We start from the raw sequence: 57,671 nt of genomic DNA, 5'->3' as shown, positions 1-57,671 counted from the left end.
AAGTGAAAAGTTTGTCTTAATATAATTGCATTGTGTTTTTTGCGCAAAATCTTTGTGTTCTTTGGGGTTAAGTAATCTTTTAGAAATTAATTGGATTGGGGAAGGTTATTTAGGAAACGTGCCTATACAGATAATGCATGGCAATTTTTATTGTTTAAAAAATAAGAGTTCAATCCTTTTAGGTTTAGCCCTCAATTATAATTGTTTACCAAGTATGGCACCCGTGGCTACTATTGTTCAATCGTGATTGGAATTTTAAGCCATAATTGTTTTCAAAACTAATCAGTACCTCAAAAAAGAATTAGGCTGCTTTTTTCTCCTTTCCCCATTTTCTTTGTGCTTCTTCCTGTTTTTATGGCTTTGTGGCAAAAAACATATAGCCAATGTGGTTAAACCCGGATTTTGCAGTTGAAATCTATTGCAAGACTCAACTACTTCAAACACAAGCATTTGCTTGATTTTTTAGCCTTGCCATAGTTCACTATGTTTTCGACCAAAAATTCGGCTCAAATACTTGTATTTATTGCATTTGAGCCTTTCATAACGAAGTCAACTGCATAATCCGGGTTAAACAAAACATAATAATATACCCACAAATCCACAAGAAGATTATTTTTGAAGCCATGTGGATGATTTGTAAAAAAGAATGGCAGCAATTTTTCAGCAGCCTCACGGGCTACTTGGCCATTATTGTATTCCTTTTGCTCAATGGCTTGCTGCTCTTTGTGTTCCCAGACAGCAACCTGCTCGACTTTGGCTATGCCACCCTCGGCGGCTTTTTCAACACTACCCCTTTTATTTTATTGTTCCTAGTGCCTACCGTTACCATGCGCAGCATTGCCGACGAATACAAGGGCGGCACTTTTGAGATATTAAAAACATTGCCCTTGCGGCCGGCACAAATAGTAGGCGGCAAATTCTTTGGCTCCTTGTTGATTGTGGTAGCCGCATTGGTGCCAACGGTTATTTATGCCGTGTCTATACAGGCGTTAAGCAGCATTGGCGGCATTGATATGGGCGCAACAATCGGCAGCTATTTTGGTCTTGTATTTTTAGGGGCAGTTTACACCTCCGTGGGCATTTGTGCCAGCAGTTTTACTAACAATACAGTAGTTGCATTTATTGCTGGGGCATTTGTTTGTTTTTTACTATACAATGGGTTTGATGCCATCAGCAGGTTGCCTGTTTTCAAGGCAGGGGGAGATTATTATATAGAAATGCTGGGCATACACGCCCACTACCGAAGCATAAGCCGTGGCGTGGTAGATTTAAGGGACATGATTTATTTTGTTGGGTTGATTGTTTTGTTTTTGCTGGTTACGCAGAGGAATATTTTGAAGCGATAGAAGAAAGCATCTCCATTTTAGCCTAAAACATTGCCTATTATGGCTTTTTTAATTAGTTACCTTTGAACAATGAAAACATTAACACTCGACATACCGGATTCATTAGAAGTAAACAACAGGGACTTAGCTATGCTTGTTTCTACCCGTTTGTATGAGCAAGGTAAACTTTCACTCGGGCAAGCCGCAGAAGTAGCAGGTTTAACTAAACGCACTTTTGCAGAATTATTAGGCAGCTATGATGTTTCTATTTTTAATTTTCCTGCATCAGATTTATCAAGAGACGTAGCAAATGCGTAAAATCATCATTTCAGATACTAGTTGTTTTATCATTCTAGCAAATATTGGCGAGCTTACTCTTTTGCAAAAAGTGTATGGGCAAATTATAACTACACCTGATATAGCCAAGGAATATGGCGATGACCTTCCTGAATGGGTGGAACTTGCAACAGCTACTGACAAATACAGGCAACAAATTTTGGAAATGCAAATTGATAAAGGCGAATCAAGTGCTATAGCATTAGCACTCGAAATACCCGACTGTACAGTGATTTTAGATGATTATAAAGCAAGGAAAATAGCGGAAAAACTTGGAATTTCGCTTACAAGTACAATTGGTGTACTTGTTAAGGCAAAGTTAAAGGGGATAATCCCCTCCATTAAACCACTCCTGGAAAAAATAAAGAAGACTGATTTTAGGGTATCGCTAGAAATTGAGCTACTGGCACTAAAAGAAGCAAATGAATAGCATCTCCAAATGACAGATGACAATTCTTTTCTTTTAATCAGTAGTACACATTAAAAAACACCATGCAAAAATTATTGAATTATAAATATAGTTGGGCCCTAATGGTAGTGCTATTCATAGCAATAGTATATGCCGTCTCTTTTGTTTCCTACCGTTTGGACCTTACAGCAGAAAAACGTTTTAGCCTGAATGCTTCCACAAAAAAGCTGTTGAATAATGTGGATGATGTGGTAAAAGTGCAGGTATTCCTTACGGGCGACCTGCCAGTCGATTATAAAAAACTAAGCATTGCCACCAAAGATTTTCTAGACGAACTAAAACAAGTATCGAACAACAATATCCAAGTAAGCTTTGAAAAACCCGGCGAAGACTTAAAAGAGGATACTGCCAAGGCAATGTTGTACGATAGCCTTGCCAGGCTAGGCGTGGTGTTTGAGCGCAGCGAAGTAACCGAGAACAAGCACGAAAAGCAAACCAACCAATTAATCATCCCATCGGCATTGGTAAGCTACGGCGGCAAGCGGCCTGTTGCGGTGGATTTGCGGAGCAGCAAAAAAGTGTACAAGCAATTTAATGTGGTAAACGACATACCTCAGGAGGATGCCGAAGCCACACGCAATGCAGCCGAAGCCCTCTTGGAATTTAAGTTTGCCAATGCCATTGACAAACTTACCCGCACCACAGTACCTACCATTGCCTACACCATTGGCAATGGCGAGCCTATAGACCGCACAGTAAATGATTTGGGGGAAAGCCTGCGTACAGAGTATAAGCTCGGCGTATTTAACCTGAGGGAAGCATACCCGGACCCAGCTAAAATTGGGGCTTTGCTGATAGTAAAACCCACGAACCCTTTTAGCGATGAAGACAAACTGAAGCTAGATCAATATGTAATGAATGGCGGCAAAATAATCTGGTGCATAGATAAATTGCACGCAGAGCTAGATAGCTTAATGCGTAGCAAGAGTGAATATGTGGCTTATGACCGCAACCTGAATATTGATGACATACTTTTTAGGTATGGCGTACGCATCAATGGCGATTTGGTGCAGGATTTGAATTGCTCTAAACTACCCCTTGTTATTGGTTATAACCCCGACAAAAGCCCCCGGATGGAGCGTGTGCCTTGGCCTTATTACCCCTTGCTGGCAAGCACTAACAACAACCCTATTGCCAAAAATTTAGACAAGGTATTGCCCATATTCCCGTCAAGTATCGATACGGTAAAATCCCCCGGCATTGCTAAAACAATTTTACTAGCAACGGATAGCAATAGCCGAACACTGGCCACGCCTGCCTTGGTGAGCGCCAATAGTGTAAAAGACGAAAACGATTTTAGGAGTTTTACTAAAAGCTATATCCCAATAGCAGTGTTGTTGGAAGGAAAGTTTACATCTTTGTTTGCAAACAGGCTTACTAGCAATGTTACAGATTCTGTGCAAAAAGCAACTGGCAAACCTTTTGCTGCAATGTGTGTAAATGATAGCAAGCAAATAGTAATGTCTGATGCAGACATTGTTACCAATGCCATTACTGCTACCAATGGGCCGTTGGCCATGGGAGAGCTGCCATTTGAAAACTACCGTTTTGCAAACCGTGAGTTTTTGTTAAATTGCGTGGACTACTTGGTAAGCAACAATGGCATATTTGAAAGCAGGAACAAAGAATTTACCCTTCGCCTGCTGGATAAAAAAAAGTTGGAAGCCGAAAGGCTTACATGGCAATTGATTAATATAGCAGCACCGATAGGCTTGGTTATCTTGGCAGGTTTGTTGCTGCAATGGGCAAGGAAAAGAAAGTATGCTTAAATTATAGCCACTAAGGCACAAAAAAACAAAGAGGCACTAAGTATTTTGGATACAGTAAAGCAGATTGACACAAAGGCCAGCACAGGCCTGCCAGCATCAATAGAATATTTGGTGGTGGACAGCCGTAAAATCATCTTCCCTAAAACATCATTGTTTTTTGCCCTTACTGGACCCCGCAGGGACGGGCATTCTTTTGTCGGGGAGGCTTATCAGCGTGGCGTGCGCCATTTTGTGGTGAGCCAGCCCGTTGACGAAGCCTTGTACCCCGATGCAAATTTCCTAATCGTGAGCGATGTTTTAAAAATGATGCAGACCTTGGTGGGCATACACAGGGCAGGCTTCGACTATCCAGTAATAGGCATTACTGGCAGCAATGGAAAAACAATTGTTAAGGAATGGCTTTACCAACTGCTAAACCCAGATTACAATATTGTGCGCAGCCCCCGCAGCTACAATTCGCAGATAGGCGTGCCATTGAGCGTGTGGCAAATGAACAAGCAGCATACGCTAGGCATTTTTGAAGCGGGTATATCCACCTCTGGCGAGATGCCTGCCTTGGCAGCCATTATCCAGCCTACTATTGGCATTTTGACCAATATTGGCGAAGCCCATTCCGAAGGCTATTTAGACAATAAACAAAAAGCACTAGAGAAGCTACAGCTTTTTTCCTTGTGCAAGCACCTGATTTATTATATTGATTCTGTTGGCGAGGTTTTGGATATTGCGGCAAACAAGCATTTGCTTTTCCACCAAAAAATTGAATTGTTTTCCTGGGGTAGGGAGCAGCCAGCCACCTTGCGCATTATTGCCGAGCTGGAAGCTGGCACGAAAACCCAGGCCATGATGATGTACAAGGGCAAACCTTATACCGTAAATATCCCATTTACCGACAAGGCCTCGCTGGACAATGCCTATACCTGCATCAGTGCCATGCTGCTATTGGGAATACCTTTTGAAACCATACAAGCACGGGTGCAGCATCTGCAACACTTGGAAATGCGGCTGCAACTGAAAAAAGGCATCAACAATTGCCATGTATTAAACGATAGTTACAGCAACGACCTTTCTTCCCTTGGCCTTGCGCTGGATTACCTGCAACAGCAGGCTGGCAACAGCCCTACTACGGTAATACTGTCAGACATATTCCAAGCAGGCATACCAGACAGCGAACTATACCAATTGGTTGCAGAAGAACTAGAACAAAGGGACGTGAATCGGCTTATTGGTATTGGAAAAGGCATTGGCGAACAGCAGCATTTGTTCCATGCCTTGCCCAGCAAAGAATTTTACCCCACAACAGAAGATTTTTTGCAAATACACCCAGACCATCCTGTAGCACTGTTTAAGGATGAATATATTTTGTTGAAAGGCGCAAGACCTTTTGCCTTTGAGCGCATCAACCAATGGCTGGAGGAAAAAGTACACCAAACCGTGATGGAGATAAACCTCACGGCCATGGCGCACAACCTGAAACAATACCAGCAAAAACTACTGCCCACCACCAAGCTAATGGCCATGGTGAAGGCATTTAGCTATGGCAGCGGCAGCCTAGAAGTAGCAAGGGTATTACAGTTCCACAAGGTAGATTACCTAGCCGTGGCTTATACCGATGAAGGTGTGGAGTTAAGAAAAGGTGGCATTTCACTACCAATCATGGTGATGAATGCCGAAAGGGCTGGCTTTGATGCCCTTATAGAACATAGCCTAGAGCCCGAGATTTACTCTTTTGCGCTTTACAACCAATTCCATGAGTACCTTTTAAATGAGGGAATCAGCAAGTTCCCCGTTCATATAAAGGTAAACACGGGCATGAACCGCCTAGGTTTTGAGCCAGAAGAAATACCTGTGCTAATCAAACAATTGGCTTTGCACAGCACCATGGCCGTAAAAAGCATTTTTAGCCACTTGGTAGGCAGCGAAGCGGCCGAACACGATGGGTTTACACAGCACCAAGCTAGTTTGTTTATCCAAGCTGCCGATGTTTTACAATCGGTATTGCCCTACACATTCATGCGGCATATTGCCAATTCATCGGGCATTTTCCGCCACCCACATTTGCAGTATGACATGGTAAGGCTAGGCATTGGCTTGTATGGGGTAGATAGTGCCAAAAGCACCGATATACACTTGCAGCCTGTGGCTACTCTAAAAAGCACCATTGCACAGATAAGGCATGTAAAAGCAAACGACACCATTGGCTACAACCGCCGTGGCAAACTAGATAGGGATAGCATTATAGGCACTATCCGCATTGGCTATGCCGATGGCTTTAGCAGAAAACTCGGCAATGGCGTGGGCAAAGTGTACTTGCATGGCCAGCTTGCCCCTGTGGTAGGCAGCGTATGCATGGATATGCTGATGGTAGACCTAACCGACATACCCGATGCAAAAGAAGGCGACACCGTGGAAATTTTTGGCAGCCACCTGCCTATACAGCAAGTAGCCGAATGGGAAGGCACGATTGCCTATGAAATAATGACCGGCATTAGCCAACGGGTGAAAAGGGTGTATGTGGAGGAGTAGGGTAAATTATAAACTACTTAATTTTCACTTAAAATTTTGAGGGCATAATTTGGGGTTAGCTTTTTTTTCTTAGTGCTACTTCGAGATCTCAAGCTTTTGTGGAAAAAAAATATTAGCAGAAAAAAATAAGAGCAAAAACCTTCATATCTGCACTTTTGGATATTCCTCCAGCATTTTGTATATTCGCCTTATGGATTTAACCTATTCAACCATACAATTAAGCAATTCCTGTTTGCCCCATTTGCCCCCCGTGGAATTAAAACACTGGTGGATACAAGGGCTTTAATGCTAATGTATCCCTGAATCCATCGCCTTCCAATTGGCTTTAGAAAAATTGGACAGGCGGCCACTATTGCAAATGGCACATCGCATTTTTGCCTTATTTTGGTTCTATAAGGGTAGATTTTGAAACCCATTTTGTTTTGTAGTTGCTTTGGTTATTGACAATGAAACTTTGCTAGGCGCAGTGCCTATGGAGGACATGGATTTGGTAGTGTATCCTGCCACCCAAAAATTAATGACCAACCCATTGCATGTCAATAAGCCAAGTTGTATAATTAAGAAATATGTGGTGAGCAGAAACAAATAATAAAATAATTAATGCCCGAAGAAAAACAAAATAGCATCTCACAACCAACCAACTCACCCACCAGCGAAAAACCTTCATTCGATTTCGCTGCATCCAGCAGGCGATTGGCAAATGTGGTCATAAAAACACCATTACAATACAATGAAAATTTGTCGCGGAGGTATGCGTGCAGCGTTTACCTAAAGCGGGAAGATTTACAGGTAGCCCGTTCTTACAAATTACGTGGGGCGTATAATATGATGAGCAGCTTGCCTATGCAGCAGTTGAACTTAGGGGTGGTGTGTGCAAGCGCGGGCAACCATGCCCAGGGCGTGGCTTACAGTTGCAGCCATTTAGGTGTAAAAGGTGTCATATTTATGCCTACCAGTACGCCCAAACAAAAAATACTACAAACCAAAATGTTTGGCGGCAATAGTATAGAGGTGAAACTGATAGGCGACACATTCGATGATTGTTCCATTGCCGCAAAGCAATATAAGGAAGCCCATAATATGGTTTTTATCCCTGCATTTGATGATGAAAGGATTATTGAAGGACAGGGTACGGTAGGGGTGGAGATATTGGAACAGGCTTTGGCAAAGGGAGAACCATTGATTGATTATGTCTTTATACCCGTAGGTGGCGGTGGGCTAAGCGCAGGTATTGGTAGTTATTTTAAAAAAGCCTCGCCACAAACAAAAATAATAGGGCTGGAACCGGAAGGCGCACCATCAATGGTAAAAGCTTTGGAAGCGGGTCAACCAGTAACACTGGGTAAAATAGATAGGTTTGTAGACGGGGCTGCCGTTAAACGCATTGGAGATGTTACTTTCCCTATATGCAAGGCGGTAATTGATGAAATGCACTTGGTAGCCGAAGGCAAAATTTGTACTACTATTTTGCAATTGTATAATGAAGATGCTATTGTAGTAGAGCCAGCAGGCGCATTGGCAGTGGCTTGCTTGGATGAATTTGCCGAGCAAATAAAAGGAAAGAAAGTAGTTTGCGTGGTAAGTGGCGGCAACAATGATATAGACAGAATGCCAGAGATAAAAGAGCGTAGCCTGCTGTATGAGGGATTGAAATATTACTTCTTAATCAGTTTTGCACAACGTCCTGGTGCATTGCGTGAGTTTTTAAATGATGTATTGGGGCCAGATGACGATATTACCCGTTTTGAATACATACAAAAAACCAACAAGGAGTCGGGGCCTGCGTTGGTAGGTATAGAGCTGCTAAAGCGTACTGATTATAATGGGTTGATAGAAAGGATGAAAAAATGCAATATAGATTTCTCGGAAATTAATAGAGACGATACCCTCTATGGGTACTTGGTGTAAAACCTTTATTTCCTTCGTGCAGCTTCGAGCCTTTGTGTCTTCGTGGCTAGTAATAAATTTTCTATTGTAAAAAGATTTTCTCAATTATCTTTGGGAGCTAACGCATTGCCTGCTCTTGAACCGGAGATTTTTATTTGTTTACTTTTTAATTGAATCCTGATGGCAAACACTACAGGTCTTTATGACCCATCTTTTGAACATGACGCATGTGGTATTGGTTTTGTTGCAAATATAAAAGGCAGCAAATCACACCAAATTATAGGCGACGCGTTAACCATTCTGGAAAATATGGAGCACCGCGGGGCTTGCGGATGTGAAAATAATACGGGTGATGGTGCGGGTATCATGATACAAACTACGCACGAGTTTTTCTTTGACGAATGTGTGAAAATGGGCGTGCATTTGCCTGTATTCGGCAGGTATGGTGTAGGCGTATTGTTTTTTCCAAAAGACATGCGTTTGAGGGAAGAATGCAGGGCAATATTCAGCCGTTGCGTAGAAAAATTTGGCTTTGAAATATTGGCTTACAGGAAAGTGCCTGTAAACCGCAATGACATTGGCCCTACTGCATTGTCAGTTGAGCCTGAAATTGAGCAAGTATTTATCGCTTGTCCAGACCATATCCGTGATTCAGATGCTTTTGAAAGAAAGCTTTTTGTGCTGCGCAACTATGCTAGTCACACCATTAATAATACGACTAAAAAAGACCCTGTCGGGTTCTATATAGCTTCTTTGTCTTACAAAACTGTTGTTTATAAAGGGCAATTGACAAGCAATCAGGTACGTGGTTACTTCCCTGACTTAGGTGATAAAAGAATGGTAAGTGCCTATGGCCTTATCCACTCCCGTTTTGCTACCAATACATTCCCTTCATGGAAATTGGCGCAACCTTTCCGTTATATAGCCCACAATGGTGAAATCAATACTGTAAAAGGCAATGTAAACTGGCTTAAAACGGCTGAAAGCCATTTCTTCTCCCCTTTCTTCTCCAAGGAAGAAATGGATATGCTTTCTCCTATCATTTTTGAAGGGCAATCAGATAGTGCTTGCTTAGACAATGTAATAGAATTATTGACTCTTTGCGGCCGTTCATTGCCACATGTAATGATGATGCTAGTACCTGAAGCATGGGACAATGAAGAAAAAATGGATCCTATTAAAAAGGCATTCTATGAATTTCATGCTACCTTCCAGGAACCTTGGGATGGGCCAGCTTCTATTTCATTTACAGATGGCAAAATAATTGGTGCTACCCTTGATCGTAACGGTCTTCGTCCTTCAAGGTATTGTGTTACTAACGACGACCGTGTAATCATGGCTTCAGAGTCAGGCGTATTACCTGTAGATCCAGCAACAATTATTGCAAATGGTAGGTTACAACCAGGCAAAATGTTTGTTGTAAACATGGAAGAAGGCAGGATTATCAGCGATGATGAACTGAAAGAAACCATCTGTTCACAAAAACCTTATGGCGAATGGTTGAATAAATATAAAATTAGGTTGGAAGAATTACCAGAACCAAGGGTATCTTTCACCCATTTGGAGCATGATCAAATATTCAAATACCAAAAAGCGTTTGGTTATACAACCGAAGACTTGGAAAGCATTATTGCCCCAATGGCTTTGGATGGCAAGGAACCAATTGGCTCCATGGGTACGGATGTGCCACTAGCTATTTTGAGCGACCAACCGCAAAACTTGTGTAGCTATTTTAAACAATTATTTGCACAGGTAACCAACCCACCAATTGACCCCATCAGGGAAAGGTTGGTAATGAGCCTTGCTTGCTTTGCAGGCTGCAATGGCAATTTATTGGTTGAAGACCCATTGGCTTGCCACAGTGTTGCCCTAAAGCACCCTATTTTAAACAACCATGAGTTGGAGAAAATTAGGAGTATTGATACTGGTATTTTCCAGGCAAAAACTTTGCAAACCTATTTCAGGGCAGATGGCAAACCAGGTTCTTTGGAAAAGGGGTTGGTTAGGCTTTGCCATTATGCAACCGATGCCGTAGAAGATGGCTTTGAGGTAATTATACTAAGCGACAGGGCTATTGACAGTGAACATGCACCAATACCTTCTTTGCTGGCCGTGGCTGCTGTGCACCACCATTTAATCAGGAAAAACTATCGTGGACAGGTAGGGCTAATTGTAGAAGCAGGTGATGTATGGGAAGTACACCATTTTGCATGTTTATTGGCGTTTGGTGCTACTGCCATTAATCCATATATGGCACTCTCTACCATCCGTGACTTGAAATTTGAAGGCAAGCTCGATACTACTTTAGACGTTGACTATTTAAAGAAAAATTACATAAAAGCCGTTTGCGAAGGTCTGTACAAGGTATTCTCTAAAATGGGTATTTCTACTTTACAGTCTTATCAAGGGGCTCAAATTTTTGAAATTGTAGGTTTAAACCAAGAAGTTGTTGACCGTTATTTTACAGGTGCAACTTCTAGGATTGAAGGCATGGGATTAGATGAAATAGCGAAAGAAGCATTGGCTAAGCACCAGTTTGCATTCAGCAAAAAAGATATTCCCGTTGAACGCTTGCCGGTGGGCGGTGTGTATCAATGGAAACGTAAAGGTGAATTCCATTTGTTCAATCCGCAAACCATCCACTTGTTGCAATTTGCTACAAGCAGGAATGATTATGCAACCTTTAAGAAGTATTCAAAAGCCGTAAACGATCAAAGTGATAAAGCGTGTACGCTAAGAAGTTTGCTTGACTTTAAACATAATAAACCTTCTATCCCACTAAGCGAGGTAGAACCAGCTGAAAATATTTATAAACGTTTTGCTACGGGGGCAATGAGTTTTGGCTCTATTTCCCATGAAGCACACAGCACATTAGCCATTGCCATGAACCGTCTGGGCGGCAAGAGCAACACGGGTGAAGGTGGTGAGGATGAAATACGCTTTGAACGTTTGCCAAACGGAGATAGTATGCGTAGTGCCATCAAGCAAGTAGCTTCTGCCCGTTTTGGTGTTACTAGCTTATATTTGACCGAAGCAGATGAGTTACAAATTAAAATGGCTCAAGGTGCTAAACCAGGTGAAGGTGGTCAATTACCAGGCGATAAGGTGGATGACTGGATTGGACGTGTGCGCCACTCTACACCAGGTGTTGGTTTGATTTCTCCGCCACCGCATCATGATATATATTCTATTGAAGATTTGGCTCAATTGATATTCGATTTGAAAAATGCCAACCGTACAGCAAGGATTAGTGTAAAACTTGTTTCTAAAGCAGGCGTAGGTACAATTGCCGCAGGTGTTACGAAAGCAAAAGCAGATGTGGTACTGATTGCTGGTAATGATGGTGGTACAGGTGCATCGCCAGTTAGTTCTATCAAGCATGCTGGTTTGCCTTGGGAACTTGGTTTAGCGGAAACACACCAGACACTGGTTAAAAATAAACTTCGTAGCCGTGTAGTTGTTCAGGCTGATGGGCAAATGAAAACAGGTAGGGATATCGCTATTGCTACTTTGTTGGGTGCTGAGGAATGGGGTGTAGCTACTGCTGCCTTGGTAGTAGAAGGTTGTATCATGATGCGTAAATGCCACATGAACACATGCCCTGTTGGTGTTGCAACGCAAGATCCTGAATTACGTAAGCGCTTTAAAGGTGACCCTGACCACGTAATTAATTTCTTTAAATTCATGGTAGAGGAACTAAGAGAGATAATGGCAGAATTGGGCTTCAGGACGGTGAACGAAATGGTTGGTCAAGCTGATTATTTGCAACAGAAAGAAAATATTACCCATTGGAAATATAGCAAAGTTGATTTGTCGCCAATATTGTTCAGGGAGCCAGCAAATGAATATGTAGGCTTATACAATACAGAAGAGCAAGACCATATGATGGCCGATATACTAGATTGGAAATTGCTGGAAGCTGCACAACCTGCATTATTAAATCAAGATAAAGTAACTGGAACATTCCCTATAAGGAATATTGATAGAACAGTAGGTACTGTTGTATCAAATGAAATATCTAAACGCTATCGCTCGCTTGGTTTGGCACCAGGTACCATTCACTTTAAATTCAATGGTACTGCCGGACAAAGTTTTGGGGCTTTTAATACGAAGGGTGTTACTTTGGAATTAGAAGGCGATGCAAACGATTACTTTGGTAAAGGCCTTAGCGGGGCAAGGTTGATTGTTTATCCTTCAAAAAGGTCAACATTTGTTCCAGAGGAAAATAGCATTATCGGTAACGTAGCCTTTTATGGTGCTACAGACGGTGAAGCTTTTGTAAGGGGTAAAGCGGGCGAACGTTTTGCAGTACGAAATTCTGGTGCCAATGTAGTTGTTGAAGGTGTTGGTGACCATGGTTGCGAATATATGACTGGCGGCAGGGTAATTATATTGGGAGATACAGGCAGAAACTTTGCAGCAGGTATGAGCGGTGGTATTGCGTATGTATATGACGTGAAAGGAACATTCGCAGGTACTTGTAACATGGAAATGATAGACCTTGACCCTGTTGTAAATACGGAAGACATCGAAGAATTGAAAGTGATGATTACCAAGCACTTCCAATTGACAGGTAGTTCTGTTGCCAAGTTTGTTCTGGACGATTTTGAAAACCAGTTGAAAAACTTTGTAAAAGTGTTCCCTAAAGATTATAAAAAGGTATTGCTTAGCAAGAAGCTAGCTTCAAAGGGTGAGGCAGCTTCTAAGTAGAAAATGGGAGTATATTTTAAATTAAAAACTAAAACTTTAAAAATGAGAAAAGTATGGATGGCTTCGGCAGTGTTAACCACATTTGCGTTAAGTATATTATTGTTTGAAAGTACTAGTTGCAATAAAACAACGGCACAGCAAACAGTTATAAGGGATACAATTGTTGTCAGGGATACTGTAATTCCAGCAACTTGTGATATTAGGGGTACTTATTATGCTACGGGTACATCTGTTACAGGTGCAAGTAGCTCGTCAAATTACATATTGAAAGATAATAATTTTGTAGTCAGTAGTGCTACCTCATCAGCAACAAGCCCTACAGTAACCTTTGGTGGATATAGAAATACTTGCGATAGTGTTTTTTTGTCTTTATATTCTACAAGTAATTCTTGTTATTATTTGTTAAAAGGTAAATTGATAAACAACGGAAAAACAGTTAGTGGTACATTTCAAAATTTAACCACTACTTCTGATTATGGAACTTTTATTATGAGTAGGTAATTTTTTTTGGCTTTTGGTTTTATTAAACTGTAAAGTAAATAAACTGTAAAATTATGTCCTTGCTCTTATCGGGACTTGACTTCCTTTCCCTTAGGATAGGGAGGATAGGTTTAAAACTGGCTTTGACTTAATGGCAAAAAAGTAAAGACGATGATTTCCCCCCTTTAGGGGATGGGGGTATTAAATAACAAATAAATATTACCCGTTAGGGGCAATGGCTTATGGGCAAACCAACAGGATTTTTAGAGTTTACGAGGACCTTACCTGCAAAACGTTCTGTAGAAGAGAGAAAAGGCGACTATAAAGAATTTGTATTGCCTTATACGGAAAAGGAACTTGGGCATCAATCTGCTCGTTGCATGAACTGCGGCGTACCTTTTTGTCATAGTGGCTGCCCTTTGGGCAATGTAATACCAGAATTTAATGATGCCGTATATGATGGTAACTTTAAAGAGGCTTACGAAATATTGATCAGTACGAATAACTTCCCTGAATTTACCGGTAGGATTTGTCCTGCACCATGCGAAAGTGCATGTGTGTTAGGTATCAACCAGCCGCCTGTAGCTATTGAGGAAATTGAAAAGCATATTATAGAAATTGCCTTTAGCAAAAATTTTGTACAGCCACGCAAACCAAATTTGCGTACTGGTAAAAAAGTAGCTGTAATTGGTAGTGGACCAGCTGGTTTAGCTGCTGCTGCTCAATTAAACTATGCCGGGCATACAGTAACCGTTTTTGAAAGGGATGATAAACCGGGTGGTTTGCTTCGTTACGGTATACCAGATTTTAAGTTGGAAAAATCAGTAGTAGAAAGGCGTATTGCATTGATGGAAGAAGAAGGGATCACCTTTAAATGCCATGCCAACGTAGGTGTAAACGTACAAGTAGGCGATTTACTTAGGGAATACAATGCCTTGATTTTGGCAGGTGGTTCTACCGTTCCGAGGGATTTGCCAGTACCTGGTCGTGAATTGGAAGGTGTATATTATGCAATGCAATTCCTAAAGCAAAATAATAAAGCGGTATCGGGTATAGATTTGCATGCTTATGCCGATATAGAAAGTAATATTTACGCAAAAGAACTAAAAGCTACGGGCAAAAATGTAGTCGTAATAGGTGGTGGCGATACCGGTAGCGATTGTGTAGGCACAAGCAATCGTCATGGGGCTACAACGGTAACCCAATTTGAATTGATGCCTAAACCTGCATCAGATAGAACACCGCATATGCCTTGGCCTACTTATCCAATGGTACTAAAAACAACTTCTTCTCATGAAGAAGGGGCGCACAGGCATTGGGCTATAGCAACTAAAGAATTTGTTGGTGATGGTAATGGTAAACTAAAAGCAGTGAAAGTAGTTGACCTTGAATGGAAGATAACAGACGATGGCCGCCCTGCTCACTTTGTAGAAGTAGCGGGCAGCGAAAGGGAAATTCCTTGCGAATTGGCTTTGCTGGCCATGGGTTTTTTGCACCCACAAAAAGAAGGCATGCTGGAACAGCTAGATATTGAAATAGACAATAGGGGCAACGTGAAAGCATCTGAAAAAGGATACCAAACAAGTATTGCCAAGGTATTCACTGCCGGGGATATGCGTCGTGGCCAAAGCTTAGTAGTTTGGGCCATTAGCGAAGGCAGGGAGTGTGCCAGGAAAGTAGATGAATTTTTGATGGGGCATTCTATACTGGAAGCCAAAGACCATTCTATTTTGGAAGCAATGCTTTGATAAATAGGCTCGCATGATAATAAAAGAGGCTGTGTCATTTTTTTGATACATCCTCTTTTGTTTTTAAGGCAACAAATAATGTTTCAGCAATGACATCTATGAGATTGATTTATAGTGTATCTGAGATAGACGAATAGGTTTTAAAATTATGAAATCCCGAGTCTAGTGAACGTCATTGCCAGGCACGAAGCAATCTACGGCCCCATTAATTAAGCTGCCTAAATTTTGTGGAGCAGGTTTAGTTTGCTTCGTTCCTCGCAATGCCTCGCAATGACGGGGATGCAGAAAGCGACTGGGGAACGGTTAAATAAATGTCTTGCCAAGAATAATGCACCTCTTTTTTTCTGTTTCCTCATATGGTACATTCACAATGAAGTTAACAGGTTTTGGATAGACTTAATAATCAATAAATTATATATATCATGCAAAGAGGTGGCTGCGTGTACATGATGGCTAACCATACCAATAGTACTATTTATATTGGTGTTAGCAGCAACTTGATAAAAAGAGTACAAGAACATAAAAGTAAAACATACGAACATGGTTTTACTTCAAAATACAATTGCACAAAATTGGTCTATTACCAATTTTCTCTTCTATTGAGCAAGCAATAGCAGAAGAAAAACGACTAAAAGGAGGCAATAGAAAACAGAAAGAGAATTTAATACAATTAATGAATCCCGATTGGAAAGATTTGTTTGATTTATTATTAGAAAATTGACAAAGAGATATTTTTTTAGTTTTTTTAATAACAAAATTTGCTTTCATTGTCATTAGATAAATAAGAAATCTCGAATTTAGTGAGCGTCATTGCGAGGAACGAAGCAAACTGAATCTACTCACCGACAATCGGACTCCCTAAATTTTGTAGGTCAGTTTGCTTCGTGCCTCGCAATGACGGGGATGCAGAAAGCGGATTGGAAATGGCAAAGCCATTTTAAAAGGGCAACCAAATCATATTTTTGCTTTCACCATTATATATTTCACATCCGTTTTTTCTAAAATTACAAAACCCAGCCTTTCATACAATTGCCTTGCCTTGGTGTTTATTTGCAGTACTTCTAGTTGTACTGCTTTTTTATCTATACCAGCTTTGTCTAGTATATTGTTAAGTATCCTCGTTCCAATACCTTTCTGCTGATAGGCTGCTTCTATCAATATATTAAAGATGTGTACAGTGGTTTCGGTTTCTACCGTTTCTATATAGCCAATGGCTGTATTGTTTGCTTGGATAATTAAGATACGGGTTGGACCAAAACTTTCACTATGAAAATTATATTGGTAAGCATCATCCCATCCCCATACTTCCTCGATATATTGCCTTAAAGCGTTTGTTTTAATGCGGAGCGTCAAAGCAAAATCATCTTTTGTTGCTGCCCTGTAAGATATGTTTGATGTTGTGGGCATAGCAGCCAATTTATTTTAAAAATATAAGCCATATTGCCATAAAGCCTCAAAATGTCATGAGGAGATAAAGGGTTCTACTCAGGTACAAGTTTGGTTAATCTGCCACGAAGGCACGAAGACACAAAGATACACAAAGGTTTAAAGGAAGAATAAGAAAAGAAAAAAGAAAAAGAAGAAAATTTATTTTATCGATACGTTTTAACTTTCTTTTTCTTTGTACCCCTTTGTGTTTTCGTGTCTTTGTGGCTAATCACCCCCATTAAGCAGTTACTACTTCCACCAGCTTCGTTTGTGGCATACTTGCATTGCGCATGGCAATGTTCCGAACGGCAGTTGCCGTAACATACCTAAATGCTTTTTGCGATACCGTATCATTGCCAACCATGGCAGGCACGCCTTCGTCCCCACCTTCCCTGATGCTTTGCACCAATGGTATTTGCCCAAGGAATGGCAAGTCGTATTCATCTGCAAGCCTTTTGCCGCCCTCCTTGCCAAACAAATAATATTTGTTTTCAGGCAATTCTGCAGGGGTAAAATAGGCCATGTTTTCTACCAGCCCTATAATAGGCACGTTTATCTGTGCTTGCCCAAACATGGCAATCCCTTTTTTTGCATCGGCAAGTGCCACGCTTTGTGGGGTTGTTACAATCACAACGCCGGTTACTGGCACAGTTTGCATCAAAGTAAGGTGTATATCGCCTGTGCCAGGCGGCATGTCTATTATCAGGTAATCCAATTCGCCCCAATCAACATCTGTTACAAATTGGCGGATAGCACTGCTAGCCATTGGACCACGCCAAACAACTGCATTTTTTTCATCTACCAATAAGCCAATGCTCATAAGTTTGATGCCATATTTGTTTAGTGGCATAATCATCCCTTTGCCATTTACATCTTTCATCATTGGCCTTTCGCCTCTTACGCCAAACATGATGGGTACGCTTGGACCGTATATATCTGCATCCATCAGGCCAACAGATGCGCCACCTTCGGAAAGTGCAAGAGCCAAATTGGCAGCCAGCGTGCTTTTGCCTACGCCGCCTTTGCCGCTTACAACGGCTATAATGTTTTTTACGCCCCCTAATATTAGCTTGGAATCTTTACGGTTACTGGTGGTATTAGAAGTGAAATTCACGGTTACTATTGCCTCTTTGTTTACAAGCAATTTCACGGCGTTTTCGCTAGCACGGCTCATCATGTCTTTCATGGGGCAGGCTGGCGTGGTTAAAACAATCGTAAATGAAACATGGTTGCCATCAATCACAATATCCTTCACCATGTTTAAAGTAACAAGGTCTTTGCCTAAATCAGGTTCCTGTACATTGCTCAATGCACTTAAAATAGCGGCTTCTGTCATCACGAAGTTTTTGTTAAAAAAGAGAATTGGCTGTAAAAGTAACCCGTCAGCACCTTACTTTGTTGCGAAATGTGAAACTGGTACAATTTTTCGTCATTATTAGTATCTTATCTTGTTAGAGCAGTTTAATATTTTTGCATCCATGAACAAAGTGATTCGCTTTTTGCTCCCCGTTTTTTTCCTTGCGTTTGCTGCCCAAGTAAAGGCGCAGCAAATGCCTACAATAAAGGACTCGATTATACAGTTATTTGGTATCGTAATGACTGCCGATAGCCTTCGTGGCGTGCCTTCTGCAAGCGTGTTGGTAGTAGGGAAGGGTAGGGGTACCATTACCAATAGCGATGGTGTTTTTTCAATAGTGGTGCTAAAAGGCGACAAAATCATGTTTTCATCGGTTGGTTTTAAAGATAAATTGATAGAAATACCAACCAACCTTACCGATAACCAATACAGCGTTATACAACTGCTGGTAAGCGATACTGCCTACTTGCCAGCAACCATATTGAGACCAAGGCCTACAAGGGAGCAGTTTGAAAGGGACTTTATAAACAATGTAGTGCCAGACGACAACTATGAAGTTGCCCGCAGGAACACGGATGAGGCTTCACGAAGGATATTATTAGCCACGCTTCCAGCAGATGGCAAAGAAGCTGTAAACTATCAATTAAAACAACAAGTCAGCAAATATTACTACGCGGGGCAAGTAGCCCCGATGAATATCTTGAACCCGTTTGCCTGGGCCGATTTTATAAAAGCATGGAAACGAGGGGATTTTAAAAGTACAAAGTCGTATTAAAGAATATTCTTAAATTATAATGTGTGGTTTACCTAAAAACCTAGAAAGTTTACCAAAACCTACTAGGTAGGCTATTCAAAATCATAGGAGCTTTTTAGTACAATTTTCAGCTACCCTAAGCATAACTACATTTACTGTTTGGTAATACAGCTGCACCATTCTTTGTTCCTTTAAGTGAAACGTTTTACCTTAAAGGCAGCTTCCTTTATGTTCTTTGCGAAAAACTTTGTGTGCTTTGTGGTTAAACCTCCGCTTTAAACTATACTAACCTTGGTATTCCTATTCCGAACACCCTAGCTTCTAGGTTTTTGGGTAAGCTGGATGAAACATCCTTTCCAACAACCCATACAATTCTGGGTGGTGATTTTTCAATGCTTCTGGGCGTTCAAAAAAATATTCCGACACTACGGCAAAAAACTCCGCATCATTGGTCGTGCCATAAAAATTAATATCGTTGCTTTCGTTGTGTTTCATTTGCTGTATGGTTTGGTGCATTTGCTTTACCCAAGGCAACAAGTAAGGGCGTGCCAATAAATATTCGGGTATGCCATCGGTTGCGCCATCTGCCTTGTCAACCAAATGGGCAAATTCATGTATTACCGTGTTATGCCCATCTATTGCATTGCTGAAAGATTGATGCACAGAAGCCTGGGACAAAATCATTTGTTGCTTCAAAGCACCGTCCCCAACCATGCCCAATATATTGCGGTTATTGCTTTTGGTATCGTAGTCTTCGCTAAAAGCATCTTTGTAAAATAGTATTTCCGAGATATTATTGTATTTCCAGTCTTTAAACCCAAAAATTACAATTATGGCACCAGAGGCAATCAGTATCTGGTCAAGGCTTGTAACGGTTGTGCCAATGCCAGTAATGCGGACAGACTGCAAAAAATCTTTTATGCGTTCTTCAAAAACCAGCTTTCCTGCATTGTCCAGCCCAGTATAAAATGAAACGTTTTCCTCCAGCAACTGGGTAGTGTTTACGGGCATTTTAAAATCAGCCAACCGCTTTTGCTTTTGGGAATACCAACGGGCAAGATAAATGACAATAATCACGAAAAAGGCAGCCCCAATCATAGTAGAAAGATAAAAAGTGAAGTATAAAACGATAAAGCCACCATTCCGAAGCGTATGGCAACTTATGCATGAAGATGTATAAATATAGTGCCAATAAACCCAACGGGTGTACTTAAAAGTTCATTTTCTTTGTTTTTAGAACAAGCAAGCAACCCCTTCTTAGCCAAAAACATTTGTACCTTTTCTTGTGGTTATTAAACTAAACAAGCTTTCTTGGATAAGTTTCCCCCAAGCACTAGAGCAACCCCCATAACACTCTATTGCAGGAACCAAACCTAAGTGTATAAACCTAACTTGCGTTTTGCTATTTATCTCTGTTATTTCAAAAATAATTTTTGTTCCTGTCCATTCGTTTTTGGTATTCACAAAGCTCAGTTGGCTATCGGTAACTAGCCATTCTACTTTTTGGTAAGGGATAAGTTCTTCTATTTTTTGTTTGGAAAAATGAACCTCCCCCATGCGATAGGTAAATTCATCTTCTAGCTTTGTAGTGTTGCCTTCAATTGCCCCTTGCCACCAGCCACGCACATTGTTGATTGCATTAAAAACATCTTTTGGCGTATTGTCAACTAAAATAGTGGTCGTAAAACTTGATGATTTCATTTTTATAGAGATTAGTTAATTAAGTAATTGTAATTGGCCTAAATGGTATTGCAAATGGGAGGTTCTTGTAATAATGATATTCAACTTGTTGCGATGCGGCTCTATGACAAACTCTTGAGTAGAAACAGCAGTGTGTTTTTCAAACCATGCCTCTAGTACTAGGCTGCTAAATTTATGTTTTAGTACCTCACATTGGTTAGCCCAAAAAGCCCTTAATTCAACTACTGAGGGTATTTGGGTTATTTCCTTGTCAGCATGTTTCAAAAACGGTTCCTGCAACTGGGGGTATAGTTTTTCGCCCATGCCTAGCAGCATAAGCAGGTCATCGTGTACTGCAATAAGATGCCCAAGTAAATAGATGCCCCTGTTTTTGCCTGGGGCAATTTCTTTTTGCAATGTTTCGTCATCTAAATTGTTCAGGAGTGTGCCGCAATTTTTGATGGATGCATCCCATCTGTCCAACACCATTTTTACAATTGTTTCTGTTCGTGTCATTTTTATGTTTTTAAGTTTTACAATGCAAATCTATTGTCTATATTTAACTTCAATAGGGTTGTAAATAGACGTTCTAGCAGGCCTTTTTAGACAAAATATATATTTACATTTGCAAAAAAGACATGAAACTCCTCATTATAGTAGTACCCAATGGCGAAAACAACCTCAGCAGCATTACAGGAGCGTATGAAATATTTACAAAAGCCAATTCCTATTGGGCAGGAAACGATAGGGCAGGATTGTTTACCATCCAGTTAGCTGGCATTTCTGAAAAAGTTGATTTCAATGGAGGGTTGTTTTCTGTAAAGCCCCATCTGCATATTTCGGCTATTGAAAAAGCTGACCTTATTATTTTGCCATCCTTAAATCATCATTATAACCTTGCGTTGCAAGGCAATGACTTGCTTATAGCGTGGCTGGAGAAACAATATAAAAACGGTGCCGAAATAGCATCTATATGCACAGGGGCTTTTATGCTGGCAGCAGCTGGATTGCTAAACGGGAAAAGTTGTTCTACGCATTGGTCTGTTGCTGAAAATTTCAGGGCGATGTTCCCCCATATTAATTTGCAAACAGATAAGCTAATCACGGATGAAAAAGGGATTTACACCAATGGCGGCGCCTATTCATTTCTCAATTTGATGATTTATTTAATTGAGAAATATTATGGCAGGCAAACTGCTATTTATTGTTCAAAAACATTCCAGATAGAAATGGATAGGTATGCCCAGTCTGAATTTGTGATTTTTACAGGCCAAAAAAAGCATGGGGACGAGTTGGTGCTTCAAGCACAGGAGTATATCGAAAAGAATATTGACGAAAAAATTACAACTGAAAACTTATCCTCTATGCTCAACGTTGGCAGGAGGAATTTTGACCGGCGGTTTATTAAAGCCACGGGCAACACGCCCATAGAATATACGCAGCGGGTTAAAATTGAAGCTGCAAAAAAGTCGTTTGAAACAAACCGAAAAACAATTAATGAAATAATGTATGAAGTTGGGTACACGGATGTAAAAGCATTTAGGGAAGTTTTTAGGAAAATTACAGGGTTGTCCCCCATGGAATATAAAGGCAAATATTATAAAGAATCTAGTACTAATAAGCACCACCTCGGCAATTAGCAACGCTTTTTATTTTAGATATTTTGTAAGGAAAACTTTTTGCCCACGTTTTCCTTATAAATACAAAAAAATGAAGCATAGGGTTATTGGCTTATTAATTGGGTTGACTATAGTGTATGCTGGTTTTTCACAGCAAAAAGCGGCAGTGCAAGCAAAGAATCAATTTGTTGACATTGCAGCAACTGTTGGCAACTCGCAAGGAAGTGCCGCTGCAAGTTATGTATATAACTGGAAGCTAGGCAAATACCAGAAATGGGAGATAGGATTAGGGGCAAGGGCTACTACCAACTTTGGCACCAAGCTAGATTTTACAACCGCAGGCCCAGCAAAACTAACCAGAGGTACCAGTACCCCTTTTGCTGTTGTGGTAGCCCCTCAAAAAACGGAGAACTGGGATACCCTTACCGTGCAGCGGCCACTTACAACTTCGTTTAATGTTACGCTCAACTTTGGTTACCATTTCAACAAACGGCTTAGCGGCGGCACTAATATTGACCTAGTAGGCTTTACAGCAGGCAGAAGTTCATCGGCCATTTTTACCAGCAATGGCAATACCCAAATAGAACCCATTGCCAAGCCATCATCATTTAACCTGTTACTTACTGGCGATAACGACCTGGGAAGCCTGAACTCTGAGTTTTTCTTAAAATATCAACTAAATAGCCACTGGAGTATCAGGGCTATCTATCAATTTTTATTTACAGAGTATAAAACAACCACTTTGCATCAAACTGCCCCAGACGGAACGGCTATCTACCGGTTTAGGAACAAGGCTAATAATTTTGGTATTGGTATTTCTTATCTTCTTTGATGCAACAACTACATACAAACGATTGTCATATATAACAACAGTTAACACTAATTATTCAAATAAATAATCCATGCTGAAAACGATTACCCTATTTGCTTCTTTGCTTATTGCCTCTTTTGCCATTGCGCAATCCTATACGCCCGCCGACAATGGTTCATCTGTAAAATTTGTCATTAAAAACCTTGGTTTTAATGTGGATGGCAGCTTTACAGGGCTAAGGGGGAGTATTAATTATGTTCCAGACAATCCCACTGTATCTACCTTTAATGTAAGTGTAGATGCCAATAGCGTGAACACAGGCAACGGCAAAAGGGATACGCATTTAAAAAAGGACGAATATTTTGATGCTGCCAAGTACAGCACCCTGCACTTTATATCGTATAAAATAACAAAATCGGCCTCTGGCGAGCTGGCTGTAACTGGAATTATAACCATTAAAGGTGTTTCAAAAGAAATCAATTTCCCTTTTACCGTTACCCAGCAGGAAGGCGGCATTGTGCTAAAAGGCAGCTTTAAGCTAAACCGCCGTGATTTTAATGTGGGCGGCAGCAGCATGGTACTTTCTGATAATTTAGTGGTCGATTTAGTGATTTTTGGCAAAAAGAAATAGGCCTTTCTTAAAAAGGGGTTATTTTTTCACAAAGGCACGAATTTATACTCATCAGAAAATGGTTTGCGAAAATGATTTTAATAAAACACTTTAAAATCAAGGGCTTCCATCATTAAAATTAATCAAATCATTTAATCATTGGTGTATATTACTTTTAGTCCACTACTTACATATCCTCATTATACACTCCCATCCTTGCTGATTGGTCGCATTTTGCACGTTGAAGCAATGCTTCTTGTGCAGGTTTTACATTGATCTCTTGCCCATTCCATATTGTCATAGCGGGTTGCTGTATGGCACGGGCAAAGGAAAACGTTAATGGCCAAGGCAGTTGCGGCATGTCTTTTTGGTGCATGGCATTCAGGTGTGCAGATGCCATTTCACCAGTTTGCCCACCCGATAAAAATGCAATGCCAGCAACCGCTGCGGGAACGGACTGCAACAGGCATCGAACAGTAGTAGTTGCTACCTCTTGTGTACTAACCTGTGTAGGGCATTCTAACCCCGGCATTATCATATTTGGCTTTAGAATCATCCCTTCAAGCAAAATGCCTTGCTTGTAAAGTTGGTTAAAAATATTGTACAGCACTTCTTCTGTAGTTTCAAAACATTGCTGTAAATTATGGCTACCTTCCATTAATACTTCTGGTTCTACTATCGGCACTATCCCTGCTTCTTGGCAAAGGGCGGCATAGCGGGCTAGGGCGTGCGTATTAGCCTCTATGCACGCACCGCTTGGGATGCCTTGCCCAATGGTAATAACCCCACGCCACTTGGCAAATCGCGCACCCATTTGGGCATACTCAGCTAATCGTTTACATAAACCGTCCAGCCCTTCGGTTATTTTTTCACCGGGGTGGCCTGCCATTGGTTTTGCGCCTGTATCTACCTTAATGCCAGGTATTATGCCTGCATTAATAATTGCTTTGATAATAGGCGTGCCGTCTTTTTGTTGTTGGCGTATGGTTTCATCGTACAAAATAGCACCACTGATGCAGTCGCCAAGGTTAGGGGTACTTACAATCAATTCCCGCCAGTCGCGCCGTGCTTCGGGGGTTTGTGGTATGCCTAACTGGGCAAACCTTTTGTTGCAGGTGCCGTTGCTTTCGTCCATTGCCAGCAAGCCTTTAGTGCCAGCCATCAATGTGTTTGCGGTGTTTATCAATAGTTGCTTATCCATGTGGTGCCCATTTCCAGTTTAATATTTCTGGCATGTCCCTGCCATGTTCATGCACATATAGCTTGTGGGCTATCAGTTTGTCCTGCATTTGTTGTTTTAGGTATGCCCCCTTGCTGCCCAGTTGCGGCAAGCGGTCCACCACATCTATCACTAGGTGAAAACGGTCAATATCGTTCTGTACCCTAAGGTCAAAAGGGGTTGTAATAGTGCCTTCCTCCTTATAACCCCTTACATGCAGGTTGCGGTTGGCACGGCTATAAACCAAGCGGTGTATCAACCAAGGATAACCATGGAAGTTAAAAATAATATGCTTGTCTTTGGTAAAAATAGAATCGTAGTCCTTTTCGTTTAGCCCATGGGGATGTTCTGTATGGGGTTGCAGTTTCATAAGGTCCACCACATTCACTACCCTTATTTTAAGGTCGGGCATGTGCTGCCTCAATATAGAAACTGCTGCCAATAGCTCCAAAGTAGGTGTATCGCCACAGCAAGCCATCACTACATCGGGTTCAGCGTCTTGGTCGTTGCTGGCCCATTGCCATATACCAATGCCTTCTGTGCAATGGATAATGGCGGCTTCTATGGTAAGCCATTGGGGCAGCGGGTGCTTGCCCGCCACAACTACGTTTACATAATGCCTGCTGCGCAGGCAATGATCCATAATAGACAACAGGCAGTTAGCATCTGGCGGCAGGTACACCCTTACCACATCGGCTTTTTTGTTTACTACATGATCCAAAAAGCCGGGGTCTTGGTGCGTGAACCCATTATGGTCTTGCTGCCAAACGTGCGATGCAAGGAGGTAATTGAGCGATGCAATTTTCCGCCGCCAAGGCAGCTCTGATGTAACCTTTAGCCACTTGGCGTGTTGGCTAAACATAGAATCTACTATGCGGATGAATGCCTCGTAGCTATTAAATAGGCCATGCCTGCCTGTAAGTAGGTAGCCTTCTAGCCAGCCTTGGCATTGGTGTTCGCTCAGCATAGAATCTACCACTTGCCCCTCCGGGGCTAAAAACTCATCGTTAATTTCTTCCGTTGCTTCCCATTGGCGGTTGGTAACTTCAAAAACTGCACCCAGCATATTGGAAAGCGTTTCATCGGGCCCAAACAACCTGAAATTATGGTGGGGCTGGTTTAGCTTGGCCACATCCCTTAAAAATTTGCCCAATATCGTCGTGTCTTGCCCCATCACTCCTCCGGGGGAAGTGACGGCAACCGCATGTGCACGGAAGTCTGGCATGTGCAGGTCTTGCAGCAACATGCCGCCATTGGCGTGTGGGTTAGCCCCCATCCGCCTGTTTCCCTTGGGTGCCAACTCGGCCAGCTCCGCTAATAGCCGCCCATTTTCGTCAAATAATTCCTCAGGTTTATAGCTTTTCATCCAGCTTTCTAATTCTGCCACATGGTTTGGATGCTCGGCATCTACCAGCAAAGGTACTTGGTGCGAACGGAAAGTGCCTTCATTCGGCAAGCCATCTACTATTTTTGGGCCAGTCCATCCTTTAGGCGACCGTAATATAATCATTGGCCATATTGGCCTTTGGCTATCGTTATTGCTTCTTGCCCTCACTTGTATTTGCAATATTTCCTCAATGGCTTTTTCCATCGCAGCAGCCATTAGTTGGTGCATGGTTGCAGGGTCATCACCTTCTACAAAATAGGGCGACCAGCCGCAGCCCCTGTAAAACTGTTCCAGCTCCTCATGGCTTATGCGCGCAAGCAATGTGGGGTTGCTTATTTTGTAGCCATTCAAATGCAGTATGGGCAGCACCGCCCCATCGCTTATAGGGTTTAGGAATTTATTGCCATGCCATGCCGTGGCCAATGGCCCAGTTTCCGCCTCTCCATCGCCTATTATGCAAGCCACGATAAGGCCGGGATTGTCGAACGCTGCGCCAAAAGCATGGCTGAGTGAATAGCCTAGCTCGCCCCCTTCGTGTATGGAACCGGGCGTGGTCGGTGCCACATGGCTAGAAATACCCCCAGGGAAAGAAAACTGCTTGAACAGCTTTCGCAAGCCCGCTTCGTCCTGCGTAATATTGGGGTACACCTCGCTCCATGTGCCTTCTAGATATACATTGCTCACCAGTGCCGGGCCGCCATGACCCGGGCCAGAGATGTAGAACATATCCAAATCGAATTTCTTGATAACCCTGTTCAAATGCACATAGATAAAATTTTGCCCAGGCGTTGTACCCCAATGCCCCACCACCAGTGGTTTTACATGCTCTAATTTCAGGGGTTCTTTCAGCAAGGGGTTGGCGTATAGGTATATCTGCCCTACTGACAAGTAGTTGGCCGCCCGCCAGTACGCATCCATTTGCCGGAGCAATTCTGGGGATAAAATTTCAGTTTCGGTATTTGTGGTTGCTGCTTCCATGGTAATGTTTGAATTTGATGGGGAAATTCATTTTAACAAGGACTATACCTTGCCAATATATAAGGTAAAGGTCTATGCAAGCAGTGTGTGGGATGTTACAAGATTAATGGAAAGAATTGCATGATTCACACATTTGAGGTCTTTTATTAAATGTGTGCAGTGGTCATAAGGTATCAACAGCAAAATTGGAGTAAAACTATATGGCGATGCCTTTACTCTTTTTCGCCAATCATGGAATAATAACTTAGATATGTTCTTTCATCTTTAACTTAGTACTATGAAAAAGATATTCAAATGTATAAGCTGGGTTTTGTTGGTAGCAATTATTGTGATACAATTTTTTCATCCGGCTAAAAATATAGCAGCGGCTCCATCAGGGTATCATATTAGTAAAGCATATCCTGTTCCGGAAGATGTACAGCAAATCTTGGTAAAAACCTGTTACGATTGTCATAGCAATACTACCCGTTATCCTTGGTATAACAATATACAACCAGTAGCGTGGTGGCTGCACAACCATATTAAGGAGGGTAAGCGACATTTGAATTTTGATGAATTTACCACTTATCGTATAGCTCGGCAATACAAAACATTAGACGAATGTATAGATGAAGTAAAAGGTGGGGATATGCCCTTAGGCAGCTATACCCTTATACATAAAGACGCCATAATAACCGATAACGAAAAACAAGTATTTTTTACTTGGTGCAATACAGTAAGGGATAGCATTAAATCGGCCTATCCGGCTGATAGTTTAGTTATGCCCAAGAGAAAATCTTAGTAATACAATGTCGTATTTCATAACGTACATTAAAATTAAGTAATAGGTTATTTCTGCTCATTAATTATTCAAATTTAAGGTAGGGTTTAGTAAAATTTGTACCTTTACAATGTAAGAACTAGTTACGGTATATGAATTGGCATTTCGCCATAATTGTTATACTGAACAGATTGCGCACTTCTACTGAAAAAATCCTTTAATGAATAAAAATCACAAACCAACGAATACATCATTTTGTATCATCTTGTTTTTTGCTGTTTTGTTTTTGCAATCCTGCAAAAAATCAACTGATACCGGCACAACACTCAATCCCAATGCTAAAACAACTTTACTCGCAGTAGGTTATGGCACAGACAGCCTACAACAAATGGATATTTTCCTCCCCGCAGGCAGAAGTTTGAATACAACCAAAATAATGGTCTTAGTACATGGTGGTTCATGGACATCCGGTGACAAATCAGATGTACGGTTCTTAGTAGATTCCTTCACCAGCCACCTAAGCAATTACGCTTTTATAAATATCAATTATCGTCTCGCTACTTTTGGCGGTATCAATCTTTTCCCTACACAGGAAGCAGATGTAAAACAGGCATTCGAATATATTCTAAGCCACAATACAAATTACCAATACGATACTAGTAAATTGGTACTCCTAGGCGAAAGTGCAGGAGGGTTACTCGCTCTTTTACAGGCCTATAAATACCCATCCCTTACACATGCTGCCATAGACCTTGCAGGGGTTTCCGATATGGTTGGTCTCTATAAGTATTATGCTGCCAATAAGTCTAATATTGCTTTAGGCTTGTCTTTTTTAATGAATGGAACACCCACCTCCAATCCTACCTTATACAATAGTTCCTCCCCTGTAAACTATGTAGGAGCATCTTCGCCCCCAACTATTATTCTGCATGGAACTGCCGATACCATAGTACCCATTACGCAGTCCAATACATTAGATGCCAAACTATCCCAAAGCAACGTACAGCACGAATTCTATACCTACCCAGGCATAGGGCATACCCTTTCATCTCCTGCCACTTTTGAGGATGCTTTCCCTAAAGTGCTTGCCTTCCTGCAAAAGGTAAACCCATAGAGATTACTCGAGGAATATTGAAACTTGTGGATTTCTTTATCCCTTTACTTCAATAAAATCAATAAAGCAAAATAATCAACGTAAATCAAAGGTTCAGACGAATTTCTGATTAAACGTTTATGCAATTATCCAGTCTATCTCTTTATTTTGCAAAATAAGCTTGCTTTTATGATGGACTATAAGAAAACCGTTTTGGCTTTACTGGCATTTTTTTTCTGTAGTGTTTGCGTAGCGCAGCACCCACAGGTATATGTACAAGATGCAGACAAGCCCGCCATTCTCCAAAAAATACAGAACTACCCATGGGCTAAAGAATCTTTGGAAGGCATAAAAAAGTCGGTGGACAAATACGTATCCATCCACGAGAAAGACCCTCAATGGATTATTTCTCGCCTTGCCATGTATTGGAAGCCGGGGCAACACTATACCCAATGCTATATAAACAACGAAACATGGGACTATGGCGAGGGCAATGCCCCCGTACCTACAGTGCGCCTTCCGGGTATGCGTACCTGGAACGAATACAACAATGTGCCGCTGGAAGACCGTATTCCTTTCAACGAATCGGGCGATATGCTCGGAGTGAGTAAAAAATCACCTTCTTACAAGCCTGTGCTGGTATCCTACAAAAAGAGCGGTCACCTCATAAGGGGCAACAATGCCGAAATACTAAACCTCGCCCAGCGTGCCGCTTTTGTATATTGGGTAACAGGGGATGAGAAGTACGCCCGCTTTGCCACTGATATTTTTAACACATGGCTTATAGGTACCTATTATATGGAACCGCCGCTCGACCCAAGCCACCGCAGTGGTGGCCCAGGCGGCTATGCACCGGGTGGCATCATGGGCTATTACGATTATGAGCAAATACACGACAACCTTTGCTTTGAGGCAGTGCCAACATACGATTTGCTGTTCGGCTATCTGAAAGCCCACCCTAGCGAGGCTATGAAGGCTATTGGCAAGCCTTTGGAAACAATTGCCGCTACAGTATTCAAGCGCTTTGTGGAAATTGGCATGGTGCGTGGGGGCAACAAAGGCAACTGGAACGTAAATGGGTGGGATATAATGATGCCGGGCATCCTAGCTTTGGAAACCAATAGCTTCTACCCCGATGGCAAGGGTAGGGAATACTACCTCAAGTTTTATACGGACAACACCACCAAATACCACGATGCGCTGCCAGATATTTTAAGAGCCTACAGCCCGGTAACGGGCCTATGGGGTGAGGCACCGGGGTATGGCCTGGGTACAATAGCCTCGGTGCTGGAAATGGCCTTGCCTATTTATAAAAACGGGGTAAACACCATTGGCAGCAACCCGATGATACAGAAATCTACCCTTGCCATTATCCCTTGGCTAGATGCTAGGGGCAATATGGTATTGTTTGGCGATATGCGTGGCGGCCCCGGCAACTACACGGCTTTTGAACGACTGCTTACCTATTTTCAATGGGTGGGCGATACGGCCGGTGTAGCTAGGATATCGGCTGTTATACAGCAAGGTATCGATGCCAAACAATACGACCGGGGCAAGGATTCATGGAAAGGCTTATGCTACAACTTGGCAACATTAAAAGCAACAAAAACTATTGTCCCTTATGCCCGTGCGGCTTACTCGGAAGTCCATAGGCATATCACCATGAAAAATGGGAACGATACTACTAATGGGTTGATGTTTACCTTGTATGGAGGGTACCACAGGAACTTGCATTTGTCACCAAATGGCTTGGCCATGCAGTTGTATGGAAAGGGCTGGGCATTGTCACCAGATGCGGCTGGTTATGAGTCTTATTGGTCAGACGATTATAATTACCACCAGTCGGCTACAGGTAGTAATACTATTTTGCCGGGTTATACGGCTGGGGCAATAAAAATAAATGCCATGGAACCTGCTGTAGATAGCGGCAGCTTTACCAGCAACAAACACATTTCCGAGAATGTTTCCTTTGCCGATGTATCGGCAGGCGAAAAACGCAGGATGGTAGCCATGGTGCGGACTTCGGCAACCACAGGTTTTTATGTAGATATTTTTAGGTCAGATTTGAATGATAACGACTACCTCTACCATAACCTAGGTAATAACCTTTCGTTCAGCAATGGGGACGGCAGTAAGTTGGATTTTGCACCTACTACTGATTTAGGCAACAAGTACAACAAAGCCTATTCTTATTTCAGGGATGTAACAAAAGCACCGTTGGATAATGATTTAAAAGCCACATGGACCATCACCAAAACCAACCCAACTATCTCCATGGATATGTGGATGCTAGGTGCAAAGAGCCGAGAACTGTATAATTTGATTGCCCCTTATACCAGTAACATTTATTCCGTAACCCCCAACAAGGTAAATGCCGTGCCGGATAGTACCCATGCCATTATAGTAAGGCAAACGGGTAGCAATGCGTGGAAAACGCCGTTTGTAACTGTGTTTGAGCCGTATAGCGGCAATGATAAATCTATCAATACAATTAAAAGCCTTGCGGCTAGTGCTGGTTTCAATGCGTTGCAAATAGAAAGCAAGCCATTGAACAAGGATTTACAGGGCAGGAAAGAAACCGTCTTGTATGGAATAGATGATAGTTTGCATACTATACTTGATATGGGGTTTAAAGGGTTGTTTGGAGTGATTTCGGAGCAGAAAGGAGGAGTGGTTGCTTTGTATTTGGGTAAAGGTAAGTTGATAGGGTATGGGGGTTATGAGATTCAGTCAGTATCGGGTAAAGATATATCCGCAGGGTTGGTGCAAAGTGAAGGACATTGGTATTATTCGGCAGATGCAGCAATTACTATCGCGATGCCAAGGAAAGGAGGGCTTGGGGTGCAGTATATGTCAGGCGGCGTATTTGTAAAGGCCAATAGTGGTATGTTGCCAGCGGGGTATGATGTGGAAATAAGAATGGATAAGTAGTGATGAGCTAATTAATCCCGGATTTTGCAGTTGACTTCGTTATGAAAGGTTCAAATGCAATAAAGACAAGTATTTGAGCCGAATTTTTGGTCGAAAACATAGTGAACTATGGCAAGGCCAAAAAATCAAGCAAATGCTTGTGTTTGAAGTAGTTGGGGCTTGTAATAGATTTCAACTGCAAAAGCCGGGTTAATTATTGCTGCTGCTTCTAAGTGGAAAACAATGCAAAGCTAAAAAATGGAATGAACCTTAATTGCGGGGTTCATTCCATTTTTACTTATACTAAATCCTTTCTAAATTTTTTTTTGTTTAAATCAAAATTATACTTTTATTTTGCTTAATCGATTGTGCTTTTTAGGAAAGAAAATATTGCTGCCTTTTTTTTAATAAAAACGATTTGCCAATATGAAAGATATTCGCCCGCCCTAGCTTTAATACGATGCGGTAATATGCCCAAGCCAAGTGCCTCCATATTCTCCTGTTATATTGTTTTGCCGATGCTTGCTATTTGGGATAAGCAACCGTATTGCCCCTGTTAGAAGTCAATTATAGATTGGTCATTTGTGGTTTTGCCCTAAACAGGGCATGTTATAGTTATGCCCATAATCAATCAAAGAATAAAAAATACTTCACCATCAATTTGCCTAAATATGAAAAAATATAATACTAGTTCTATTGTTACGTTTAGAAAAATGTTCTTTTTACTATGCCTAGTGTGCTGCCAAACAATACAGGCACAAACTTTCTCCCACCCTTGTGCCATGCACAAGCAGTCTGATTTCAACCGCATGAAAACAATGGTGGCAGATAGTACCGAGCCTTGGTTGTCTGGCTGGCACGCTTTGCTTGCCAATACCCATTCTTCCTCCACCTATACCATGCAGGGGCCAAAAGACACCGTTTATAGGGGAACAGGGTATCCTGAAAACTATAATAAATTGTACAATGATATTGCAGCTGCTTATGCCAATGCCTTGCGTTGGCAAGTATCTGGAAATACTACCTGTGCCGACAAAGCCGTGCAAATACTGAATGGCTGGGGTTCCACGCTAAAAGTAATCACAGGCACCTCAGATAAGTACTTGGCCGCTGGTATTTATGGCTATCAAATAGCCAATGTGGCAGAAATTATGCGTGGCTATAGCGGTTGGTCCACGGCTAATTTCAATACTTTCAAAACAATGATGCTTACGGTGTTTTACCCAATGAACCATACTTTCCTTACTACCCATAATGGTGCTTGTGTTACCCACTATTGGGCAAACTGGGATTTGTGCAACATGGCATCTATCATGGCTATTGGTATCCTTTGCGATAGCGTAAACAAATACAACGAAGCCGTTAATTATTTTAAAACAGGTAATGGCAATGGCTGCATAGACAGTGCTGTATGGCGGGTGTACCCAGGCAACCTAGGGCAATGGCAGGAAAGTGGCCGGGACCAAGGGCATAATACACTGGGTGTATCGCTAATGGGGCCTATTTGCGAAATGGCTTGGAACAATGGCACAGACTTATATGGCTATAACGACTTCAAGTTTTTTAAAGGGTGCGAGTACATTGCCAAATACAATATAGATACCAACAACGTAGTACCTTATACTACCTACAATAACTGCGATAATGTAAACCAAACCATTATTGCTGCTACGGGCAGGGGTATTTTGCGAGATTGCTGGGAAATGGTGTATAACCACTATGTAAACCGCAAGGGCTTGCCAGCCACATATACCACACAATATGCCGCCAAAGTAAGGCCAGAAGGTGGCGGCGGGCATTATGACCCAAATAGTGGCGGGTACGACCAGCTTGGCTACGGCACGCTTACGTATTCCTTGGCACCTGCTACTACTACACTTACGCCAGTGGCAGATGCTTATGTGCAGGGGGGCACAAATGCAGACACTAATTTTGGCACGGCTACTTCTATCGTTACCAAAGCCGGCACATCAGGGTTAGGGTATCGGGAAGGGTATCTTCGTTTTAATTTGGCCAGCCTTCCGGCAAATATTACAGGTGCCCGCATAAGGTTATATGTAAAGAGCAAAGAGGCCAACAGTACTCGCTCCATTTATTCGGTTGCAGATGATACCTGGGGCGAAAGCACCATTACCTACAACAATAAGCCTGCTTACAACAGCACAGCTTTAGTAACAGATAGTATTACAGGATTAGGCTACGTTGACTTTGATATTACGGGCTATATTGTAAACCAAGCCGCAGGGGATAAACTGGCCAGTGTATGTATAAAAGACCCTATAACCAACAACAATATTGGTACCGATTTTTACAGCAAGGAAAATGGTAGCAACATGCCCCAATTGGTTGTCATTACCAATCAAGTGTTTGTTGCTTCGTTAAGGAATGCTGCTGCTGCAGAGGCTGCCGTGCCATCAATTGTTTACCATTTGTATCCCAATCCAGTATGCAATTTACTAACTGTGAAACTAGATAAACAGCTTGCTAAAGATGCCAGCCTGAACATTTATAACACAGACGGAAAACTAGTACACAGTGCTAAACTTGCCAGCAACCAATTATCGGTTGACATGAAGCCATTGCAAAAAGGCACATATTTTATTGTTTTGCAAAATGGTACAGATAAGACAGTAAAAGAAGTCATTAAAATGTAATTAGCATTTTCAATTTATAAGAAAAGATCAGCAGTTTCAACCCGGTTTTTTGCAATGATGATAGGTAATATGCCTCCGTTGCAAAACCCGGGTTGTTTTATTTATATATTCACTCCATAGCCTCCGCCCCGGTTCGTATCCTCACGAACCGAGTCCAAAATAAATCCAACAATATCCCACAAGCAAATTTACCCTGCCATCAATAATAACCAGGGTAAACGCATCAAAATTCTTTTTGCTCGAATCTTAGAGTTTGACACCAGTCCTGGCATAAGACACCTTATTTTATCCGGTTTTGGCACAGCCAAAATTGAAAAAAATGCGCAGCATATTTTTTTCAAAAGATAAAATAGAGTGGCGTTGCCAGGACGAAGCCCGCCGGCTACGAGGCAAAAGGACTGAAAAGAGGTATTTTTGAATAAAGTAGGCAATTAGGGGCAGATTAAATTTTGATGCGTTTGCCCTGCAATAATAACTTTTCAAACTGCTAATAAATTTAGTATATCTTTGTCCAATATTTGGCGTAACGGATGGTGCGAAGCAACGTAGACAAATTACCGAAAACCAAATCGTAGTTCTTTTTTATGTAATATTAAAATAGTAGTTTTTGCCAAAACAAGGGTTTGAATTTATGCTCAAAAAGTGAGCAGAAATACGCTCAAAATAAGCATAAAATAGGCACAAAACACGCATAAAGTAAGCATAAAGTAAGCACAAAATACGCACAAAATACGCATGAAAAATTGAAAATGTTGTTGAAAATCAATGGGTTACATTAAAGTACATGAGTTTTGAAAAACGCTAGCATAGAAAAATGACCTCAAATTGGCAAAAACTGAAACTATATTAACAACTGAAGTTGCGTGCTTTAAAACCAAAAAGGCCTTGCTTATCTGGTGGGCAGTAACAATCCCTCATCCCCTTATTACCAAATTGTTACCATTTGCAAATGGCATTATTTGCACAAGCCTTACCAATACTTTCGCCGAAATTTTAAATAAAATGCCCCAGTTTTACACAAGGCTTTGGTTGCTTCTAGGATGTATTGTTTTTTCAACGGCTGTTTTTGCAGGTATTGTAAAAGGAAAAGTAACTGATAGTAAAACGGGCGAGCCATTGGTAGGCGCCACTGTGGTGCTGGAAGGGGGCAAAAAGAAAATAACCACCAATGTAAACCTAGATGGTTCCTATACTTTTAAGAATGTACGCGTAGGGAGTTACCATTTAAAAGTAATATTCACAGGTTATAAAACTGTTGCCATTGCCGATGTGCGTATTAAAACGCCAAATGATGTAGTAGTTATCGGTCAATCATTAGAAGAAGCTACCAGCGAATTGGATGAAGTACAGGTAACTACCAACGGCAATAAAGAATCGGACAATTCGGCTAGAAGGATAGAAAAAAACAATGATGCGTTGGAAAATGTGATGTCTGCCAAAACCATTGAGTTATCGCCTGATGTTACTGTTGCCAATTCCTTGCAACGGATGAGCGGGGTTTCTTTTCAGTCGAGCAGCAGTGGCGAGGGCAAATATGCCATTATCCGTGGTATGGATCAGCGGTACAATACTACCCTAATCAATGGCATACCCATCCCCAGCCCTGATGATAGGTTTAGGTATGTGCCTATGAACCTATTCCCTTCGGATATTTTGCAAAGGCTGGAAGTGGTAAAAGCATTAACGCCTAACATGGAAGGCAATGCCATTGGTGGCGTGATGAACCTGGTAATGAAGGATGCACCCAACAAAGAAGAATTCAGGGTTTTTGCTGCGGGTGGTGGCAATACCTTGTTCAACGACCGCCCTTATGCTTCCTTCCCGCATGGCGGCATCAATAAAAAATCGCCTTATGAATTAACAAATGGCGGTAATGCTACAGACTCTTCCTTCACTACAAACAACTTGAAACTTACACCTAGGAAACAGCCTTTTAACCTTCAAACAGGACTGACTTTTGGCAACCGCTATTTCCATAAAAAACTGGGTTTTGTATTGAGCCTTAGCTATCAAAGCTTTTTCCGCGGTACTGACCAAACATTGATTACCCAATATCCTGGATCCAGAATTATTGGTAATGCTTATGGTGTAAGTGGCGCAACTATCAATAACTATCCTGTTTTGGATCAGGTATTTAAAAATACCATTTCCACAGGGCAAAAGCGGTTTGCATTAAACAACAAGTTCGACTACATCATCAACAATCGAAACAAAATTTCCTTGTACAATTTGTTTGTACACTTGGACGAATTTCAAACAAGGGTACAAGGGGATACGGATGTAAATGCAACCCCGGGAGCTGTTTCTTACAGTACAAGAACAGGTTGGCGCATACAATCTATTTACAACACCACTTTACATGGTGAGCACAAGTTGGCCAATAGGGTAATGTTGGATTGGAGTGCAACTTATTCATTAGCCAAGCAGCAGCAACCAGATTTGGCATCTTACGGGTACGATGCTAGTTACCAAAAACCGGGGTTTCCTATTCAGTATTATCCTGCCGACTCTGGCAAGCCGGCTTCTTTAAAGCACACTTGGTCGCATAATAAAGACCAAGATGTTGCTGGGTATATTAATTTGACTCTAAAAAGAAATATTGCCCATAGGGATGTTGAGTTTGGTTTTGGCGGCATGTTCCGTGAAAAAACAAGGGAGAACTTTTATAGAACCTACTCATTGTCGGTTTCTGGCAATAGTGCGCAAATTATTACAGATTTAGATTCTTTTCATTACCAGTTTAACCCAACAAATAGCAATCCTGCATCTGGTACCACAGGTACAGCCCGTAACTTTTCCATAACCGAAGACGTTGCCGCTGCTTATGCGCAATTTAAGTTTATGGCAACTACTAACTTGCAGATATTGGGTGGTGTACGCTTCGAGAATACCGACCAACATTATACTACCGACCTTATACCTATATTGACTACAAAGTATGGGCATATTTATTATTATGATTTCTTGCCAAGCCTGCATTTGAAATATAGCCTTAATAGCCGCCAAAGCATTAGGGCATCTTATTTTAGGAGTTTCATAAGGCCGTCTTTTGCCGAAATACTTCCTTCCTTAATTCCTGCGTCTGAAACAGAAGCTTATGCGCAACAAGGCAACCCTTATTTAAAACACACTACTGCGGATAACTATGATATACGCTTTGAAATATATCCCAAAAAAGGGGCTGGGCAGTTATTGATAGGAGCTTTTGTAAAAAAGATTTACAATCCAATAGAGGTTACGTTCAGCCACTCTAATATAACGGGTAATACTTCATCCCCAGGAACGAATATCTTAACACCTACCAATGTGGGCAATGTTACCAATGCAGGGTTAGAATTTTTAATAGTACACTATTTAGGCAAGTTTGGCATAAGTGCCAACTATACCTACACGCACAGCGCTACCACTACCAGTAAAAATTATTTTACTATTGATGCACTTAGTGGAAGCAGGACAGATTCTGTTAACCAAACAAGGCCATTACAAGGGCAAGCCCAACATATTGGCAATGTATCGTTGTTGTTCAAGGATAATAATAAACTAGGGTTGGACATGCAGTTGGCTTATGTTTATACGGGCGAGCGCATACAATTGGTAAATTCTTATTACAATTTGGATACTTGGCAGTCACCTTTTGGCCAGCTAGACTTTTCGTTTACAAAAAAGATAGTAAAAAAGGTAGAAGTATATGGTAAAATAATAAACCTCACCAACGAGCATACAAGGTATTTTATAAAAAATCCTTATTACAATTCTGCTAAAAACACCAATGCCCTTCCATTTCAGGACAAGCCAGGCAAGGAGATTTTTGTGCAGCAAGATATTTTTAAAACATCCTATTTATTGGGAGTGAGGTACAGGCTATAATTTCTTAAAAGTAAAGCAATAGTAATGAACTATAAATTTTTAATGGACCTATTATTTGTTTGTGTTATCTGGCAAATATGTTCTTGTACAAAGTTTAGTACAGACAACAATAACATTGCCCCGGCAGTACCCGTAGCGGTAGTACCTATTACAGACTCAGTGCCTTTGTGTGGAAGTATTTCAGGTACCATGCTTGCTGGGAAAACCTATATTATTAGTTGCGATATATTGGTAGATACAGGCAAATCACTTACCATCCAGCCTGGCGTGAAGTTGATTTTCCAAAACCAAGCAGGCGTTATAGTAAAAGGAAACTTATTTTCCCTAGGCACAAAGGAAAACCCTATATGGTTTACAGTGGCAGGGCAAACCAAAACCGATAACCCCAAGATTGGCTACAAAGCCTCCAAGGACTCTGCATTTGCCGGACTTTGGAAAGGCGTGGCGGCAGATGTTACATGCAATTACCTTGTCTTTAAATGGACACATTTGGAATATGTGGGTTCGCTTGCCGGATATACTGGGGGTGTTGCTAATTCGCAATATTTTAGCGTGTCTGGTCAAAAGCAAACAGACAATGGGTATGCTGTTTTTTTCTCTAATACCAAAGGCTATTTGGTTTTTGAAGACTCCTGGGTATATGGGTGTATCAACGATGCCATCCGTGTAGGTGGGGGTGGCGGCAAATTTGCCATTATGCGTAGCACGTTTGAAAAATGTGGCAAATCCAGCAACGATGGCTTGAACATTAAATCAGGTGGGGTAGGGGTACTCGCCTATAATTTATGCGTAGGCGGTGCTACCAACTCACTAAAAGCGGCCAACTCCGGTGCAGTTGCAGGGGTGCCCACCTGCAACGTAGATGCCTACAACAATACCATTGTCAATTCAGGGTATAGGAACGCCAGCACAAAAGGCGGGTCTATCAATTATGAGAACAGTGCAAGGGGCAGGGTTTTTAATAACTTGATGGTGAATTGTAAATATGGGTTAAGGCTTAGTACTCTTTTGCCAGACACGGCATATATGTATAATGGCAATTATGGGTACAATTATTATTGGGCAGATAGCCTTTCCGTAGCCAACGAGTTTATCCCTTTTACGCCAGGTTCCGTCACCAAGCCAGTAGCTACCGATTTCCCCAACCCATTTACATACCTCCCTGCCAATTACAACTACCAGCCAGATGCATCCTACGATGGCAGTTCTGCGGTACAAGTAGGCAATCCTTTGTTTCTGAACTATCCATTGCCTGTAAAAGGTGGTTATAATTTAGGCGACATCAACGCCATTGGCAACTTTAACTTTGGTCTTCAGGCCAGTTCGCCTTGTATTGGAATTGGCTTTAAAGGCTTCTCGCCCTTACAGGTAGTGCCTACCGACCCTATTTATGGTGTAACGGAATTTACGCTCCCTGGTAGCGATATTGGCTGCTACCAATTTAACGGAACTGGCAACAGGCATTAAATTTTTGGTAGTGGTACAATATATTTATTTATGTTTAAGGTTGTAGTAATAAGCCCAAAGTTTAAAATGAAGGTTTAGCATATATTCCTTTTTTGAGAATGAAAGACTTTTGCGTACCAATCTGATAAATCGTTGCCTTATGGTGTTATTATGCCTTTCGATATGTGCTGTTTCCCCTGTTTCATTGCCCACTTTTTTGTGGGTTTTCTCGGGGATACAATTATAGGCTTTCCAGAAATCAGAAAAGATGTTGCATTTTAAATAGTCATACGGCAGATTTCGCCACATCTCTTTGCAAGAAGCCATGCTTCCATCCCCAAGGAAGAAAGAAACAATTTGCCTTGTTCGCCTGCATTGTGCTATCCATATACTTATATGGTAAATTTTAAACAAGAAAAAAGTAAACACTTCGTCCACTTCTAAAATTGAGTTTCCTTTTTCGGCAGGGATGATGGTTGATTTAAAATCGGGCAACGACTGGGCATTTTTTTTACCACCTTAAAATAGAAACATGACTCACGTCAAAAATACGGCCTGTTGAACGGAAACTGCTCGTTTACGTGTAGGTACGGGATATTTGTTCCATATCTAGGACGCGGCTGGGTTGACGGTAATCCAAAACACGCGTTATATTGCAATCTTTACAACGGTAACACTGTTGTTGTACGCATTTTTACCATTTAGGATGATATTGGGACTTTGACAATTGTGACATATTCGTAAAAATGATAACATAATAAATGCTTTCATGTATAAAAGAAATAATAATAACTATATTGTACCATTACCAAACCATTCTATTATAATTAAAGTTTTTCAAGGAAAGAAGGCGTTTTTTTAAGAACAGTTTTATTGCTTTATCAGGTGTTGCGTTTATACCGTCTTTGCTAGATGCACAAAAAATAACACCAATAAATAGCTTAAGCGCTCATGCCAATGCCACTTTAAAAGAAACAATTAAAACTGATGCCCAGGATGTTTTGAAATGGGAAAGGACAATACAACCTTGGAATTGTGTGTTGATAGAAGGGTAAATGCCTAAAAAGATATTTATATCCTGCCATTTGTAGCGAGTATTGCAAACGTCCTTTCGCTAAGTGCTATATTTTTTCTTAGTGGCTCTTTGAGCCTTGCTGACTTTGTGGTAACCTTATTTTTATTCTAAACACGGTTAAGGCTAAATAAAATCATACACCTATGCATAAACGGTTAATCAAAAATATTTTAGTAAGTTGCACCTCAAAAAGCCCCTGTGGAACATTAATAATTAACTCAAACAGGTTTTAAACAATTATCAAAGTAGGATTAAAATTATGTACATGAAATTAAAAAGATTAATTGCCTTTTCGTGTTTTTGTGGCTTTGCCCAAATAATCTTCGCCCAAAAAGAAACAATTATTAAACCAAATGAATTATGGCCAGATGACAAGGGGAACCATATACAGGCACATGGTGGCGGTATTATTAAACTGGGCAAAACCTATTATTGGTATGGCGAGGAGAGGGCGCAAGGGCTTGACAGCAACTACCGCTATGTGAGTTGTTATGCTTCCAAAGACTTGATGAACTGGACATTTAAAGGGGATGTTGTAAAAATGAGCGACCCAGACAGCATGGGCGCAAAATGGATATTGGAAAGGCCAAAAGTTTTTTATAATAAAAAAACTAAGAAATATGTGATGTATATGCACATCGATAGCAAAAATTACAAAACAGCACAAGTAGCCATAGCTGTATGCGATAAGCCTGATGGGCGATTCAAATATGTAAAAAGGTTCCGGCCGCTAGGGCATGAAAGCCGCGACATAGGGCAGTTTATAGATGATGACGGCACGCCCTACCTTGTTTTTGAAGACCGCCCCTTTGGTTTTCGGATTGCCACTTTATCGGCCGATTATATGAATGTAGAAAAAGAAGTGTGCCTTATACCTGCACACATGGAAGGGGGTGCAATAGTGCATTACAAAGGTTTGTATTACTCAATAGGATCGGCACTTACGGGCTGGAAAGCAAACCCTAATAAATATGCTACTGCCAAATCCCTTAGCGGCCCATGGTCTGAATTCAAAGACATTGCTCCGCCCGAAACCAATACTTATGGGGGGCAATCTACCATGTTGCTAAAAGTAGAAGGTACAAAAGGAACAACTGTTATTTTTTTAGCCGATGTATGGAAGCCTAAAACACAATGGGATTCCCGCTATATCTGGATGCCTTTGGAAATTGGGGATGGGAAATTGTGGGTGCCTGAACCCAAACCATGGACTATTGATGTAAAAACAGGAGAAAATAAATTAGTTGAGGCACTAAATGTTGGCCAAAACTAATAGGGGGCGCACGCAAAAATATTAGCTATTTAAGTGTTTAAGAATTGTAGGAATTTCTGTAATGTTATGATATGGTAAAGGGTTAGATATTAAGAGGAAAATATAAGATTAGATAAAAAATTAAAATGGCTACAATTAAAAAAAAGACTAAAGGAATCCATTGCTTGATAATAATTATGCTTTCTTGTTTAGGATGGTGCAATGTGGCATATACCCAGGTATTTGTACATCCTGGCATTCCCTTTACCACTTATGACCTAGATCAATTGAGGGCAAATATAAAAAAAGAACCTTGGAAGTCGGCTTACAGGGTGCTTGAAGCGGATCCCCATTCCCGTTTATCTTATACAATGCAAGGCCCTTTGGCTTATGTAACAAGGTCGCCACATGTAAACAGGTCGCAGTGGCTTAATGATATGCAAGCCATCCATCACCTTACGTTTATGTGGGTTTTTACCAAGGATGCCGATTATGCAAAAAAAGCCACTGAAATGCTAAATGACTGGGCAGTAACAAATACATTTTGGGGTGGCGATGAGGCGATACTGGACTTGGGGGATTGGGTACAATATTATGCAACTGCTGCGGATATATTAAAATCCACCTATCCGGGATGGACGGCTAGCACCACGGCTAATGTACGAAATTATTTTGCCAATGTATTGTGGCCTACCCTTGATGTACCCAACCCAGTAAGAGGAGCTAACCAAGGTGCGGATGCCATTAAAGCTGCTATTGGGATAGCTGTTTTTTTAGATGATTCAGTTAAATTTAACCAGGCAATTGCATCGCTTCGTGGCGATCCTGCTGGAGGATTGGGGAATTCCCTTAGCAATGGGCAAGTTGGTGATTGTGGCCGTGACGAGGGTCATACTGCAGGTCAAATATGGAATTTGGCTTGGGCGGCAGAAGTAGCTTGGAAACAAGGGATTGATATTTTTGGAGACCTTGATAACCGTCTTCAAAAAACAGAAGAATTGTATGCAAGGTATAATATAGACACCAGTGGCGTAAAATATATCCGTTTTGGAAACCCTTATGAATGTTACTGGAATAAGTTTGGGTGGACAGGAAATGCCCGCCGTAGTTCGCCATCCTACAATATTATCCAAGCGGCCTACGCCATCCGCAAAAGTATCCCAACGCCTTATACAGAAAAGCTTCGGGACATGGTAAAGGAAACCAAAAATGGCTTCTTGTATAGGAAAAGTGCAGATACTTCTACCGCGAGGTTGTTACCACCAATTATTCATCCTTTTGCGGTAAGTGAATGCTTATTAAAGAGTATAGATATAGGAAATACGGGATTAGCGGGAACGTCAACAAAAAATGGTGGTACCTGGACTGTTAAAGGAGCGGGTGCAGACATACCAATACCTTCTTCTCAAGATGTGCCAGATGCTTTTCAATTTACTTACAAAATGGTAAAAGGCGATGCAGTAATGATTGCGCAAGTAACTTCTATAGAGAATACAAACAGCGAAGCAAGGGCAGGGCTTATGCTGCGAGAATCACTTGCGCCTAATGCGAAATATGTTGGTATTTTTTTGCAACCAGAAATTGGGATAAAAACTACTTGGCGAGGAGCAACTGCTTTTTGTAAAACAGATGTATCTTGGGCTATACCAACACAAACACCAAGGAACTATGAATTCCATGAAAGGTTAAAAGCACCTTATTGGCTAAAGATAGAGCGTTTAGGAAACAGGGTAACAGTTTATCATTCGCTAGATGCCATAAATTGGACTTGTTTAGAAAATGTAGAAATACTGCTGCCCACTATAGCATATATAGGCTTGTGTGTAACATCTCACGATATTTCAGTGTTGAATACTGCTACTTTTAGTGACGTGGCTGTAGGAGACAACAACAAATAGATAATTGATATTATTAAAAAGTGAACATAAGTAGTTCAAAACAATTAGATTATTAATCATTCAATGCATATATCATACAATGGAAAGAAGGGATTTTATTAAGAACAGTTTTATTACTGCATCAGGGGCTGCATTTATACCGTCTTTGCTATATGCACAAAAAATAACACCAATAAATAGCTTAAGTTCTGTAATAGATGCCAATGCACCTGGGATACCATTAACCCATTTCTGGAGTAAATGCGTTGGGGCTGGCCGTGCCAATGAAGGCTTGCGTGCAAGCTGGCTGGAGCAGATGGAATTGGCTAAGAAACACTGTGGCTTCCAGTTTTGCCGTTTCCATGGGCTTTTCCACGACGATATGTGCGTGTACAAGGAAGAAAAAGGCAATGCCATATACAATTGGCAATATATAGACGACTTGTTCGACAGGATGCTGGCCATAGGCGTAAAACCTTTTGTGGAACTTGGGTTCATGCCCAAAGACATGGCCAGTACCACTGCCCAGCAGTTTTGGTGGAAAGGCAATGTGTCGCCGCCAAAAGACCATGCAAAGTGGGCTGAATTGGTTAGCAATTTTGTGAAGCACTGCATCAGCCGCTATGGCATGGACGAAGTGAAAAGCTGGTACTTTGAAGTATGGAACGAGCCAGACCTGCATGGTTTTTGGGACGGCACAAAATCGCAGTATTTTGAATTGTACAAAACATCGGTATTAGCTATCAAAGCCATAGACAAAAGCCTCCGTGTAGGTGGCCCATCAACCAGCAACTTTGTGCCTGACGAGCGTTTTGATGGTGAGGTAGAAGATAAAACCAAGCACAAGACATTAACGGTGAAAGACATCAATACCCTTGACTGGCACGGCGTGTGGATAAAAGACTTTTTGGCTTATTGCACCAAGGAAAACCTGCCTGTCGATTTTATTTGCACGCACCCTTACCCTACGGACTGGGCATTGGACCCCGACACAAAAAAGGGTGCAGGCAGGGTACGGAAAGTAAATGCCACAACCGAAGACTTGCAATGGCTAAAGAAAACAGTAGCCGAAAGTGCCCATAGCAAAGCCGAAATACACTGTACTGAATGGAGCAGCAGCCCCTCGCCAAGGGACAGCACGCACGATTCTTTACAAGCAGCCACTTATGTGATAAAAGCAAATGTGGACTCCATTGGCCTAGTTGATTCTTTGTCTTACTGGACATTTACCGATGTGTTTGAAGAAAAAGGGGCAGGGGACAGTATATTCCATGGCGGTTTTGGGTTGATTAATTACCAGGGCATTGCCAAGCCTGCTTTCCATGCATACCGCATGCTGAACCGCTTGGGCGATGAGGTTTTGCACAAGGAGGAAGGCATGATCGTAACCCGCCATTCCAATACAAAAAAAACAACCACCCTGCTTTTCCACTACCCATCCGAAAGGAAAGACGTGGTTGACGGCAATGTGGAGGAAGTATTGAACATGGGCACGCCCCGCAAGTTTACTTTGGATATAAAGGGCTTGAAGCCACTGGCCAACATCACGATTGAAACATTGGACAGGAACCACGGTTTTGCTTTCCCAAAATGGAAGGCAATGGGCAGCCCCGAGCCACCTACAAGGGAACAAACCAAGCAATTGAAAGAAGCCGCTTTTGCCACGTTGAAAGAAAAAGCAAGTGCCAATGCGCAAGGCGGCCTGAAATGGGAAAAGACATTGCAGCCCTGGGATTGTATATTGATAGAAGGGTAAAGGGCTGAATAGGAAAATCGGCACATCATTTAGCACAACCGATTGTGCTTGCCTATGAAAATCAGAATCACGTAATGGCATTGTACGGCGGCCTGCATGTAGGGGGGGATTGCATACGCCCTTTTCTTCTTTCTTTTTTCTTAGTGCTGCTTTGAGCCTAGGTGCCTTCGTGGCAATCATTAACTCCTTGATATGAAAAAATTTGCACCCTACTTTTTCTACTTAGCCCTTTTCACGGCAATGCTCCCTGCTGCAAAAGCACAGCAAACAACCAAGACCAATGAATATGCCGTTACTTGGAACGAGCCAGGCAAAGACTATAAAAGCTCCATGCCCTTAGGCAATGGCGACCTTGGAATAAACCTATGGACAGAGGAAAATGGGGACATTGTTTTCCTGATAAGCAAAACAGATGCTTGGACAGAAAACGGCCAATTGGTAAAGCTAGGCCGCGTAAGGGTAAAACTTAGCCCCAGCCCATTTACCAAAGATGCTTCTTTCAAACAAGTATTAAACCCTATTACAGGCGAAGTAACTGTTACGGCAAACAACTCCACCTTGCGTGCTTGGGTAGATGCGAATGCCCCTGTAATACACTTGGAGCTAAACACGGAGAAGCCAACCGTGCTTACAGCCAATGTTGAATTATGGCGCAACGAGTACAGGGTTACCAAAAACAAAGGGCTTGAATTGGAGGGAAGGGGTGCATTAAGGGAATTGCAAGGCCTGCCAGCTGGCGAAGTAACCATTGATCCAGACACGGTTTTGGCAGCAAACGGCAACCGTTTGCTATGGCTTCACCACAACCAACGAAGCACTTACCCTATAGTGCTGGAAAACCAGCACTTGGAGGCTTTACTTACTAAATACCCAGACCCTTTGTTGAATAGGTCTTTTGGTGTAGCAATGAAGGGCAAGGGGCTGGTGGCTGGCGGTGATAAAATGCTGCAATCACCCAAGCCTCAAACCACTTATCAGCTTGACTTATACGCTTTGACAGAACAAACGGACATTACTGCATGGCAGAAAGACATCCTGCAACTGGTAACTAAAACCGATGCTGTGCCCTTGGAAAAAGCCAGGCAAGCACACCAGCAATGGTGGGATAAATTCTGGAACCGAAGCTGGATAAAAGTAACTGGCGATGCCAATGCCGATAAAGTAACACAAGGCTATGCCATGCAACGCTGGATGTGCGGGGCTTCTGGCAGGGGTGCAATGCCTATAAAATACAACGGCAGCATTTTTACAGTAGGGCAGGAGCCTGCGCCAGACAAAATATATGACCCTGCAAAAGGCCAGGTGGATCCAGACTTTAGGGCATGGGGCGGCAATTTGTGGTTCCAGAACCAGCGGCTACTCTATTGGCCAATGATTGCTGCCGGGGATACAGACCTGCTAATGCCCTTCATCAATATGTACCTAAAAGCATTGCCCTTGGCAAAAGACCGCACGAAGCTGTATTTTAAACACGATGGTGCCTGCTTCCCGGAGACTATCTATTTCTGGGGTACACCCAATAGCAGCGATTTTGGCTGGGGTAACAGAGAAGTGATGATCAAAAATACATGGATACGCCACTATGTATCTGGAGGGTTGGAGCTAACTAATATGATGCTGGATGCCTACGCCCAAACACAAGACGCCAAGTATTTAAAAAATACCTTATTGCCCTTGGCAACGGAAATAACCACTTACTACGACAAACACTGGAAACGTTCCGGCGGGAAAATAAGAATGGACCCGGCACAAGCCATAGAAACTAGGCAGCAAGCCGTAAACCCAACGCCCGATATTGCAGGGTTGTTATGTGTATTGCCAAGGCTGTTGGCCTTGCCTGAAAACAGCACTACCCCACAACAAAGGGCTATGTGGAAACAAACCCTTACAGATTTGCCCCCAATTGCGCAAGGAAAAACAGATGCGGATGGAAAAGTGCCACAATTGCCTACGGATATGGTATCAAATGGTACAACTATCATTTTGCCAGCGGAAACTTTTTCTAAAACAAACAATTCAGAAAACCCTGAATTATACGCTGTATTCCCCTTTAGGTTATATGGCGTGCAGCAGCCAGATGTAGAGCTGGCAACCAATACTTTCCATGCCCGCCGTTTTAAAAGCAGCACCTGCTGGGGGCAGGATGGTATAGAAGCGGCTGTATTAGGATTGGCAGACACGGCCAAAAAAGAAGTAACCGCCAACTTTACCACTTACGGCAGCGAAAAATTCAAGTGGTTCTGGTCAAAAGGGCACGATTATGAGCCAGACATGGACAATGGAGGGGCAGGGCAAATAATACTGCAAAACATGCTGCTGCAAAACCGTGGCGACAAAATACTTCTGTTCCCCGCATGGCCAAAAGGGTGGGATGTAGACTTTAAATTATATGCCCCTAAAAACACAATTGTAGAAGGTGTTTTAAAAGATGGCAAACTACAGCAATTAAAAGTAACACCCGAAGCAAGAAAGAAAGATGTGGTGAATAAACTGGAATAGGCACTAAGGGCAAAAAAAGTGTAAGTTGTTACTATTTCTTATCTCTTAAAAGACTTATTTCCAATATTTGCTAATTAACATCTTCAACATTGCTTCATTATTTATCTGTAACCAATAAGTGCCATTAGCAAGGGCATTTCCAAAATAAACTTGCAATGTATTGGAAACCATCATTTTTTGTTGGTGCCAAACTGTATTGCCAAAGGCGTCTAATAGTTTTATATCTACTTGTTTATTGGTAGCGTTATCGCACTTTATTACGCAATTGCCTGTGTTTACCGGGTTTGGGTAAACCGACCAGCCACGCTGTGCAACAACGTACCTTACCAAGCGAGTTCCCAACTCCTTAGAAGTGCCGTCTTTGTCCACCTCCAATAATTTGTAGTAATTATTCCCAATAGCTGGGTTGTTGTCCAGCCATTCGTAGGTATGCATGCCATCCCCAAGCGATGACACTGTGGCTACTTGGCTATAATTGTTGCCATCAGCACTCCGCAGCAATATAAAATGGCTGTTGTTTTGTTCATTCAAAGCCGTCCACCTTACGGCTATCTTGTCTTTTTTCCATGCGGCTTGGTAATTTACCAACGTAAGTGGAAGCAAGCTGCAATCGGTAGAAACAGTTACACTATCAAATACGGCAATATCCAAAGCTGGCAACCTAGATGTAACAGCCACGCCTACCAGCATACTGGCATTCATCGTAAAGGTTTTTGAACCTATTGTTTCCCAGTTGCTACTATCTAACGAGGCATAGCCTGTAAAACTATTGCTATCCCTGTCTATACGCAACCATACAGGTATATCTAAAGGAATTCCCGTGCCAACCCCCGAGGTGCTGCCACCGCTTGAAGTACGAGCTATTGCATATGCGTTTCGGTTGGCATCTGCAAAAACTGTAAAATGCTTTGCATTGGCAGCGGTAGATTCCCTCACCATCAGGGCTACTTTGTCTTTAGGGCTGCCACCACCACCTGCCGCTAACTTCCTTGTTGATAGCCTGGCAACAATACTGGTTGCAGTGGAACAAACCACGGGCTGGTACAAATAATTAAACCCGTCTGAAGTGCCGCCAATATCATTGCCGGCACCTGCAACTGTAAACTCGCCCGTGGGCCCATTATAAGCACCATACCCATTTAAAGCCGTGCCAATATCAGTATCAACCCATGGAGCCGGGGGTACATCCTGTATAATAAAACTAACAGTAGCCTTTCCCGTACCGCCAGCATTGGTAGCATATACCACTACTGAATAAGTGCCTGCTTTTGTTGGTGCACCCGACACAATACCTGTTAGGGTATCCAACACCAAACCAGATGGCAATGTAATAGCTTTGAAGGAATAGGGCGTAATGGTTGCATTGATAGCATAACTAAATGATTTGGTTACTACACCATGCACCGAGCTTGCACTAATGATAACTGGTGCTGGCGGAAGCCCTACCAATATAACCAGTTTACGGCTTCCTACACCGCCAGTATTAACGGCATAGATGGTTAAATGAACAGTAGCCGTGCTTTGCAATGTGCCTGTTATAATGCCCTTTATACTATCCAAAGACAAAGAGGCGGGCAGGCTATCTGCTCTGAAAACCGTTGGACTATTGGTTGCGGCTATCTGGTAACTGAATACAATGCCCACATAAGCCTTTGCGGTATCGCTGCTGGTAATAACAGGTTTGTTGGGGTTTATAACCACCAATGTAAAATTTACCGTGCCAACACCTGTACTATTGGTAGCACTTACAGGTATAACAAATGTGCCAGCCACAAGGGGTGAACCAGATATAATGCCATTCTGCGCATTGATAGTTAAGCCAGATGGCAAGTTTGTAGTGGCAAAAGCTTTAGGCGATTGATAAGCTGCAATGGTATAAAAATAAGGTGTGCCTATATAAGCCGTATCTGTGCCTGCATTTGAAATTTGCGGGGCTGGGGCTTTGAAACCAGCCGTGGATGTTTCCATTGAATTATAACTTGTGCCATTATTATTTATTGCTGCAACCACATAGTAATAGTTACTGCCACGCATAAGTGTGTTATCTGTAAATGTAGTATCGGTAATGGCTGTGGCTATATCTGTATATCCTCCCCCTTTTATGAGCGAACGCCTCACGGTATAACTTGTGGCTCCTGCCGCCGAACGCCATGTTAAAGTAGTTTTAATGGCAGTAGTGCCTGATAAATATAGCAATAAAGGGGCTTTAGGTATAGGAACGGTGTCAATATAGTTGTCCAGGTACAATATAGCGGTGGATAAAGGCGAAAGGTCAACATTGCCCGTATAAGTTTTCCCTGAAACCACATCAGGGGCAGCCTTAAAGCCATTGGGTACCTGCAAAGTGAAATTTTTAAAAAAGCTGCTATTCATCCCTATCAGGAATTTGCCAAACCTAAAGGAATAAGCATCTGCCTTGCCCATAAAAGGCCCGTAGGAAGAGCTGCTTGTGATTCCTGCTGGGGGCACGGCTAACCCATTGGCCGCAACTGGCAGTTTTTCTCCTGCGTAAATATTCACGGGGTTGTCAAATGGCGTATATCCTGAACCCCCCATACCATCAGCATAATTGGGCCTTGTAATGTACTGTCCGCTGTAAGTAAACAGAGGGTTGGTTTCCAAAACGCCATACTGGTCATAATTAGGGGTGCTGTAATGGAAACGTGCCACGGCACTAATGGCACTTTGTGCTTTTGCCTGCCAGTAAGGCTCTATCCATAATCGCTCGTTGTTTTTCTTTACCGCAGCTATACCTGTTTCTTCATCAGCCCACGCAAAATCAGGCTGGCCTTCTGTCATAGGCAGTCGTTTCCCATTGTCGGAAGCATTTTTTATTGTATTATAATCGCCAAAAACATCTAGGCCTTCAGGTGTTATGGCAAGTGCATTACTCAACACAACAAAAAATTGGTTGTCGTTCAGGCATTGTTTGGCATAGCCAATACAATCTGCATCTAAAGTTGTTGCAGCAACTGCAAGTGGGCCGCCGCCCCCTGCCTTGTCGCCATAAGCCAATCCATCTGCATATTCACCATCTACTTCCCCGGCACCACGCCATGCCAGCAAACCAATACCTTCCATGCCAGTATAATAACTGCTGCCGCTTACCTGCACGGCAGGCCTGCGGAAACTAACACGGGCTTTCAGCATTTTAATGGCTTGCTGCCTAAATTTCTCATTACCTGTGTATTTGTAAAAAGCCGCCGCGTGTTGCTGCATTTCGCCATAGGCCAAGCCCACATACCCATTCTCCCTGGAAAGCCCTTTTTGTGTAACTTGATAATAATTTGAACCCGCATTTAGCGAACTAGTATTTGCGCTAGTATCATCTGCACCTAGCCAAGGGCTTATCCCAATACTTTCCATCAGGTAGCGCTGGGCAAGTTGTTCTGGGAGTGCCCTACTATCGCTTAGCGCCAGCAGGCCCTTATTGGCTTTGTAAATACTTTCATCGGCAAGCAGGCATTGGTTGGTAATAAACCGCCCATCACGGTTTGCCCGGCCTGTGTTCCTGCTAGCGGTTAGTATATCGCCCCAAGCCTGCCTATGTGTTTTAAAGCCAGCTATTGCCCCATAGTTGGTAGTGGCATCCAATGTGTTTTGTAATTGTTCCCTCAACAAATAAATGGCATAACCCAGATGGCCGTACCGGCCGCCCCATGCCTCGTTTGCACCCCCATTCACAGCCCCGTTATCGGTGTAATAATCTGCAGCAAAAGCATCTAGTAAAGCCGTTACTTTGGTAACCACCGCTGGATTATTATAGCCAGCCATGCCGGCCAAGAAGTAAGATTTTGCCAAATATTCTACATCTGTGGTGCTAAAAGCAGTAACACTTGTAGCCGTATTTAGCCTATTGTTAATACGGTTATTAACTTGGTTATAGTAAGTACCCCCTTTGTTTAGCACAGACACCGTAGGTGTTGGCATAACAGTGGAAGCAGGTGTTTTGCCTTGTGTCTCGGTACTCACATCCAGATAGGGGTCTATATGCGTAAACGCTTTGTAAATACCCCTGGAAGGTTGTGTCATATAAAACTGGTAGCTGCCATTGGGTGGGCCGCCGTTCCCTAACCCATAAAGGCGCCCAGCAGAAATTATTTTTAGCGTAACCGATGTTTTGCCTTTGGTTAAAGACAAGGGCAGCATAGTAGTGGAATAAAAAAAGCGGCCAGGCAATGGCTGCTTGCTGCCAACTACACTTAAACATGTATAATCGCCTTCGTGGCGGTAGCCTACTTGGTAATTAATGCCATTAAGGGGTGCATACAAATACAACCTGCCTGCCGTGGTGATTGTGCCATCGTCCCCACCCCATAATTTTATGGTGAAGTAATTACGGTTTACAGGATCTACTTTCATGATAAAAGTGAGGCTGCCGCCGTAAATATTGGATGTGGCAGGTACAAGGCATTGCCTTGCGGGTTGGCCAAGGCTGCCCGCCAGTATTTTTGTGTTGCTGGCAATAAGCGTATGGCCCTGTTCAGAAAGTGTATCCCCAAAACGAATGGAGTCAACCAATTGGGCGTTTAGCAAATTTGTAACAAGCACTAATAAGATTATTAGACAGTTCTTTTTAAGCATATTTTTTGTTGTATAAATTTTATTCATAGTGGCGTGTTGATGCTGTACGGTAAAAAGCATTTTGTGGGGCAATTTATTAGACGGCAATCATTTAAACGGTTAGGCAATACTACATTTTTAATGAGTTATGGACAAATCTTTTTTGCAAATGCTTTCCCAAACTTTCCTTCTTTTAAATGGGTTGTTTTCTCTTTTGTTTACATCCCTTTGCATTTAGTGGTACTGCATACTTTGCGGTTTAGCCATTCTTTTTAAGCAAACCAATTTGGGTTAATGTAAACGTGTATACTTTGGGTTGCGAAATTGGGTGTGGAAAAAAAAGTTAATATTTTTTTTGGTGTATTGATAAAATCACTTAGTTTTGCTTAAACGTTTATGCATTGCCATTTTATTCCCTTTAAAATAGTAGGTAAGATAAGGCAGTTAGCTTAAACGATTAACATGATTAGTTGAACGATTGACTAGTGGTTATAAAGAGCGTTTAGATACCTTTTTTTGTGTTTTGCTATATGAAAATGATTACAACTTATACTACTTATTGTAATGCACGCGACAGCCGTGATAATGGGAAGCCTAGCCATGTTGTTTGTTTTATAAGTTCTGCCTAGCAAGGCAATATGCCATCCTAAACAACCTTGCATATCTTGTTTTTTAACGTTGCCTTACATACCTAATATATGAAATACAATTCTTCGAGCGCAAATTGCCCAGTTTTTTACAAACAATTGCAGTACATGAAAAAAAGTCTCCTTTTTCGGCGTTCGCTGGCTTTTTTGATGGCAGCTGCCTGTTTTGTATTCAGTTTTAATGCTGTAAATGCTCAGACTTATTCTGTAAATGATTTCCGTTCTTTAGGAACAGGCTATGCAGTAAATACGGCAGGAACTGGAGCTGGTGCTACTGCTACAGCCGCTTTGGGCTTGGGTTATGTAACCATCACCAATGGTGGTTCTGGCTATGCTTCTGCACCCGCTGTTACTGTTGGTTTAGCAGGTGCTGGCACAGTAGGTACTGCTACCTGTGCCATTGGCAATGGACAGGTAACTGGTGTAGTGATTGGCAGCGGCGGTACCGGTTATACGGCGCCCGTAATTACTTTTTCTGGAGGAGTTGGCACGGGAGCGTCTGCTATTGCTTTGGTTTCTAGTGGTGTCATTACTGCTATTAAGGTGGTGTCAGGTGGTACGGGCTACACTTCTGCCCCCACGGTTACGATTACGGATGCCGCTGGTACTGGTGCATCTGCTACTGCACAATACAATGGTGTTGTCAGTGTTACAATAAGTGCTACAGGCACAGGATACACAAGTGTGCCTACTATTTCATTTGCTGCGGGTGCGAGTACTACAACTGCTACGGGCACAGCAGTATTAAAGGTAGTTTCCTTTACAGTAGGAAATGGCGGCACTACAGCTGCTTATACAACAAGTAGCACTCTCTTTACAACGAGCGGAGGGGCTACTATTCAAGCAGCAGGGACTGTATCTACAGTTAGTTCTGGTTCTGTTACGGCAATCACTGTAAAAAATGGCGGTGCTGGTTTTACATCAGTACCTAGTGTTACTTTTCAAGATGCCAATATAACTTCTGTATGGGAAAAGTGTACCGTGGCAGGTAGCCCGGGTACTTGGGTAACCCAAGGTTTGGGAACAACACCTGGTTCTGGTAATAATGTGTATATACAAGCTGGGCATACCATATATGAAACGGTTGGTGCTTCAGGTGCTCCAGTTGGTAACCTAACCATAGCATCTGGAGGAGCTATGACAACCGTAAACTCGGGCGGGGGTACTGTTAGCTCACTATATGTAGGTGGAAATGCTACAATTAATGGCGTTTTAGGAACCACTGTCCCTATTACTGCGGGCAACGTTACAGCAGGTGATGGCATACGTATGTTTCTTTCTGGTACGGGTACTGTTACTGTTTCGGGTGCGGGTACGCTGAATATAGCGTCCATTCGCTCGTCAGGTACAGCCCTCTCTGCTGCACAAACAATCGTTTTAGGGATGGATATGCAGATGCGCAATAATGTAACTAACCAAACCTCATTGACGCTTACTGGGGGTGGTGGGGTTGATAATTTTGGCCGGACGCTGACTGTTAATGCAGGGTATCTAGTTAAGTTGACGGGTGGTTCACCTGCTGCTTTTGGTTCAAATTCATATAGCACTACCTATGCCCCATGTAGTGGCAATAATCTTGGAAATTTTACTTTTAATATCAATGGTGCTTTGGATTGCTCAGGTGGTACTGGCACAGGTCAATTTAATTTAGAAACAACCAGTTTTACAGGTTCTTCACAAAACATAACACTCAGTGTATATGGAGGGGCTGTATTAAAGCTTGGCTCTATTGTCAGGATATTAAAAAGCCTAACAGGGCAATCAATTATTATTAATGTAGCTGATGGTGCTGTTGTCGATGGAGGCAGTGTGGCATTAAATACGGCAGGCTATTCTACAACTGCAACCAGCCAAACTGTTAATTTAGTAAATACCAGTAATTTTACTGGAACTTCACCTACAGTTTCTAGTGTAAACTATACTGCGGGTACATATAGTACTACTACTGCCGGCTCTGGCTATACTACCACTGCTCCTTTGGTGTCATTTACTGGAGGCACCTGTTCAACGGCGCCTGTGGCATATGCTACGCTAGATGGTACAGGCGGGGTAGCCTCTTATACTGTAACAGCAGGTGTTTGTTCCGTAGCCCCTACTGCTGTAGTATTTTCTTATGGTGGCGCACCTACACAATGGTTTAGCATTAATGGTAGTAGCCAAACGGGTATTGTAACAAGGCTTACTACTGCTGGTACGGCAATCCCGATTTGGATAGGAACAAATATTAGTTATAATCCTGTAACAATCAATCCTACAACTGCGTCCATTACAAGCTTTAGTGTTAAGGATGTTCAGCCCGCTGGCTCTGTAATAGCAAATGGGGTAATTAAAAAAAGATGGACTATAACACCTGCAACTGCCAGTGCAGCAACTATTGGTTTAGGATATGCAGGAGCAAGTTCTGGCCAGGGCGATGCGTCTGGAACACCTATATGCGACCCTACTGCCGCCATGTATTTGGTAAGTTCCAGTAACCAGAGTACCTGGACAAATGCAGCGGTAAGCAGTGCTTCTGCTGCGCCATCCACTACATTAATTCCAGGGGCTGCCGAGGGTGTTTCTTATTCGGCTTCCAGTGGCTGGTCTTCGTACATTGCCTTGACGAATGTAACGCAGGCTACGCCTTTGTACCAATCTGTAAATGCCACTGCATGGGGAACTGCCTCTACTTGGCAGGCTAATACAGTGCCGCCAACAAGTACAGACGATGCAATTATTGCTACGAATGTTACGGTTAGTGCTGCTGGTGCGGTGTGCAGGGATTTAACTATTAATAGTGGTAGTACGTTGACAGTTAATTCTGGTATAACATTAACCGTTTATGGCAATCTTCAGAATAATGGAACTATTGCTGGTAGCGGCACCATACAAATGGCTACTACCGGTAAAACTTTTGCTGCAGGAACCACGAACAGTGCCATATTGGAAATTGCCCCAGGTAGTAGTAATACCATTACAGCAAGTGCTAGCGGAACAGTAGGAGCTTTGGTATTAACAAGTGGCACAATGGCTGATGGTGGCTTTACCATTACCAATACTGGAAACTTGAGTGGCACTGGTGCACATACGGGTACAGGTAAAATAAAAATGACTGGTACAAGCAAGACAATATCTGGCATACCTACATTGACAAATTTAGAAATAGCCAATGGGGCTGGCAATACCATTACAGTAGGTGCTGCCTTGTCTATTGCAGGTACGCTTACGTTAACAAGTGGTATTTTAAATGATGGGGGTTATGAAATAACCCTTGCGGGCAATTTGGCAGGTACTAGTGGCACACATACTGGTTATGGCCGCTTAACCATGACGACAGTTTCAACTATAGCTGGGGGGATTACTGTTGGTAATTTCTATCAGAATGGCAATACCATAACGGCTAATGGCAGTTTTGCCGTTAGTGGCGACTTGAGGGTAAATAAGCCAGGTGGCACAGCATTTCTTTTGGGGAGCAATACAATGACCTTGGGTGGCAATATCATTAATAATGGTGGCAATGTAGCAACTATTAATGGTACTTCTTCTACTGGCAAGGTATCTATGACTGGAACAGCTACACAATCCAGTGCCATTAGTTTAACTTCTATTTCGGGCGGTACTGGCTATGCTGTAAATGACGTGATAAGTATTGCTGATCCAAATGGCAATACACATGTACCCATTAAGTTGACTGTAAATACCGTTAGTAGCGGTGCTATTACGGCCGCTACTATAAGTGATTATGGAACAGGCTATACCAGTACTTCACCTGTGTCTGGTGCTTCCATAGCAAACGTTACCAGTGCTGGTGGCAATCCTGCAACAGTAAGTGTAGTATTTACATTGGCAAACACTACTGCCAAAAAGTACTTGGCTGTTGGTAATCATAACCTGATTATCAATTATTTGGAATTAGCCAATACAGTAAGCAACAATGTTGTATCTGTAGCACCTGCAACCAGTAGGAGCATGATTGTAGCAAGCGGTTTAACATTTGCCGCTGGTAATACCTCTGGTAAAATTTTATTGGGTGAGGCAAACTCCACCACAAACAATTTTACGATTGGGAACAGTGGAAGTGCCGTAAGCGTGTCAATGAATAGTGGCAATAGCTTTAGTGCCAATGCTGCTGGGGCAGGTAATGTTATCATTAACGCTTCTGCTAGTGTAGGTACGCTATATTTTGACCAGACAACCCCGGGT

The 57,671-nt window shown here is 42.1% G+C and carries 34 protein-coding genes (1 of these 34 only partly in view); 25 read left to right on the top strand and 9 right to left on the bottom strand.

Translation table 11 applies throughout. The annotated features are described in order from the left end of the window. Window positions 1-623: 623 nt before the first annotated feature. The 10 genes from ACHFIY_RS10890 to ACHFIY_RS10845 all read left to right on the top strand — a co-directional run bounded on the left by ACHFIY_RS10890 (window position 624) and on the right by ACHFIY_RS10845 (window position 15,861). Window positions 624-1,346: an ABC transporter permease subunit gene (locus ACHFIY_RS10890; protein ID WP_410846122.1), complete on the top strand. Its 723-nt coding sequence runs from the start codon at window positions 624-626 to the stop codon at window positions 1,344-1,346. Window positions 1,347-1,415: 69 nt separating this feature from the next. Then, window positions 1,416-1,643 carry a UPF0175 family protein gene (locus tag ACHFIY_RS10885; RefSeq protein ID WP_410846121.1) on the top strand — a complete coding sequence of 76 codons (228 nt, stop codon included), beginning with the start codon at window positions 1,416-1,418 and terminating at the stop codon, window positions 1,641-1,643. Beyond that, complete coding sequence (locus ACHFIY_RS10880; RefSeq protein WP_489685640.1) at window positions 1,636-2,091, top strand: PIN domain-containing protein; 456 nt, start codon at window positions 1,636-1,638, stop codon at window positions 2,089-2,091. The genes ACHFIY_RS10885 and ACHFIY_RS10880 overlap by 8 nt, the downstream gene beginning before the upstream one ends. Before the next feature lie 62 nt (window positions 2,092-2,153). Beyond that, window positions 2,154-3,899: a gliding motility-associated ABC transporter substrate-binding protein GldG gene (gene gldG, locus ACHFIY_RS10875; protein WP_410846120.1), complete on the top strand. Its 1,746-nt coding sequence runs from the start codon at window positions 2,154-2,156 to the stop codon at window positions 3,897-3,899. A 45-nt stretch (window positions 3,900-3,944) separates the two neighbouring features. After that, complete coding sequence (locus tag ACHFIY_RS10870) at window positions 3,945-6,422, top strand: bifunctional UDP-N-acetylmuramoyl-tripeptide:D-alanyl-D-alanine ligase/alanine racemase (protein ID WP_410846119.1); 2,478 nt, start codon at window positions 3,945-3,947, stop codon at window positions 6,420-6,422. 600 nt (window positions 6,423-7,022) lie between these two features. Next, complete coding sequence (ilvA, locus tag ACHFIY_RS10865; protein WP_410846118.1) at window positions 7,023-8,330, top strand: threonine ammonia-lyase; 1,308 nt, start codon at window positions 7,023-7,025, stop codon at window positions 8,328-8,330. Window positions 8,331-8,489: 159 nt separating this feature from the next. Then, window positions 8,490-13,019, top strand: a complete 4,530-nt coding sequence (gltB, locus tag ACHFIY_RS10860) for a glutamate synthase large subunit (RefSeq protein WP_410846117.1) — start codon at window positions 8,490-8,492, stop codon at window positions 13,017-13,019. Between the two features lie 42 nt (window positions 13,020-13,061). Further along, a complete protein-coding gene (locus ACHFIY_RS10855) occupies window positions 13,062-13,520 on the top strand; it encodes a hypothetical protein (protein ID WP_410846116.1) in 459 nt (152 codons plus the stop codon). Window positions 13,521-13,741: 221 nt separating this feature from the next. Beyond that, window positions 13,742-15,247: a glutamate synthase subunit beta gene (locus ACHFIY_RS10850; RefSeq protein WP_410846115.1), complete on the top strand. Its 1,506-nt coding sequence runs from the start codon at window positions 13,742-13,744 to the stop codon at window positions 15,245-15,247. A 422-nt stretch (window positions 15,248-15,669) separates the two neighbouring features. Further along, window positions 15,670-15,861 (top strand): GIY-YIG nuclease family protein, encoded by a 192-nt coding sequence (locus tag ACHFIY_RS10845; protein WP_410846114.1) that lies wholly within the window; start codon window positions 15,670-15,672, stop codon window positions 15,859-15,861. A gap of 340 nt (window positions 15,862-16,201) precedes the next feature. On the opposite strand, the gene ACHFIY_RS10840 is transcribed toward ACHFIY_RS10845, so the two are convergent. Together ACHFIY_RS10840 and ACHFIY_RS10835 are read right to left on the bottom strand one after the other, a co-directional pair. Further along, the gene (locus ACHFIY_RS10840) at window positions 16,202-16,654 is read right to left on the bottom strand and encodes a GNAT family N-acetyltransferase (protein ID WP_410846113.1); all 453 of its coding nucleotides are present in this window, start codon (window positions 16,652-16,654) and stop codon (window positions 16,202-16,204) included. Between the two features lie 259 nt (window positions 16,655-16,913). Beyond that, window positions 16,914-18,011 carry an Mrp/NBP35 family ATP-binding protein gene (locus tag ACHFIY_RS10835; protein ID WP_410846112.1) on the bottom strand — a complete coding sequence of 366 codons (1,098 nt, stop codon included), beginning with the start codon at window positions 18,009-18,011 and terminating at the stop codon, window positions 16,914-16,916. A 142-nt stretch (window positions 18,012-18,153) separates the two neighbouring features. Here ACHFIY_RS10835 and ACHFIY_RS10830 point away from each other — a divergent pair, with 142 nt between their 5' ends. After that, window positions 18,154-18,807 (top strand): carboxypeptidase-like regulatory domain-containing protein, encoded by a 654-nt coding sequence (locus ACHFIY_RS10830; RefSeq protein WP_410846111.1) that lies wholly within the window; start codon window positions 18,154-18,156, stop codon window positions 18,805-18,807. Between the two features lie 300 nt (window positions 18,808-19,107). On the opposite strand, the gene ACHFIY_RS10825 is transcribed toward ACHFIY_RS10830, so the two are convergent. The 3 genes from ACHFIY_RS10825 to ACHFIY_RS10815 all read right to left on the bottom strand — a co-directional run bounded on the left by ACHFIY_RS10825 (window position 19,108) and on the right by ACHFIY_RS10815 (window position 20,982). Beyond that, the gene (locus ACHFIY_RS10825; protein WP_410846110.1) at window positions 19,108-19,884 is read right to left on the bottom strand and encodes a M90 family metallopeptidase; all 777 of its coding nucleotides are present in this window, start codon (window positions 19,882-19,884) and stop codon (window positions 19,108-19,110) included. Between the two features lie 159 nt (window positions 19,885-20,043). After that, window positions 20,044-20,487 carry an SRPBCC family protein gene (locus ACHFIY_RS10820; RefSeq protein WP_410846109.1) on the bottom strand — a complete coding sequence of 148 codons (444 nt, stop codon included), beginning with the start codon at window positions 20,485-20,487 and terminating at the stop codon, window positions 20,044-20,046. A 15-nt stretch (window positions 20,488-20,502) separates the two neighbouring features. Then, window positions 20,503-20,982 carry a DinB family protein gene (locus ACHFIY_RS10815; protein WP_410846108.1) on the bottom strand — a complete coding sequence of 160 codons (480 nt, stop codon included), beginning with the start codon at window positions 20,980-20,982 and terminating at the stop codon, window positions 20,503-20,505. A gap of 122 nt (window positions 20,983-21,104) precedes the next feature. Here ACHFIY_RS10815 and ACHFIY_RS10810 point away from each other — a divergent pair, with 122 nt between their 5' ends. The 3 genes from ACHFIY_RS10810 (at window position 21,105) to ACHFIY_RS10800 (ending at window position 23,527) form a co-directional block, all read left to right on the top strand. Then, a complete protein-coding gene (locus tag ACHFIY_RS10810; RefSeq protein ID WP_410846107.1) occupies window positions 21,105-22,106 on the top strand; it encodes a GlxA family transcriptional regulator in 1,002 nt (333 codons plus the stop codon). A 70-nt stretch (window positions 22,107-22,176) separates the two neighbouring features. Next, window positions 22,177-22,917, top strand: a complete 741-nt coding sequence (locus ACHFIY_RS10805) for a hypothetical protein (RefSeq protein ID WP_410846106.1) — start codon at window positions 22,177-22,179, stop codon at window positions 22,915-22,917. Window positions 22,918-22,987: 70 nt separating this feature from the next. Beyond that, entirely contained in the window at window positions 22,988-23,527 is a 540-nt protein-coding gene (locus ACHFIY_RS10800; RefSeq protein ID WP_410846105.1) for a YceI family protein, read from the top strand. 166 nt (window positions 23,528-23,693) lie between these two features. On the opposite strand, the gene ACHFIY_RS10795 is transcribed toward ACHFIY_RS10800, so the two are convergent. Beyond that, the gene (locus tag ACHFIY_RS10795; protein WP_410846104.1) at window positions 23,694-24,707 is read right to left on the bottom strand and encodes a class I fructose-bisphosphate aldolase; all 1,014 of its coding nucleotides are present in this window, start codon (window positions 24,705-24,707) and stop codon (window positions 23,694-23,696) included. Continuing rightward, entirely contained in the window at window positions 24,700-27,090 is a 2,391-nt protein-coding gene (locus tag ACHFIY_RS10790; protein ID WP_410846103.1) for a phosphoketolase family protein, read from the bottom strand. Before ACHFIY_RS10790 ends, ACHFIY_RS10795 begins: the two co-directional genes overlap by 8 nt. 277 nt (window positions 27,091-27,367) lie before the next feature. Here ACHFIY_RS10790 and ACHFIY_RS10785 point away from each other — a divergent pair, with 277 nt between their 5' ends. The 6 genes from ACHFIY_RS10785 (at window position 27,368) to ACHFIY_RS10760 (ending at window position 39,841) form a co-directional block, all read left to right on the top strand. Beyond that, window positions 27,368-27,871 (top strand): heme-binding domain-containing protein, encoded by a 504-nt coding sequence (locus ACHFIY_RS10785; RefSeq protein ID WP_410846102.1) that lies wholly within the window; start codon window positions 27,368-27,370, stop codon window positions 27,869-27,871. Between the two features lie 199 nt (window positions 27,872-28,070). Next, a complete protein-coding gene (locus ACHFIY_RS10780; protein ID WP_410846101.1) occupies window positions 28,071-28,964 on the top strand; it encodes a prolyl oligopeptidase family serine peptidase in 894 nt (297 codons plus the stop codon). Window positions 28,965-29,132: 168 nt separating this feature from the next. Further along, window positions 29,133-31,874, top strand: a complete 2,742-nt coding sequence (locus tag ACHFIY_RS10775) for an endo-acting ulvan lysase-like protein (RefSeq protein WP_410846100.1) — start codon at window positions 29,133-29,135, stop codon at window positions 31,872-31,874. Between the two features lie 650 nt (window positions 31,875-32,524). Further along, window positions 32,525-34,507: a CBM96 family carbohydrate-binding protein gene (locus ACHFIY_RS10770; RefSeq protein WP_410846099.1), complete on the top strand. Its 1,983-nt coding sequence runs from the start codon at window positions 32,525-32,527 to the stop codon at window positions 34,505-34,507. An 825-nt stretch (window positions 34,508-35,332) separates the two neighbouring features. Then, window positions 35,333-38,374 carry a TonB-dependent receptor gene (locus tag ACHFIY_RS10765; protein WP_410846098.1) on the top strand — a complete coding sequence of 1,014 codons (3,042 nt, stop codon included), beginning with the start codon at window positions 35,333-35,335 and terminating at the stop codon, window positions 38,372-38,374. A gap of 42 nt (window positions 38,375-38,416) precedes the next feature. Next, window positions 38,417-39,841, top strand: a complete 1,425-nt coding sequence (locus ACHFIY_RS10760) for a hypothetical protein (protein WP_410846097.1) — start codon at window positions 38,417-38,419, stop codon at window positions 39,839-39,841. Between the two features lie 24 nt (window positions 39,842-39,865). Here the strand turns inward: ACHFIY_RS10760 and ACHFIY_RS10755 are convergent, their stop codons facing one another. Continuing rightward, entirely contained in the window at window positions 39,866-40,315 is a 450-nt protein-coding gene (locus ACHFIY_RS10755; RefSeq protein WP_410846096.1) for an IS1 family transposase, read from the bottom strand. An 845-nt stretch (window positions 40,316-41,160) separates the two neighbouring features. Here ACHFIY_RS10755 and ACHFIY_RS10750 point away from each other — a divergent pair. From ACHFIY_RS10750 to ACHFIY_RS10735, 4 genes are all read left to right on the top strand, one after another. Then, window positions 41,161-42,168 (top strand): family 43 glycosylhydrolase, encoded by a 1,008-nt coding sequence (locus ACHFIY_RS10750; RefSeq protein WP_410846095.1) that lies wholly within the window; start codon window positions 41,161-41,163, stop codon window positions 42,166-42,168. Window positions 42,169-42,293: 125 nt separating this feature from the next. Beyond that, window positions 42,294-44,045, top strand: coding sequence for an alginate lyase family protein (locus tag ACHFIY_RS10745; protein WP_410846094.1), 1,752 nt, complete (start codon window positions 42,294-42,296; stop codon window positions 44,043-44,045). A gap of 79 nt (window positions 44,046-44,124) precedes the next feature. Next, a complete protein-coding gene (locus ACHFIY_RS10740) occupies window positions 44,125-45,780 on the top strand; it encodes a GH39 family glycosyl hydrolase (RefSeq protein ID WP_410846093.1) in 1,656 nt (551 codons plus the stop codon). 192 nt (window positions 45,781-45,972) lie between these two features. After that, window positions 45,973-48,279, top strand: a complete 2,307-nt coding sequence (locus tag ACHFIY_RS10735) for a DUF5703 domain-containing protein (protein ID WP_410846092.1) — start codon at window positions 45,973-45,975, stop codon at window positions 48,277-48,279. Between the two features lie 54 nt (window positions 48,280-48,333). Here ACHFIY_RS10735 and ACHFIY_RS10730 read toward each other — a convergent pair whose 3' ends face one another. Beyond that, window positions 48,334-52,830 (bottom strand): putative Ig domain-containing protein, encoded by a 4,497-nt coding sequence (locus ACHFIY_RS10730; protein WP_410846091.1) that lies wholly within the window; start codon window positions 52,828-52,830, stop codon window positions 48,334-48,336. Between the two features lie 767 nt (window positions 52,831-53,597). Here ACHFIY_RS10730 and ACHFIY_RS10725 point away from each other — a divergent pair. After that, window positions 53,598-57,671: the start of a DUF8693 domain-containing protein gene (locus ACHFIY_RS10725; RefSeq protein ID WP_410846090.1), read on the top strand. 6,657 nt of this gene lie beyond the right edge of the window; only the first 4,074 of its 10,731 coding nucleotides appear in the window; its start codon is at window positions 53,598-53,600; its stop codon lies off the right edge, out of view.

It is taken from the genome of Parasediminibacterium schistidii, from assembly GCF_046546515.1.
Lineage (GTDB): Bacteria > Bacteroidota > Bacteroidia > Chitinophagales > Chitinophagaceae > Parasediminibacterium.
Note: the sequence above shows the minus strand (reverse complement) of the source record. Positions and strands in the feature narration are given on the sequence as shown.

Excerpts from the sequence above, each read along its gene's own strand:
- ACHFIY_RS10790 (WP_410846103.1), bottom strand. The coding sequence starts at position 27,090 with ATGGAAGCAGCAACCACAAATACCGAAACTGAAATTTTATCCCCAGAA.
- ACHFIY_RS10800 (WP_410846105.1), top strand. The coding sequence starts at position 22,988 with ATGCTGAAAACGATTACCCTATTTGCTTCTTTGCTTATTGCCTCTTTT.
- ACHFIY_RS10835 (WP_410846112.1), bottom strand. The coding sequence starts at position 18,011 with ATGACAGAAGCCGCTATTTTAAGTGCATTGAGCAATGTACAGGAACCT.
- ACHFIY_RS10855 (WP_410846116.1), top strand. The coding sequence starts at position 13,062 with ATGAGAAAAGTATGGATGGCTTCGGCAGTGTTAACCACATTTGCGTTA.
- ACHFIY_RS10785 (WP_410846102.1), top strand. The coding sequence starts at position 27,368 with ATGAAAAAGATATTCAAATGTATAAGCTGGGTTTTGTTGGTAGCAATT.
- ACHFIY_RS10770 (WP_410846099.1), top strand. The coding sequence starts at position 32,525 with ATGAAAAAATATAATACTAGTTCTATTGTTACGTTTAGAAAAATGTTC.
- ACHFIY_RS10890 (WP_410846122.1), top strand. The coding sequence starts at position 624 with ATGTGGATGATTTGTAAAAAAGAATGGCAGCAATTTTTCAGCAGCCTC.
- gltB (WP_410846117.1), top strand. The coding sequence starts at position 8,490 with ATGGCAAACACTACAGGTCTTTATGACCCATCTTTTGAACATGACGCA.
- ACHFIY_RS10880 (WP_489685640.1), top strand. The coding sequence starts at position 1,636 with ATGCGTAAAATCATCATTTCAGATACTAGTTGTTTTATCATTCTAGCA.
- ACHFIY_RS10850 (WP_410846115.1), top strand. The coding sequence starts at position 13,742 with ATGGGCAAACCAACAGGATTTTTAGAGTTTACGAGGACCTTACCTGCA.
- ACHFIY_RS10760 (WP_410846097.1), top strand. The coding sequence starts at position 38,417 with ATGGACCTATTATTTGTTTGTGTTATCTGGCAAATATGTTCTTGTACA.
- ACHFIY_RS10815 (WP_410846108.1), bottom strand. The coding sequence starts at position 20,982 with ATGACACGAACAGAAACAATTGTAAAAATGGTGTTGGACAGATGGGAT.
- ACHFIY_RS10810 (WP_410846107.1), top strand. The coding sequence starts at position 21,105 with ATGAAACTCCTCATTATAGTAGTACCCAATGGCGAAAACAACCTCAGC.
- ACHFIY_RS10775 (WP_410846100.1), top strand. The coding sequence starts at position 29,133 with ATGATGGACTATAAGAAAACCGTTTTGGCTTTACTGGCATTTTTTTTC.
- ACHFIY_RS10745 (WP_410846094.1), top strand. The coding sequence starts at position 42,294 with ATGGCTACAATTAAAAAAAAGACTAAAGGAATCCATTGCTTGATAATA.
- ACHFIY_RS10840 (WP_410846113.1), bottom strand. The coding sequence starts at position 16,654 with ATGCCCACAACATCAAACATATCTTACAGGGCAGCAACAAAAGATGAT.
- ACHFIY_RS10740 (WP_410846093.1), top strand. The coding sequence starts at position 44,125 with ATGGAAAGAAGGGATTTTATTAAGAACAGTTTTATTACTGCATCAGGG.
- ACHFIY_RS10885 (WP_410846121.1), top strand. The coding sequence starts at position 1,416 with ATGAAAACATTAACACTCGACATACCGGATTCATTAGAAGTAAACAAC.
- ACHFIY_RS10825 (WP_410846110.1), bottom strand. The coding sequence starts at position 19,884 with ATGATTGGGGCTGCCTTTTTCGTGATTATTGTCATTTATCTTGCCCGT.
- ACHFIY_RS10805 (WP_410846106.1), top strand. The coding sequence starts at position 22,177 with ATGAAGCATAGGGTTATTGGCTTATTAATTGGGTTGACTATAGTGTAT.
- ACHFIY_RS10795 (WP_410846104.1), bottom strand. The coding sequence starts at position 24,707 with ATGGATAAGCAACTATTGATAAACACCGCAAACACATTGATGGCTGGC.
- ACHFIY_RS10750 (WP_410846095.1), top strand. The coding sequence starts at position 41,161 with ATGAAATTAAAAAGATTAATTGCCTTTTCGTGTTTTTGTGGCTTTGCC.
- ACHFIY_RS10780 (WP_410846101.1), top strand. The coding sequence starts at position 28,071 with ATGAATAAAAATCACAAACCAACGAATACATCATTTTGTATCATCTTG.
- ACHFIY_RS10845 (WP_410846114.1), top strand. The coding sequence starts at position 15,670 with ATGCAAAGAGGTGGCTGCGTGTACATGATGGCTAACCATACCAATAGT.
- ilvA (WP_410846118.1), top strand. The coding sequence starts at position 7,023 with ATGCCCGAAGAAAAACAAAATAGCATCTCACAACCAACCAACTCACCC.
- ACHFIY_RS10830 (WP_410846111.1), top strand. The coding sequence starts at position 18,154 with ATGAACAAAGTGATTCGCTTTTTGCTCCCCGTTTTTTTCCTTGCGTTT.
- ACHFIY_RS10820 (WP_410846109.1), bottom strand. The coding sequence starts at position 20,487 with ATGAAATCATCAAGTTTTACGACCACTATTTTAGTTGACAATACGCCA.
- gldG (WP_410846120.1), top strand. The coding sequence starts at position 2,154 with ATGCAAAAATTATTGAATTATAAATATAGTTGGGCCCTAATGGTAGTG.
- ACHFIY_RS10735 (WP_410846092.1), top strand. The coding sequence starts at position 45,973 with ATGAAAAAATTTGCACCCTACTTTTTCTACTTAGCCCTTTTCACGGCA.